The sequence below is a fragment of the Mediterraneibacter glycyrrhizinilyticus genome, assembly GCF_015560805.1.
Classification (GTDB): domain Bacteria; phylum Bacillota; class Clostridia; order Lachnospirales; family Lachnospiraceae; genus Schaedlerella; species Schaedlerella glycyrrhizinilytica_A.
Window position 1 is genome coordinate 115,343 of sequence record NZ_JADMSO010000007.1, and the last position, 53,282, is coordinate 168,624.

Annotated in this window: 78 protein-coding genes and 1 pseudogene (2 of these 79 running past the window's edge); 63 read left to right on the top strand and 16 right to left on the bottom strand. The window is 44.2% G+C overall.

The window, feature by feature from the left end; genetic code table 11:
* The 6 genes from ssnA to I2H87_RS08795 form a co-directional block, all read left to right on the top strand.
* Nucleotides 1-331, top strand: partial view of a putative aminohydrolase SsnA gene (ssnA, locus tag I2H87_RS08770; RefSeq protein ID WP_009268552.1) — the 3' portion only. It extends 1,001 nt beyond the left edge of the window; 331 of the gene's 1,332 nt are visible here — the last part of the coding sequence; its start codon lies beyond the left edge, outside the window; its stop codon occupies nucleotides 329-331.
* A gap of 29 nt (nucleotides 332-360) precedes the next feature.
* Nucleotides 361-3,348 carry a putative selenate reductase subunit YgfK gene (gene ygfK / locus I2H87_RS08775; protein WP_195609738.1) on the top strand — a complete coding sequence of 996 codons (2,988 nt, stop codon included), beginning with the start codon at nucleotides 361-363 and terminating at the stop codon, nucleotides 3,346-3,348.
* A gap of 72 nt (nucleotides 3,349-3,420) precedes the next feature.
* Nucleotides 3,421-4,236, top strand: a complete 816-nt coding sequence (gene yqeC / locus I2H87_RS08780; RefSeq protein WP_009268550.1) for a selenium cofactor biosynthesis protein YqeC — start codon at nucleotides 3,421-3,423, stop codon at nucleotides 4,234-4,236.
* Between the two features lie 28 nt (nucleotides 4,237-4,264).
* Nucleotides 4,265-5,620, top strand: a complete 1,356-nt coding sequence (gene yqeB, locus I2H87_RS08785; RefSeq protein ID WP_195609739.1) for a selenium-dependent molybdenum cofactor biosynthesis protein YqeB — start codon at nucleotides 4,265-4,267, stop codon at nucleotides 5,618-5,620.
* An 80-nt stretch (nucleotides 5,621-5,700) separates the two neighbouring features.
* A complete protein-coding gene (xdh, locus tag I2H87_RS08790; RefSeq protein WP_195609740.1) occupies nucleotides 5,701-8,271 on the top strand; it encodes a selenium-dependent xanthine dehydrogenase in 2,571 nt (856 codons plus the stop codon).
* Nucleotides 8,272-8,424: 153 nt separating this feature from the next.
* Nucleotides 8,425-9,150, top strand: coding sequence for a DUF975 family protein (locus I2H87_RS08795; protein WP_195609741.1), 726 nt, complete (start codon nucleotides 8,425-8,427; stop codon nucleotides 9,148-9,150).
* Nucleotides 9,151-9,533: 383 nt separating this feature from the next.
* Here I2H87_RS08795 and I2H87_RS08800 read toward each other — a convergent pair whose 3' ends face one another.
* The 5 genes and pseudogenes from I2H87_RS08800 to I2H87_RS08815 all read right to left on the bottom strand — a co-directional run bounded on the left by I2H87_RS08800 (nucleotide 9,534) and on the right by I2H87_RS08815 (nucleotide 13,500).
* Nucleotides 9,534-9,827: a hypothetical protein gene (locus I2H87_RS08800; RefSeq protein ID WP_022151705.1), complete on the bottom strand. Its 294-nt coding sequence runs from the start codon at nucleotides 9,825-9,827 to the stop codon at nucleotides 9,534-9,536.
* 369 nt (nucleotides 9,828-10,196) lie between these two features.
* Nucleotides 10,197-10,991, bottom strand: a pseudogene (locus tag I2H87_RS08805) (ABC transporter substrate-binding protein); the annotation flags it as partial.
* 36 nt (nucleotides 10,992-11,027) lie between these two features.
* Nucleotides 11,028-12,422, bottom strand: a complete 1,395-nt coding sequence (locus I2H87_RS08810; RefSeq protein WP_195609743.1) for a recombinase family protein — start codon at nucleotides 12,420-12,422, stop codon at nucleotides 11,028-11,030.
* Nucleotides 12,423-12,757: 335 nt separating this feature from the next.
* Nucleotides 12,758-12,841, bottom strand: coding sequence for a putative holin-like toxin (locus I2H87_RS14170; protein ID WP_390566134.1), 84 nt, complete (start codon nucleotides 12,839-12,841; stop codon nucleotides 12,758-12,760).
* Nucleotides 12,842-12,954: 113 nt separating this feature from the next.
* Nucleotides 12,955-13,500, bottom strand: a complete 546-nt coding sequence (locus I2H87_RS08815; protein ID WP_009268543.1) for a Uma2 family endonuclease — start codon at nucleotides 13,498-13,500, stop codon at nucleotides 12,955-12,957.
* A gap of 156 nt (nucleotides 13,501-13,656) precedes the next feature.
* Here I2H87_RS08815 and I2H87_RS08820 point away from each other — a divergent pair, with 156 nt between their 5' ends.
* On the top strand, nucleotides 13,657-14,070 hold the full coding sequence (locus tag I2H87_RS08820; protein ID WP_195609744.1) for a hypothetical protein: 414 nt from the start codon (nucleotides 13,657-13,659) through the stop codon (nucleotides 14,068-14,070).
* Here the strand turns inward: I2H87_RS08820 and I2H87_RS08825 are convergent.
* From I2H87_RS08825 to I2H87_RS08840, 4 genes are all read right to left on the bottom strand, one after another.
* Nucleotides 14,047-14,790: a hypothetical protein gene (locus tag I2H87_RS08825; protein WP_195609745.1), complete on the bottom strand. Its 744-nt coding sequence runs from the start codon at nucleotides 14,788-14,790 to the stop codon at nucleotides 14,047-14,049. The genes I2H87_RS08820 and I2H87_RS08825 overlap by 24 nt on opposite strands.
* Entirely contained in the window at nucleotides 14,753-14,926 is a 174-nt protein-coding gene (locus I2H87_RS08830; RefSeq protein ID WP_195609746.1) for a hypothetical protein, read from the bottom strand. The genes I2H87_RS08825 and I2H87_RS08830 overlap by 38 nt, the downstream gene beginning before the upstream one ends.
* 160 nt (nucleotides 14,927-15,086) lie before the next feature.
* Nucleotides 15,087-15,554, bottom strand: a complete 468-nt coding sequence (locus I2H87_RS08835) for an ImmA/IrrE family metallo-endopeptidase (protein ID WP_207746066.1) — start codon at nucleotides 15,552-15,554, stop codon at nucleotides 15,087-15,089.
* Between the two features lie 59 nt (nucleotides 15,555-15,613).
* On the bottom strand, nucleotides 15,614-15,940 hold the full coding sequence (locus I2H87_RS08840; protein ID WP_195609747.1) for an XRE family transcriptional regulator: 327 nt from the start codon (nucleotides 15,938-15,940) through the stop codon (nucleotides 15,614-15,616).
* 186 nt (nucleotides 15,941-16,126) lie between these two features.
* Here I2H87_RS08840 and I2H87_RS08845 point away from each other — a divergent pair, with 186 nt between their 5' ends.
* Nucleotides 16,127-16,345 carry a helix-turn-helix transcriptional regulator gene (locus tag I2H87_RS08845; protein WP_195609748.1) on the top strand — a complete coding sequence of 73 codons (219 nt, stop codon included), beginning with the start codon at nucleotides 16,127-16,129 and terminating at the stop codon, nucleotides 16,343-16,345.
* Between the two features lie 35 nt (nucleotides 16,346-16,380).
* On the opposite strand, the gene I2H87_RS08850 is transcribed toward I2H87_RS08845, so the two are convergent.
* Both I2H87_RS08850 and I2H87_RS08855 read right to left on the bottom strand, forming a co-directional pair.
* Nucleotides 16,381-16,908: a hypothetical protein gene (locus I2H87_RS08850; protein ID WP_195609749.1), complete on the bottom strand. Its 528-nt coding sequence runs from the start codon at nucleotides 16,906-16,908 to the stop codon at nucleotides 16,381-16,383.
* A gap of 224 nt (nucleotides 16,909-17,132) precedes the next feature.
* Nucleotides 17,133-17,363, bottom strand: a complete 231-nt coding sequence (locus I2H87_RS08855) for a hypothetical protein (protein ID WP_195609750.1) — start codon at nucleotides 17,361-17,363, stop codon at nucleotides 17,133-17,135.
* 141 nt (nucleotides 17,364-17,504) lie between these two features.
* On the opposite strand from I2H87_RS08855, the gene I2H87_RS08860 reads away from it, so the two are divergent.
* The 52 genes from I2H87_RS08860 (at nucleotide 17,505) to I2H87_RS09110 (ending at nucleotide 47,515) form a co-directional block, all read left to right on the top strand.
* Entirely contained in the window at nucleotides 17,505-18,020 is a 516-nt protein-coding gene (locus tag I2H87_RS08860; protein ID WP_195609751.1) for a helix-turn-helix domain-containing protein, read from the top strand.
* A 201-nt stretch (nucleotides 18,021-18,221) separates the two neighbouring features.
* Complete coding sequence (locus I2H87_RS08865) at nucleotides 18,222-18,395, top strand: hypothetical protein (protein ID WP_195609752.1); 174 nt, start codon at nucleotides 18,222-18,224, stop codon at nucleotides 18,393-18,395.
* A gap of 86 nt (nucleotides 18,396-18,481) precedes the next feature.
* Nucleotides 18,482-18,664 (top strand): hypothetical protein, encoded by a 183-nt coding sequence (locus I2H87_RS08870; RefSeq protein WP_195609753.1) that lies wholly within the window; start codon nucleotides 18,482-18,484, stop codon nucleotides 18,662-18,664.
* Nucleotide 18,665: 1 nt separating this feature from the next.
* A complete protein-coding gene (locus I2H87_RS08875; protein WP_195609754.1) occupies nucleotides 18,666-18,839 on the top strand; it encodes a hypothetical protein in 174 nt (57 codons plus the stop codon).
* The gene (locus I2H87_RS08880) at nucleotides 18,836-19,525 is read left to right on the top strand and encodes a hypothetical protein (protein WP_195609755.1); all 690 of its coding nucleotides are present in this window, start codon (nucleotides 18,836-18,838) and stop codon (nucleotides 19,523-19,525) included. The genes I2H87_RS08875 and I2H87_RS08880 overlap by 4 nt, the downstream gene beginning before the upstream one ends.
* A complete protein-coding gene (locus I2H87_RS08885) occupies nucleotides 19,525-20,100 on the top strand; it encodes a hypothetical protein (RefSeq protein ID WP_022151143.1) in 576 nt (191 codons plus the stop codon). Before I2H87_RS08880 ends, I2H87_RS08885 begins: the two co-directional genes overlap by 1 nt.
* Nucleotides 20,084-20,389, top strand: a complete 306-nt coding sequence (locus tag I2H87_RS08890) for a phosphoenolpyruvate carboxykinase (RefSeq protein ID WP_334299430.1) — start codon at nucleotides 20,084-20,086, stop codon at nucleotides 20,387-20,389. The genes I2H87_RS08885 and I2H87_RS08890 overlap by 17 nt, the downstream gene beginning before the upstream one ends.
* Before the next feature lie 125 nt (nucleotides 20,390-20,514).
* Nucleotides 20,515-20,880: a hypothetical protein gene (locus I2H87_RS08895; RefSeq protein WP_195609757.1), complete on the top strand. Its 366-nt coding sequence runs from the start codon at nucleotides 20,515-20,517 to the stop codon at nucleotides 20,878-20,880.
* Nucleotides 20,881-20,895: 15 nt separating this feature from the next.
* The gene (locus I2H87_RS13825; protein WP_195609758.1) at nucleotides 20,896-21,660 is read left to right on the top strand and encodes a replisome organizer; all 765 of its coding nucleotides are present in this window, start codon (nucleotides 20,896-20,898) and stop codon (nucleotides 21,658-21,660) included.
* Nucleotides 21,657-21,989 carry a replicative helicase loader/inhibitor gene (locus tag I2H87_RS08905; RefSeq protein WP_195609759.1) on the top strand — a complete coding sequence of 111 codons (333 nt, stop codon included), beginning with the start codon at nucleotides 21,657-21,659 and terminating at the stop codon, nucleotides 21,987-21,989. The genes I2H87_RS13825 and I2H87_RS08905 overlap by 4 nt, the downstream gene beginning before the upstream one ends.
* Nucleotides 21,973-22,137 (top strand): hypothetical protein, encoded by a 165-nt coding sequence (locus I2H87_RS08910; RefSeq protein WP_165853425.1) that lies wholly within the window; start codon nucleotides 21,973-21,975, stop codon nucleotides 22,135-22,137. Before I2H87_RS08905 ends, I2H87_RS08910 begins: the two co-directional genes overlap by 17 nt.
* Nucleotides 22,130-23,272, top strand: coding sequence for a DUF4317 domain-containing protein (locus tag I2H87_RS08915; protein ID WP_195609760.1), 1,143 nt, complete (start codon nucleotides 22,130-22,132; stop codon nucleotides 23,270-23,272). Before I2H87_RS08910 ends, I2H87_RS08915 begins: the two co-directional genes overlap by 8 nt.
* Nucleotides 23,273-23,282: 10 nt before the next feature.
* A complete protein-coding gene (locus I2H87_RS08920) occupies nucleotides 23,283-23,870 on the top strand; it encodes a GIY-YIG nuclease family protein (protein WP_195609761.1) in 588 nt (195 codons plus the stop codon).
* Nucleotides 23,871-23,875: 5 nt separating this feature from the next.
* Complete coding sequence (locus tag I2H87_RS08925) at nucleotides 23,876-24,991, top strand: hypothetical protein (RefSeq protein ID WP_195609762.1); 1,116 nt, start codon at nucleotides 23,876-23,878, stop codon at nucleotides 24,989-24,991.
* Nucleotides 24,988-25,314 carry a hypothetical protein gene (locus I2H87_RS08930; protein WP_195609763.1) on the top strand — a complete coding sequence of 109 codons (327 nt, stop codon included), beginning with the start codon at nucleotides 24,988-24,990 and terminating at the stop codon, nucleotides 25,312-25,314. Before I2H87_RS08925 ends, I2H87_RS08930 begins: the two co-directional genes overlap by 4 nt.
* Nucleotides 25,311-25,496 (top strand): hypothetical protein, encoded by a 186-nt coding sequence (locus tag I2H87_RS08935; protein ID WP_195609764.1) that lies wholly within the window; start codon nucleotides 25,311-25,313, stop codon nucleotides 25,494-25,496. The genes I2H87_RS08930 and I2H87_RS08935 overlap by 4 nt, the downstream gene beginning before the upstream one ends.
* Nucleotides 25,493-25,822: a hypothetical protein gene (locus I2H87_RS08940; RefSeq protein WP_009268521.1), complete on the top strand. Its 330-nt coding sequence runs from the start codon at nucleotides 25,493-25,495 to the stop codon at nucleotides 25,820-25,822. The genes I2H87_RS08935 and I2H87_RS08940 overlap by 4 nt, the downstream gene beginning before the upstream one ends.
* Nucleotides 25,823-25,912: 90 nt before the next feature.
* Entirely contained in the window at nucleotides 25,913-26,065 is a 153-nt protein-coding gene (locus tag I2H87_RS08945) for a hypothetical protein (RefSeq protein ID WP_009268520.1), read from the top strand.
* A gap of 14 nt (nucleotides 26,066-26,079) precedes the next feature.
* On the top strand, nucleotides 26,080-26,403 hold the full coding sequence (locus I2H87_RS08950; RefSeq protein ID WP_243273906.1) for a hypothetical protein: 324 nt from the start codon (nucleotides 26,080-26,082) through the stop codon (nucleotides 26,401-26,403).
* A gap of 4 nt (nucleotides 26,404-26,407) precedes the next feature.
* Nucleotides 26,408-26,650: a hypothetical protein gene (locus tag I2H87_RS08955; protein ID WP_195609766.1), complete on the top strand. Its 243-nt coding sequence runs from the start codon at nucleotides 26,408-26,410 to the stop codon at nucleotides 26,648-26,650.
* A complete protein-coding gene (locus tag I2H87_RS08960; RefSeq protein ID WP_009268518.1) occupies nucleotides 26,650-26,811 on the top strand; it encodes a hypothetical protein in 162 nt (53 codons plus the stop codon). Before I2H87_RS08955 ends, I2H87_RS08960 begins: the two co-directional genes overlap by 1 nt.
* On the top strand, nucleotides 26,811-27,206 hold the full coding sequence (locus I2H87_RS08965) for a DUF551 domain-containing protein (RefSeq protein WP_195609767.1): 396 nt from the start codon (nucleotides 26,811-26,813) through the stop codon (nucleotides 27,204-27,206). Before I2H87_RS08960 ends, I2H87_RS08965 begins: the two co-directional genes overlap by 1 nt.
* A complete protein-coding gene (locus I2H87_RS08970; RefSeq protein ID WP_195609768.1) occupies nucleotides 27,207-27,476 on the top strand; it encodes a hypothetical protein in 270 nt (89 codons plus the stop codon).
* Entirely contained in the window at nucleotides 27,451-27,888 is a 438-nt protein-coding gene (locus I2H87_RS08975) for a DUF1492 domain-containing protein (RefSeq protein WP_195609769.1), read from the top strand. Before I2H87_RS08970 ends, I2H87_RS08975 begins: the two co-directional genes overlap by 26 nt.
* Nucleotides 27,889-28,085: 197 nt before the next feature.
* Nucleotides 28,086-28,604, top strand: a complete 519-nt coding sequence (locus I2H87_RS08980; RefSeq protein WP_195609770.1) for a hypothetical protein — start codon at nucleotides 28,086-28,088, stop codon at nucleotides 28,602-28,604.
* A 2-nt stretch (nucleotides 28,605-28,606) separates the two neighbouring features.
* Entirely contained in the window at nucleotides 28,607-29,068 is a 462-nt protein-coding gene (locus I2H87_RS08985; protein WP_195609771.1) for a hypothetical protein, read from the top strand.
* 111 nt (nucleotides 29,069-29,179) lie between these two features.
* A complete protein-coding gene (terS, locus tag I2H87_RS08990) occupies nucleotides 29,180-29,848 on the top strand; it encodes a phage terminase small subunit (protein ID WP_009268510.1) in 669 nt (222 codons plus the stop codon).
* Nucleotides 29,823-31,151 carry a phage terminase large subunit gene (locus I2H87_RS08995; RefSeq protein ID WP_009268509.1) on the top strand — a complete coding sequence of 443 codons (1,329 nt, stop codon included), beginning with the start codon at nucleotides 29,823-29,825 and terminating at the stop codon, nucleotides 31,149-31,151. Before terS ends, I2H87_RS08995 begins: the two co-directional genes overlap by 26 nt.
* Entirely contained in the window at nucleotides 31,144-32,496 is a 1,353-nt protein-coding gene (locus I2H87_RS09000) for a phage capsid protein (protein WP_009268508.1), read from the top strand. The genes I2H87_RS08995 and I2H87_RS09000 overlap by 8 nt, the downstream gene beginning before the upstream one ends.
* Nucleotides 32,497-32,505: 9 nt before the next feature.
* Nucleotides 32,506-34,176: a phage minor capsid protein gene (locus I2H87_RS09005; protein WP_195609772.1), complete on the top strand. Its 1,671-nt coding sequence runs from the start codon at nucleotides 32,506-32,508 to the stop codon at nucleotides 34,174-34,176.
* Nucleotides 34,169-34,435 (top strand): hypothetical protein, encoded by a 267-nt coding sequence (locus I2H87_RS09010; RefSeq protein ID WP_009268506.1) that lies wholly within the window; start codon nucleotides 34,169-34,171, stop codon nucleotides 34,433-34,435. Before I2H87_RS09005 ends, I2H87_RS09010 begins: the two co-directional genes overlap by 8 nt.
* Before the next feature lie 241 nt (nucleotides 34,436-34,676).
* On the top strand, nucleotides 34,677-35,231 hold the full coding sequence (locus tag I2H87_RS09015; RefSeq protein ID WP_009268505.1) for a phage scaffolding protein: 555 nt from the start codon (nucleotides 34,677-34,679) through the stop codon (nucleotides 35,229-35,231).
* A gap of 26 nt (nucleotides 35,232-35,257) precedes the next feature.
* Complete coding sequence (locus I2H87_RS09020) at nucleotides 35,258-36,115, top strand: hypothetical protein (protein ID WP_009268504.1); 858 nt, start codon at nucleotides 35,258-35,260, stop codon at nucleotides 36,113-36,115.
* A 12-nt stretch (nucleotides 36,116-36,127) separates the two neighbouring features.
* Nucleotides 36,128-36,511, top strand: coding sequence for a head-tail connector protein (locus tag I2H87_RS09025; RefSeq protein WP_009268503.1), 384 nt, complete (start codon nucleotides 36,128-36,130; stop codon nucleotides 36,509-36,511).
* Nucleotides 36,508-36,843, top strand: coding sequence for a DUF6751 family protein (locus tag I2H87_RS09030; protein WP_009268502.1), 336 nt, complete (start codon nucleotides 36,508-36,510; stop codon nucleotides 36,841-36,843). Before I2H87_RS09025 ends, I2H87_RS09030 begins: the two co-directional genes overlap by 4 nt.
* On the top strand, nucleotides 36,843-37,232 hold the full coding sequence (locus tag I2H87_RS09035; RefSeq protein WP_009268501.1) for a hypothetical protein: 390 nt from the start codon (nucleotides 36,843-36,845) through the stop codon (nucleotides 37,230-37,232). Before I2H87_RS09030 ends, I2H87_RS09035 begins: the two co-directional genes overlap by 1 nt.
* Entirely contained in the window at nucleotides 37,216-37,635 is a 420-nt protein-coding gene (locus I2H87_RS09040; protein ID WP_009268500.1) for a hypothetical protein, read from the top strand. The genes I2H87_RS09035 and I2H87_RS09040 overlap by 17 nt, the downstream gene beginning before the upstream one ends.
* Nucleotide 37,636: 1 nt before the next feature.
* The gene (locus tag I2H87_RS09045; protein ID WP_009268499.1) at nucleotides 37,637-38,161 is read left to right on the top strand and encodes a hypothetical protein; all 525 of its coding nucleotides are present in this window, start codon (nucleotides 37,637-37,639) and stop codon (nucleotides 38,159-38,161) included.
* A 16-nt stretch (nucleotides 38,162-38,177) separates the two neighbouring features.
* Complete coding sequence (locus I2H87_RS09050; protein ID WP_009268498.1) at nucleotides 38,178-38,546, top strand: DUF6673 family protein; 369 nt, start codon at nucleotides 38,178-38,180, stop codon at nucleotides 38,544-38,546.
* Nucleotides 38,543-39,112: a Gp15 family bacteriophage protein gene (locus I2H87_RS09055; protein ID WP_009268497.1), complete on the top strand. Its 570-nt coding sequence runs from the start codon at nucleotides 38,543-38,545 to the stop codon at nucleotides 39,110-39,112. The genes I2H87_RS09050 and I2H87_RS09055 overlap by 4 nt, the downstream gene beginning before the upstream one ends.
* The gene (locus I2H87_RS14100) at nucleotides 39,109-39,276 is read left to right on the top strand and encodes an MJ0042-type zinc finger domain-containing protein (protein ID WP_117549164.1); all 168 of its coding nucleotides are present in this window, start codon (nucleotides 39,109-39,111) and stop codon (nucleotides 39,274-39,276) included. Before I2H87_RS09055 ends, I2H87_RS14100 begins: the two co-directional genes overlap by 4 nt.
* 49 nt (nucleotides 39,277-39,325) lie before the next feature.
* Nucleotides 39,326-41,362 carry a phage tail protein gene (locus I2H87_RS09065; protein ID WP_195609773.1) on the top strand — a complete coding sequence of 679 codons (2,037 nt, stop codon included), beginning with the start codon at nucleotides 39,326-39,328 and terminating at the stop codon, nucleotides 41,360-41,362.
* 164 nt (nucleotides 41,363-41,526) lie between these two features.
* Nucleotides 41,527-42,171 carry a hypothetical protein gene (locus I2H87_RS09070; protein ID WP_207746067.1) on the top strand — a complete coding sequence of 215 codons (645 nt, stop codon included), beginning with the start codon at nucleotides 41,527-41,529 and terminating at the stop codon, nucleotides 42,169-42,171.
* On the top strand, nucleotides 42,162-43,193 hold the full coding sequence (locus tag I2H87_RS09075) for a hypothetical protein (RefSeq protein ID WP_195609775.1): 1,032 nt from the start codon (nucleotides 42,162-42,164) through the stop codon (nucleotides 43,191-43,193). Before I2H87_RS09070 ends, I2H87_RS09075 begins: the two co-directional genes overlap by 10 nt.
* 1 nt (nucleotide 43,194) lies before the next feature.
* Nucleotides 43,195-44,433, top strand: coding sequence for a hypothetical protein (locus I2H87_RS09080; protein ID WP_195609776.1), 1,239 nt, complete (start codon nucleotides 43,195-43,197; stop codon nucleotides 44,431-44,433).
* Between the two features lie 16 nt (nucleotides 44,434-44,449).
* On the top strand, nucleotides 44,450-44,842 hold the full coding sequence (locus tag I2H87_RS09085; protein ID WP_195609777.1) for a hypothetical protein: 393 nt from the start codon (nucleotides 44,450-44,452) through the stop codon (nucleotides 44,840-44,842).
* Nucleotides 44,842-44,946, top strand: coding sequence for a CD1375 family protein (locus I2H87_RS13905; protein ID WP_279306361.1), 105 nt, complete (start codon nucleotides 44,842-44,844; stop codon nucleotides 44,944-44,946). The genes I2H87_RS09085 and I2H87_RS13905 overlap by 1 nt, the downstream gene beginning before the upstream one ends.
* 10 nt (nucleotides 44,947-44,956) lie before the next feature.
* The gene (locus I2H87_RS09090; RefSeq protein WP_195609778.1) at nucleotides 44,957-45,250 is read left to right on the top strand and encodes a hypothetical protein; all 294 of its coding nucleotides are present in this window, start codon (nucleotides 44,957-44,959) and stop codon (nucleotides 45,248-45,250) included.
* 13 nt (nucleotides 45,251-45,263) lie between these two features.
* Nucleotides 45,264-45,587, top strand: coding sequence for a ribonuclease (locus I2H87_RS09095; protein ID WP_195609779.1), 324 nt, complete (start codon nucleotides 45,264-45,266; stop codon nucleotides 45,585-45,587).
* An 81-nt stretch (nucleotides 45,588-45,668) separates the two neighbouring features.
* Entirely contained in the window at nucleotides 45,669-45,857 is a 189-nt protein-coding gene (locus tag I2H87_RS09100) for a type II toxin-antitoxin system HicA family toxin (RefSeq protein WP_195609780.1), read from the top strand.
* A gap of 33 nt (nucleotides 45,858-45,890) precedes the next feature.
* Nucleotides 45,891-46,289, top strand: coding sequence for a type II toxin-antitoxin system HicB family antitoxin (locus I2H87_RS09105; protein ID WP_195609781.1), 399 nt, complete (start codon nucleotides 45,891-45,893; stop codon nucleotides 46,287-46,289).
* 77 nt (nucleotides 46,290-46,366) lie between these two features.
* The gene (locus tag I2H87_RS09110) at nucleotides 46,367-47,515 is read left to right on the top strand and encodes an N-acetylmuramoyl-L-alanine amidase family protein (RefSeq protein ID WP_195609782.1); all 1,149 of its coding nucleotides are present in this window, start codon (nucleotides 46,367-46,369) and stop codon (nucleotides 47,513-47,515) included.
* A 61-nt stretch (nucleotides 47,516-47,576) separates the two neighbouring features.
* Here the strand turns inward: I2H87_RS09110 and I2H87_RS09115 are convergent, their stop codons facing one another.
* The 4 genes from I2H87_RS09115 to I2H87_RS09130 form a co-directional block, all read right to left on the bottom strand.
* Nucleotides 47,577-47,864 (bottom strand): hypothetical protein, encoded by a 288-nt coding sequence (locus I2H87_RS09115; RefSeq protein WP_195609783.1) that lies wholly within the window; start codon nucleotides 47,862-47,864, stop codon nucleotides 47,577-47,579.
* Between the two features lie 172 nt (nucleotides 47,865-48,036).
* On the bottom strand, nucleotides 48,037-49,428 hold the full coding sequence (locus I2H87_RS09120) for a hypothetical protein (protein ID WP_195609791.1): 1,392 nt from the start codon (nucleotides 49,426-49,428) through the stop codon (nucleotides 48,037-48,039).
* 305 nt (nucleotides 49,429-49,733) lie between these two features.
* Complete coding sequence (locus I2H87_RS09125) at nucleotides 49,734-49,943, bottom strand: hypothetical protein (RefSeq protein ID WP_009268481.1); 210 nt, start codon at nucleotides 49,941-49,943, stop codon at nucleotides 49,734-49,736.
* Nucleotides 49,944-50,009: 66 nt separating this feature from the next.
* Complete coding sequence (locus I2H87_RS09130) at nucleotides 50,010-50,846, bottom strand: formate/nitrite transporter family protein (protein ID WP_195609784.1); 837 nt, start codon at nucleotides 50,844-50,846, stop codon at nucleotides 50,010-50,012.
* A 182-nt stretch (nucleotides 50,847-51,028) separates the two neighbouring features.
* Between I2H87_RS09130 and I2H87_RS09135 the strand changes: the two genes are divergently transcribed.
* A complete protein-coding gene (locus tag I2H87_RS09135; RefSeq protein ID WP_009268479.1) occupies nucleotides 51,029-51,751 on the top strand; it encodes a phosphatase in 723 nt (240 codons plus the stop codon).
* Nucleotides 51,752-51,864: 113 nt separating this feature from the next.
* Nucleotides 51,865-52,161 (top strand): YerC/YecD family TrpR-related protein, encoded by a 297-nt coding sequence (locus tag I2H87_RS09140; RefSeq protein WP_009268478.1) that lies wholly within the window; start codon nucleotides 51,865-51,867, stop codon nucleotides 52,159-52,161.
* 18 nt (nucleotides 52,162-52,179) lie between these two features.
* On the opposite strand, the gene I2H87_RS09145 is transcribed toward I2H87_RS09140, so the two are convergent.
* The gene (locus tag I2H87_RS09145) at nucleotides 52,180-52,794 is read right to left on the bottom strand and encodes a DUF1836 domain-containing protein (protein ID WP_022150875.1); all 615 of its coding nucleotides are present in this window, start codon (nucleotides 52,792-52,794) and stop codon (nucleotides 52,180-52,182) included.
* Between the two features lie 124 nt (nucleotides 52,795-52,918).
* Here I2H87_RS09145 and I2H87_RS09150 point away from each other — a divergent pair, with 124 nt between their 5' ends.
* Nucleotides 52,919-53,282, top strand: partial view of an AraC family transcriptional regulator gene (locus I2H87_RS09150; RefSeq protein WP_022150876.1) — the start only. Its footprint extends 476 nt past the window's final position; 364 of the gene's 840 nt are visible here — the first part of the coding sequence; its start codon is at nucleotides 52,919-52,921; its stop codon lies beyond the right edge, outside the window.

Here is a 53,282-nt window from a genome sequence, read left to right on the forward strand (position 1 = left end):
TGCAAACGCAGCGTGGGGAGAGGTTCCGCAGATGTTGTTTGAGGGGAACGCAAAGATTGCAAACCGCTATTTCAAACAGGAACTGGGCGTATTGAAAGAGGGCGCGGCAGGCGATGTGATCATCGTGGATTACAATCCATTGACACCGCTTCATGCAGGAAATATCAACAGTCATATTGTATTTGGTATGACAGGAAGAGACGTTGTGACAACTGTCGCAAACGGAAAAGTGCTGATGAAAGACCGCGAGCTTCTCCATATCGATGCAGATAAGGTGATGGCAGACTGTCGTCAGGCTGCAAAAGAACTCGCAGACAGAATCAATGCATGATCGACGGATTCGTAAAGGAGGAAAAATCTATGAGTGATATGATGACACCGATTTCATTTGATAAATTAGTAAACTGGATTCTGGAAGAGCATAAAAAATATGGCACAGTGTTCGGTGAGAAACATGCGTATACGGCAGATGAAAAATATAACCGTACGATCTTCGGACGCCCGCTTGAGACTCCGATCGGACCGGCGGCAGGACCGAATACCCAGCTGACACAGAATATCGTAGCGGCTTACTATACCGGAAGCAGATTCTTTGAACTGAAGACGGTACAGAAGATGGACGGAGCGGAACTTGCCGCCTGTATCAACAAACCGTGTATCAAAGCGGATGATGAGTGTTATAACTGCGAGTGGTCTACGGAATTGTATGTACCGCAGGCAATGGAAGAATACATTAAGGCGTGGTTCCTCTTGAAAGTATTTTCCAAGGAGTTCGGACTCGGTGCGGCAGACGGCTTCCAGTTCAATATCAGCGTCGGATATGATCTGGCAGGCATTCAGTCCGAGAAGATCGATACATTCTTAAATACAATGAAGAATGCGGCGGACAGCGAAGTGTTCAGATCATGCAGACAGTATCTGTTGGACAATGTGGATAAATTTGAGAAAGTGACAAAAGAAGATATCGAGGCGATCGAACCGGAGATCTGTAATTCCGTGACGATCTCCACGCTTCACGGATGTCCTCCGCAGGAGATCGAAAAGATCGCGATGTATCTGATCACAGTGAAAGGGTTCCATACATTTATCAAATGTAATCCGACGCTGCTGGGATATGAATTTGCAAGAAAGAGAATGGACGAGATGGGCTACGATTATGTAGCGTTCGGCGATTTCCATTTTCTGGATGACCTGCAGTATGAGGATGCGGTTCCGATGCTGACAAGACTGATGAAAGTCTGCGAGGAGCGGAATCTGGAATTCGGCGTGAAGATCACAAATACATTCCCGGTGGATGTGATGCAGAACGAACTTCCAAGCGAAGAAATGTATATGTCCGGAAAATCGCTGTATCCGCTTTCTATCGCGCTTGCAGCGAAACTGGCAGAAGAATTCGACGGAAAACTCCATATTTCTTATTCCGGCGGTGCGGATGCACATAATATAGAGGGAATCGTGAATGCCGGGATCTGGCCGGTAACGTTTGCAACCACATTGCTGAAGCCGGGCGGATATCTGCGTACGATCCAGATGGCGGAAAAACTGGAAAAAGAGGGCGTCGTATTTGAGGGAATCGATGTGGAAGCGGCGAAGAAACTTGCGGAAGACGCGGTGACAGATCCGCACCATGTCAAAGCAGTGAAACCACTTCCGTCCCGCAAGATGGAACAGGAAGTTCCGCTGATCGACTGTTATGTGGCGCCGTGTAAAGAGGGATGCCCGATCCATCAGGATATCACGACATATTTGAAACTGGTGAGCGACGGCAAGTATGAGGAAGCGATGGAAGTGATCGTGGAGAAGAACCCGCTTCCGTTCATCACCGGTACGATCTGCGCACATAATTGTATGAATAAATGTACACGGAATTTCTATGAAGAACCGGTTCATATCCGCAATATGAAATTAGTGGCAGCAGAAAATGGTTACGAGGCATGGCTTTCTAAAGTGAGCGCACCGGCAGTGACAAGAGGAAAAGCAGCGGTTGTCGGCGGAGGTCCGGCAGGTATGGCAGCAGCGTATTTCTTAAGAAAAGGCGGCATGGACGTTACGATCTTTGAGAAACAGAAAGCATTGGGCGGCGTTGTGCGCAATATCATTCCGGGATTCCGTATCGCAGACGAAGCCATTGATCGGGATGCAAAGATCCTCGAGACAATGGGTGTCAAAATGGTATTCAACACGGAAGTGGCTGATGTGAACGAGCTGAAAGCACAGGGATTTGAGAATGTGGTTCTTGCAGTCGGAGCTTTTGAACCCGGAACATTGAAATTGGAAGCGGGAGAGACGATGAACGCACTGGAATTCCTGGCACAGTTCAAGGCGCTGGACGGAAATGTCGATATCGGAAAGAACGTCGTTGTGATCGGCGGAGGAAATACCGCGATGGATACGGCGAGAGCGGCAAAACGTACAAACGGAGTGGAGAAAGTTTCCCTTGTTTACCGCCGTACGAAGAGATACATGCCGGCAGATGCAGAAGAACTGGAGATGGCAGTTGAGGACGGCGTGGAATTCTGTGAGCTGCTCGCTCCGGTCAGATTGGAAGCAGGAAAACTTGTTTGTAAAGTGATGAAGCTTGGAGATCTGGATGCATCCGGAAGAAGAGGTGTTGTTGAGACCGGTGAATTTGCGGAAGTGGATGCGGATACCGTGATCGTGGCGGTAGGAGAAAAAGTCCCGACGGCATTCTACAAAGCAAACGGACTGCATGTATCCGAGCGCGGAAAGGCACTTGTCAATGAAAAAACACTGGAATCCAACGTGGCAGGGGTCTATGTTGTCGGTGACGGACTGGGAGGTCCGGCTACGGTTGTCGAGGGAATCCGCGACGGTAAGATGGCGGCGGAAGCGATCATCGGGGAATGTCTTGCAAAAGATTTTGATCAGACTGCGGACGAAGAGACGATCTACAACAGAAGAGGAATCCTCCGTCAGGAAGCAGACGGAAAAGACGAGAGTACAAGATGTCTCGGATGCTCCACGATCTGCGAGAATTGTACGGAGGTATGTCCGAACCGTGCGAACGTAGCGATCCGCGTTCCGGGCATGGAGAAACACCAGATCATCCATGTCGATTATATGTGTAACGAGTGCGGCAACTGTAAGAGCTTCTGCCCATATACAAGCGCGCCGTATCTGGACAAATTTACATTGTTTGCAAATGAAGCAGATTTCGCAGACAGTAAAAACCAGGGATTTACAGTTCTTGACCGGGATGTGCTTACATGTAAAGTACGGTACCTCGGAGAGGAATTCATCTGGAAGAAAGGGGAGGAAACCCGGCTTGCAGAGGGACTGCAGAAACTGATCGACGCGGTGGTAAGCGATTATGCTTATTTGGTGTAAAATATGATGACGACGGATAAGAGGGCGTAAGTCCTCTGACTGTCAAAGAGACGGGAGATCGGGGAGACCAATATGATCTTAAGCTATGAATCCGGAAGAATGACACAAAAAAAGAGCTATCGGGAAGCTCTCCGGTTGGAGGGCAGCGTCTCCCCGATTTTATCCATTACAGGTGCAGGGGGGAAGACAACGACCGCTCTGCATTTGGCATACGAATATAAGGACGTTGGGAATCCGGCTGTCGTGATGACCTCGACACATCTGGCGATCTGGGATCAGCCGTGGTTTCTGTTAGAAGAATCCATGGAAAAATTACAGCAGATCAGGAGGCGGTACGGACAGGTCTGGGTCGGGATCCCGATGACAAAACGGCAGAAAAAGGAAGATCTCGGAGGAAGCCTGCCGATGCAGAAAATGAAAGCCGTTTCCGAAGTATTTTTTAAAGAAATCTGTGAATTGGGAGTTCCTGTGATCGTGGAGGCAGACGGCGCAAGACGGATGCCGTGTAAAGTACCGGCAGCGCATGAGCCGGTGATCGTTCCCCGGACGACGACGGTATGTAGTGTATATGGTCTGGATGCCATCGGACAAAGGATCTGTGACTGCTGTTTTCGGTCGGAATTGGCAGCAGAGGTACTGGGAAAACGGGAGACAGACAGACTGGAGGCAGCAGATCTCGCCAAAATTGCAGCGGACGGAAACGGCGGATGCAAAGGAGTCAAAAGAGGTATGGATCACTGGGTGATCTTAAACAAAGCGGACACCGATCAAAGAAAAGAATCGGCAGAAGAAGTATGCCGGGAATTGGAACGATATGGAAACCGCCGGATTTTGATCACGTTCTCAGAGGAAACCGAGCGATCGGAAATGTTCGTGCAGAAACAGTAAAATTAAGGCAAAAGGGGATTGACGGAACATGAAAATATTGATCAAAGGCGCCGGGGATCTGGCGACAGGAATTGCAGTACGTCTGCATCACTGTGGATATCCGATCTTGATGACGGAGATTGAAGAGCCGCTGACTGTGAGGAGAATGGTCGCATTTTCCAGGGCGGTCTATGAGGGCGAAGCAGTCGTGGAGGGAATCACCGGCGTGCGGGTACAGACGCCGGAAGAAATCCGAAAAACACAGCAGGCAGGAAAGATACCGGTATTGGTAGATCCGCATGCTGCGATCCGTACCGCGTATCAGCCGGATGTTTTGATCGATGCGATCCTCGCTAAGAAAAATCTGGGAACAGAAGTGACGGACGCGCCGTTTGTGATCGGCGTCGGACCGGGATTTACGGCAGGAGAAGACTGTCACTGTGTCATAGAAACAAAACGCGGACATACATTGGGAAGCGTGATCTTTCGAGGTTCGGCAATTCCGAATACAGGGGTTCCGGGAGATGTGGGCGGTTATACGATCGAGCGGCTGCTGAAATCGACGTCGGCAGGTGTGATGGAACCGGTCGCGTCGATCGGTGATCTTGTTGAGACGGGGGAGATTGTTGCTTATACCGGAGGCGAACCCGTGTATGCGAAAATGACAGGGATTGTCCGCGGCATGCTTCAACAGGGAGTGAACGTAGAAAAGGATCTGAAGATCGGAGACATCGATGCAAGATGTGAAACGAGTCATTGTTTTACGATTTCAGACAAAGCGCGTGCGATCGGCGGGGGTGTGCTGGAAGCGGTCGTGCAGTTTGAACGGATCTATCGGAAGTATGCAGTGATCGTGCTTGCGGCGGGAAATGCGTCCCGATTCGGGAGTAATAAACTTCTGGCGGATGTACAGGGGAAACCATTATATCGCCATATGCTTGATAAACTGGCAGGACTTGGTGCATTTCCAAGGATCTTAGTGACCGGGTATGAGGAAATCGCAGAAGCGGCGGAAGCGATCGGTGTCTGCACCGTGGCGAATCATCAGCCGGAACTGGGGATCTCTCATTCCTTGAAATTAGGATTGGAGAAATGCAAGTCGATAGAACCGGAAGTAAAAGGTGTTTTGTTCTGTGTCTGCGATCAGCCGGGCTTAAGTCTGTCCACGATGATGGAGCTGATCCGGCTTGCGGTCAACAGACCGGGGATGATCCTTGCATCCGCTCATGGAAACAGGACCGGGAATCCGGTGCTCTGGGATCGGGAGTATTTTTCAGAGTTGGAGAAGTTAAGCGGTGATGTCGGCGGACGTGCAGTGATTGAAAAACATTGGGAAAAATGTCTGTGTGTGGAGACAAGAGAAGAAGAGTTGAGAGATATTGACCGGAGGTTGGATCTTTTTTGATCTGCATAAAAATAAAACAGGAAATAAAGAAACCGGAAAAAGGAATTCCGCAGGGAAATCCGAAAGAAGGGAAGGGGAATATGTATACGGTTCAGGTAAACGGAAAAATGTATGAAGCAGAAACAGACAAAAAGCTGATGCGCTTTTTGAGGGATGACCTGCACCTGACTTCCGTCAAAGACGGATGCAGTCAGGGCGCCTGCGGAACTTGTACAGTTTTGGTGGACGGAAAGACAACAAGGGCCTGCATCCCGATGATCTCCAAAATGGAGGGAAAATCGATCGTGACGGTGGAGGGACTTTCGGAACGGGAAAAAGAAGTATATGCATATGCATTTGGCGCAGTCGGAGCTGTTCAGTGTGGTTTTTGTATTCCGGGTATGGTCATGTGTGCGAAAGGACTTCTGGATGTGAATCCGGATCCGACCCGATTGGAAGTTGTAGCGGCGATCCGCAATAATATCTGCCGTTGTACCGGGTACAAAAAGATTATCGAGGGAATCTTGCTGAGCGGAAAAATCTTCCGTGAAAATCTTACGGTATCGGAAAACAGCGGTATTACAAAAGTTGGCGATAAAATCCAGCGCGTGGATGCGGCAGAAAAAGTATTGGGTACCGGAGAATATCCGGACGATATTTATCTGGACGGCATGATCTACGGAAGCGCGGTACGCGCAGAATATCCGCGTGCAAAAGTGCTGGCGATCCATGCCGAAGAAGCGAAAGCGCTGGACGGTGTGATCGGCGTATTTACCGCGGATGATGTTCCGGGAGACGTGAAAGTCGGACATTTGAAACATGATTGGGATACGATGATCCCGGTCGGAAACGTGACCCATTATGTCGGAGACGCGATCTGTCTGATCGCAGCCGAGACGCCGGAGGTCCTGGAGCAGGCTAAGAGCCTTGTCAAAGTGGATTACGAGGTGTATGAGCCGGTGCTGGATCCGTTTGAGGCGATGAAAGAAGATGCACCGCTTGTGCATCAGTCCGGCAATATCCTGGCACATGAGCATCTCGTACGCGGAAATGCGGATGAAGTGATCGCAAACTCCAAATATAAAGTGACGCAGCATTATGAAACGCCGTGGACGGAACATGCATTTTTGGAGCCGGAGTGCGCGGTGGCTATGCCGTTTGACGAGGATGGGGTATTCATCTATTCGACGGATCAGGGCATTTATGATACCCAGAAAGAATGCTGTATCATGCTGGGACTTCCGCCGGAGAAAGTGATCGTGGAAAATAAATTAGTCGGCGGCGGATTCGGTGGAAAGGAAGACGTCAGCGTACAGCATCACGCGGCGCTGATCGCATATCTGACGAAACGGATCGTAAAAGTGAAATTATCCAGACAGGAGAGTATCACGATCCACCCGAAGCGACATCCGATGTGGATGGACATTACGACGGCATGTGACGAGAACGGCTATCTGACAGCGATGAAAGCGGTTGTTGTGGCAGACACCGGAGCGTATGCGTCACTGGGCGGACCGGTTCTTCAGCGTGCCTGTACCCATGCGGCAGGGCCGTACAATTTTCAGGTCATCGATATTGACGGAACCGCGGTATACACGAACAATCCGCCGGCCGGCGCATTCCGGGGATTTGGTGTGACACAGACTTGCTTTGGTTCGGAGATGAATTTGAACCTGCTTGCAGAGAAAGTCGGCATCACTCCGTGGGAGATCCGATACCGCAATGCGATCCGTCCGGGGCAGGTGCTTCCGAATGGTCAGATTGCGGACCCGTCTACGGGAGTGGCGGAGACATTGGAAGCTGTCAAGGAAGTGTTTGATACCGAACCGTATGTCGGAATTGCATGTGCGATGAAAAATGCCGGCGTAGGAGTCGGGCTTCCGGACTGGGGACGTTGCCGTCTTGTTATCAAAGACGGAAAGGCAGAGATCCACGCCGGAGCATCCTGTATCGGTCAGGGGTTGGGAACAGTATTGACACAGGTTGTTTCCCAGACTGCTGAATTGGATTATGAACAGATCGTGTATTGCAGACCAAATACATCGAATTCTCCGGATTCCGGTACGACATCCGGATCCAGACAGACGTTACTGACCGGAGAGGCGGCAAAACGTGCAGCGTTAAAGCTGAAAGAGGCGTTGAGCGGAAAAACACTGGAAGAACTGAACGGAACCGAGTATTACGGAGAATATCTCGGAAAAACCGATAAGATGGGAAGCGACGTGCCGAATCCGGTATCTCATGTCGCTTACGGATATGCGACTCAGGTCTGTGTGCTCAATGAAGACGGTACGATCAAGAAGATGATCGGCGCACATGATGTCGGAAAAGCAGTGAATCCGATCAGTGTGGAAGGGCAGATCGAGGGCGGCATCGTCATGAGTATGGGCTATGCGCTGACCGAGCAGTATGAGATTAAAGAGGGAAGACCGGTATCACGGTATGGCACACTGGGACTTTTCAAAGCGGATAAAGTGCCGGAGATCGAGTCGATCATTGTAGAGAAATCGGGCGTGGAGCCGGGATACGGAGCGATCGGAATCGGGGAGATCACGTCCATTCCGACAGCACCGGCAATCGTGGGCGCATATTATAAACTACAGGGAGAACTTCAGACGAAACTTCCGATCCACAATACGCCGTATGAAAAAAAGAAAAAAGCTGCAAAATAGAAGATAATTTTACAAAAAAATAGTGTAAATAAAGATGTCTTCCTTAAAAAAATGTGATAAGATAATACTAGTGTCAATATACAAAGGGCATATTGTTCCCAGTACAACGACGCTATGTAAAATGTAGGAAACGGAAAAGGAGGACATCTTTTTATGTGGACAAGTGCAGAATTGAAAATGCGTGCAAAAGGTGCGTTTCAGAAGAATTACTGGTCGGCGGTCTTGGTTGGTTTTGTAATGGCGATTTTTGGTGGAAGCGCCGGAATGGCAGCGGGAAGAGCATCGGGATACAGCAATGCGTATGAGGAGTATCAATATTACTGGGGCGGCGGAGATTCTCTCGCCTTTGCGGCAGCAATGATGGTCGTAGCGGCTGTGGCAGGCATTATCGGACTGATTTTCTTTTTCCTGGATATTTTTGTTGGAAATGTATTGAAAATCGGGGGATGCCGCTTCTTTATCATGAACCAGACAGAGAATCCTTCAGCAGGAATGCTCGGATTTGGATTCAAATCGGGAAATTACGGGAAATTGGTTCTGACTATGTTTTTAAAACAATTGTATGAGGGACTCTGGACACTTTTATTGATCGTACCGGGAATCATCAAACACTATGAATATCTGATGATCCCGTATATATTAGCAGAAAATCCGGAGATGGAGCGTCAGGAAGCATTTTTGATCAGCAAAAGAATGATGATGGGACAGAAAATGAACGCATTCGTGTTGGATCTGACCTTTATCGGATGGAGAATTTTAGAAATGCTGAGCTTTGGAATTGTTGGTATATTTTATTCGGGACCATATTATGAGGCTACGATCGCCGAATTATACAGTGTGAACCGCACGATGGCATATCAGAATGGATATATCCGTTAAATAGCGTCGAAATTACGTGATTTGAGGCGTATTTCCCCTTGTGCACGGACGCTGGAACAAGATTATAATAATAAGGGACGCCGGCAGATGGAGAAATCCGTATCTGCCGGCGTCTTTATAAAGGAAGAAGAGAGAAAATCAAGTTCAATCTCCACTGTTTGTTATTATCGTGAATTTGCAATTTTTAGGCGAAGTCCAATGACCGTAAATACATGTCTGTATCCACAGCCATTGTCTTCTGTTTTGATATGATCAGTGGACAAGATGTGTATACATCTCTGTTCTCTGATGATGGTATTATCATAGCAATGAAATGTGAATCACCTGTGACAAGATACGGAAGAAATTATGAAAATTCTTAATTTCAACGAAAGAAATGAAACTTACAAAACATGCATACAGTTTTTTTTTGCATTCTGCCATCGATCTTTTTGAGATTCGTATATGGAAAAAAGCCAGGAAATTGCTTCATCCATACCAGCATCGGTCATCGGAAAGGATGAACATTGTTTTTCATCATCGGGGGTGCGGTCAAAACTCCATGGTTCCGGATAGACAAATACAGAGAATGTCTCTTTGCTTTCATCGCAACGAAAAAAATAACGCATGCCGTCGTGGCTTCCGGAAAAAGGTTCTTTTTTCAGCCCTCCGACAGGGATCAGTTTTTTATCGATCATAGGGGGATACCTTCTTTCTTCTGGATTTTATGCCGCTTGTAAGGGAAACGGCGTTGTTGAATATAGTACCACAAGACAAGAAAAAGGGGCAAGTAAAAAAGTGCAAAAAGGAAGAGCCACATTGCTGTGACTCTAAGGGGGAAAAAGTTTATGAAAAAGTGTTCTTATCTTTGAACAATCTTAGTATATCGTTTACTTGTGTAGAAACTGTGATATAAATTTGAATAGGATGTTAACAAACTTCCAAAAAAATGTGACGGATATTTTTTTAGGACTGATCCGTCAAAAAGCTGCATCCGATTTTACACAGATGCAGCTTCCACATGCCCAGACCGATTGAAAGGAACGGAATGGTAAGAAACAGAAATATTATTTAACAGCTTTTTCGGCAAATTCTGTCGTGACAATATCCTCATAGGGGGCGCGTTTTTCCAGTTCGCCGGCTTCTTCCAAAATATCCTGAAGAAGTTCAAAGCTTTCTTCCTGAAAGATCAGATCCGCTTTCCATGTGTTCTGTTCATAGTATCGTGTGACGATCGTTGTGATCGTATCCAAATCTGTTTCAGGAAACTGAGGTTCGATCACCTCGGCAATTTCTCCCGGTGTGTGTGTCTGAACAAAATCCATGCCTTTTTGAAGCGCATTTGTGAAACTCTGGATCACATCAGGATGTTCCTCGATAAAACTCTGTTTTGCACTGTAAGCAGTGTATGGGACATAACCGCTGTCTTTTCCGAGAGAAGCGACGACATATCCTTTTCCTTCGGATTCGAGGGAGGTGGCGCCTGGCTCAAATTCGACGGTATAATCAGCCTCTCCCTCCGAAAAGGCAGCTGCGGTGGAACCAAAGTCAATATTCTGGTTGATGGAAAGATCGGATACCGGATCCAGTCCGTGCTGTTTTAAAATATATTCAAAAACCATTTGCGGCATGCCACCTTTCCGACCGCCGAGAACGGTGGAACCTTTCAAATCTTCCCATTGAAAATCTTCGATCGGCTCGCGGGAGACAAGAAAGTTTCCGGCACGCTGTGTCAATTGGGCAAAGTTTACAACATAATCGGTTGCCCCCTCATTATAGGTATAGATTGAAGACTCAGAACCCATGAATCCGATGTCGGCTTCGCCGGAGAGGACGGCGGTCATGACTTTATCTGCTCCAAATGGGGCGGTATAGTTAGTACAAGACACTTTTATTGGTTAATAGAAATCGATGCCGGTGACCTCATGGCTCGTATTGATATGTATTTCTTTTATAATGGACCGCCAGAAAGCTCGTCTGTTTTCCGGGGAAAGATTGTCGTAAGTTTTTCTAAAATCATTATGCAATATTTTTTCGATATTGTCAAAGTTCGTTTTTGGTTTCTGATCGGATTCTTCCAGCGAAGACAGTTCCGTTGTTAATTTCTCGTATTCTTCATTGTAATAATCCCATTCGATCCGTTCTTTCTGAAAAAGAAGATTCAGGCGCTGCATCTCCTTTTTGACCTGTTCGGGAGTCCGCTTCTTTTTGGGGAGGTCAGCTTTTGAATGGATATTCTGGCTCTGAATTTTGTACCGGTTATATTCTTCTTCCAAATTGGAGATCAGATACTCTTCTATGAGGTTCTGGCTTACGTTATGCCGGTATGTGCACATGTGATCAATGCAGGCTTTATTGCAGCGGTAATAGCAGTAGGTTCTTGTTTCTCTCGTTTTCCGGTTTATGATAGAGCTGCCGCCTCTTCCGGCGAGCAGCTGTCCACATACGGGACACCGCATCATTCCGCTGAACAGATAGACTCTTCCGGAAGCCGGATGCTTCACATTCCGATTCGAGATTTCCTGTATTTCCGCCCATTCTTTTTCGGTCAGATAAGCAGGGCAGTAGTGAGGATTATCCCGGTATGCTCCATGATAGAAGTCACTCTCAAGCATATTGCGGAGCTGACTGTATGAAAAAGTGGGATCATAATTTTCCTGGATAAATTTCAGAGTCTTCATCTTACTTTGGTGTGTGCGGAAGTAGCGGTAAAACGCATTCACCAGATCTTCCTTTTCCGGATCTTTTACCATCCGCTTTACTCCGTCTACGGTACCGACTATGTAGCCGATCGGCATGTTGGAATCCCCGAAGATCACCTTTCCCTGCCGGATGGATGCTTCATTTACAAATTTGATACGTTCGGAGGTAGTGTCCACTTCATTTTGACCGATCGAAAGAACTACGTTAAGCTGCAGACGTCCGTCCCGTGTTTCCATGTTTATGCCCGGTTCCGACGCGGAGATCCAGCGGACATTATGCTGGTCCAGAATGTCCTGTACCTTATAGAAGTCCGATAGGTTGCGGAACCAGCGGTCAAGACGCCAGAAGAGGATGACGTCGATCTCGTCACGTTCCACAGCTTTGACCAGTTCCTGTATGGCTTTCCTGCGCTTCAGTTCTTTTCTTGCGGTTTTTCCCTCATCCGCATAGATTCCGACAATATTCATATCGTGTTCCTTGGCGTAATGGATCAGATAATCTTTCTGCGCTTCCAGCGATTTGCCGTGCATCATCTGTTCTGTTGTAGACACTCGGATATAGATCGCGCACCGGAGAGTTTTTGACTTCATTGTATCAGCTCCTTTGGTTCATATTATGTAAAAAAGGGTATAAAAATAACAGCCAGCAAGAACGAGTGTTCCGCTTGCGTAGGCTGCCCGAAGATGATACAATATTTTTGTTGATTAGGTAGTAGGCAATCTGTTTGCCTCATTGCATATCTTCGGATATGTGTAATTGTTTGCCGTTCCTGTTGGCGCAGGAGCGGTTCTTGACTTTTATGGTACATTTGCTATAATGTACTTAACAAGACAGCCGACGAGTAGGTGCACGCTACCCGTTCCGGCGAATCAATTTAATAAGCTACAAAGAATAGCCGTTCAATCTTTACCAGAGACAGGGACGGCTATTTCTTATTTTTCAAATTCAGGATGGCTACGATCAGTAGACCAATGGTGAGTAACACCATAAATTCCTCATATGTAGTCATAAGACATCATCCTTTCCGCAAGACTCGGAACGGATAACGAGCCGCCTGTCGGCTGCCTGGGTAAATACATTATTTAGTTGTTCCCCTGCCCTCTGCGGAGCAGGGGGATTGTATTACTTCAGCAATTCTCTGATGCAGATCACGAAGCCATCATAGATGCCGGAAGCAATCGAATCGTCGAAAGAAAACTGCGTGGAGTCTTCCGTATCTTCAAAGGAGTATACCTGTACCGTTTCCGTCATAGGATTTACAATCCAGTATTCACGGACACCGGCTGTCCGGTATTTAAACAGCTTTGTCAGATAGTCCATGCGCTGGCTGCTTGGAGACACGATCTCGATCACCCAGTCCGGAGCACCGGCATATCCCTTGTCTGTGAGCTTCTCAGGTGAGCAGATAACGCTGATGTCGGGTTCTACATAGTTTTTATCATCTTCATTTAAAAATACGGCAAATGGAGCAGGATAGACTTTGCAGCTTCCACCTTTTTCACGAATGTAATTCCGCAGTGTGGCAGAAAGTTCTAATACCAGTTCCTGATGAAGTGGAGACGGCGGCGCCATATCATAGATTTTTCCGTCGATCAGCTCTGCACGCTGACCATCTGGAAGTGCGTATATATCGTCGATGGTATATAAGTGTTCTTTTGGTAATGGCATGTGGTCACGTCCTTTCTTTTGATATTTTGTATTGAATATAATCCCGATCGGGGTTATACCAGTTGTAAAATAACCATAGAATTTACAAAATGTATGTTCGAATTATTGAAAAAATATAAAATACCTATATAATAAAAACACAAGGCGGTGTATGTTATGAAAAAACTAATAAGCAAAATAAAATATCATTCAGCTATAATTTTTCCAATACTTTCCTTTATATTATTGTCAGTGATAGATAACAAGTATGGGTTACTTTCGAAAGTATCAGAAAAGAAAATGGATACATTAATTGGTGTTATAGTATCTATAGTAGGAATATTCTTAACAGTACTTACGATTTATCTATCATTTCCTAAAACCGATATTGTAAAACAGAGAATGAAAAAAACAGGGCATGATCATATTTTGTTAAGCAATATCTGCGCAGGAATCATACTTTTAAGTGTTGCTTTGTTGATTTGGTTGTTTACAAATTGTTATTCTATTGTTATTTGCCTGTTTTGCGCAGGCTTAGTGAATATGCTTATTACCGGTTACTATATTTTAGTGCTTAGCAATTTTTCCTAAATGATAGCCTAAAAATTTTTCTAACTCTTTTTTAATACATTCTATATTCGTAACAGTATCATCGGTTAATTCCAGTGGTACTGTTTTTGTGTACACAGATTCAATAAAATTTAGAGTTTCATCAACTCCTAATTCGTTTTTTCCATATAATTTTAATAATGGAATATCTTCCTGCCTGGAATTATTTTTTATTGCTATAATTCTCTCTATCAGATTGGGATTATGTTTTTCTTCTAACTTGATTTTTATTTTAAATTTTTTTGCTTGAAAATCAGAACCAAGGGATTCTTTTAAAGTCGGAATGTCATCCATGCAGTTCGGCTTAGCAAATTCCATTTCGATCCAAGATGGATTTAGTATAGAACTAGCTTCTTGTCTGATATCTTCTATCATTTCTGGATAAATGTGTATTTCAGACATATTTCCGGATTTTTCCACAATGAATTGACATAAGGCCTCATGAATTTTTGAGATTTTCTTGTTTGCAATTACTGCCATTCTGTTATGCACAAAATCTATATAAAAAAAGGTATATGCTTCTAGTTGTTCCTCACTCCCGACAGTAGTATATGGAATGGCTTCTTTGGTTTGCTTATTTCTTTTTTGCATAAAGTTTGTGGCTTTTATTGTTTCGTCTGTAGAGCAAGTACCAAACATTTTTTTATCATCATATTCTTTTATATCAAAAAACAATTTCTTTTTTTTCAAATTCAATGTCATAAAAATTTATTTCCGGAAAAGCAGATTTAAAAATTGAGTAAGTTGCATTCGCAAAATTCTTATGTGTTGTTCCATTTGCAGTAAGGCAAGGGGCAGGTTCTAAAACATAAAATTTTATTATCTTATGTACAGCCATAAATAACATCTCCTACAAAAACACCAGTTCGATAACAAAGCGTTTTTTTTTAATTATGGAGTTATATTGATTATAAATGTGCAGAGCTTTCAATTTCCTGCATATCTTTTTCCTCCTCTTCTGTACCTTTTTATACCACGCTATATAAACACCGAAGCGCTTATAACTCTTCCATGACTGCAAGATTCGGAATGAAGAATACAGTGTAATTATTCACTTTTACAAATTCTCCATATTTTTCTGTATAACAGTCAATTGCTTCTTTCAAGTATTCTTCTGTTACGTCAAGAAATTCAGCCATTTCATGTATGTCCTGACATCCACGTTTATAGGCATTTACAATTCCAGTCAGCCCGATCAGCTTGTTATATCCCCAGAGCCTTGCCTGCCGTTCCTGTTTTCGGTTCTTGGGATCGGACATGTCTGTTATATCTCCGACAGTCGTATGATAATGCCCGAGTTCTTCTGCAAGTACACAAGTCTTTTCTGGATTGTTATCGACAGAAGTATTGATTGCGATATTTCCATTGATATATAAGCCCTTAAGATTTTCCTCTCCAAGATAGAAATCATGGATCTTAATGTCAGCTTCAAAGGCTTCCTGTTCTAAGTATTCAAGTTTATTCAAAATAAATCCCTCCACACATTTTTTACATTGTATCAAAACAGATGTGTCATAAGATGGACTTACTTAGCGTCGTCTTGCTTGATGAATTCTGCAAACTGCCGTATACGGTTCAGTTGTTCTTCCGTATATTCATCGCCGTCGAAGTGGGCAGCCATAGTAGTTTGGGAGTGAACGTTATCACAAATCGTCCCCTCTACTAATTTTTCAGCATCAAGACCTAATTCCCGAGTTATTTTTAGGACATTTGTTATGTTTGAATTGGCAACACCTCTTTTTAATATGCTATCAAGAGTAGTCCAAGGCATATCTATTGTATCTGAAAATTTTTTTAGACTTCCATATTTTTCTATAATGAGCGATTTTAGGCTTAACTCAAGTTCATTCATGAAAGCGTCTTCTCCTTTCTTATTTTCTATGGCTTGATAATAACACTTAAATCTCGAAAAATCAATACAAAATCCATGAAATAGAAAATAAATTCTCGAAAAAATGAGAAAAAACAATTGACAATCACGAAAAATCGTGTATCATAGAATTGTAATCACGAAAAATCGAGAAAAGAGGTGATGAAGTTGTTTCCAAATTTAGAAGCAGAAATGGCAAGGTCAAAAATTACACAGGCAAAATTGGCTGAGATTCTAGGTATTACTCCAACAACCTTGTCATTCAAATTAAATGGAAAGGGTACGTTGTCTTTGAAAGAATGCGTAGCAATTAAAAAGAGTGTTTTTCCAGACAAGACACTGGACTACCTATTCCAGACAGAATCAGAAGAGGGGAGGTGTGAGTGAGTTGTGCGATGTCTTTGTATATGAAAGAAAATACATCAATCAAGAAAACGGTCGAGTGATAGTGAGTTTTGAACTATCTTCCCACGATTGGTTGAAAGTTGAAAATTCAGATGCGTGGAAGGAAGTTGTTCGGATGTTACAGGAAATTCAAAGTAAACATAACCAGAAGTCCCACCCAATTCAGGTATAGAGATAGGAAAAGTCATAGATCTATATTCTCGGCGTGAGATTATTTGATTTCTGTTTCGTACAGTTTCTTCAAAAGTCACGATAGGAATTTTTTCGCAGGAATAAAGAACGTTTCCTATTTCGACATAAATTCCAGTGATTGAAATAGGAAGACGAGATTTGTTTTCGAACATTGTGTAAATAAGCAAGGAATGATTATCTTCAGAAAAACGATGACCTACAATATGCATCTTCAAGTTCTTTCTATTTTTAAGAAGTACAAAGAACCAAGAAGAAAGAGTTCCAAAACTTCCCAAAATAGCGAGCACAAGTGTTATATTTTCGCGTGTTATGAAATTGTGGATTGTTTCAATAATTTCTGATGGTATTTGCATAATGAGAACCTTTCGTATTTTTTTAGGATTTTATCACGATATGGAAGATATTTCAATTATGATGTTATGACGGTTTAGGTGTCCAATAAAAAGGACAGGGGAAAGGAGAGTGATTAAATTGGTTTTAAAAGAAATATTACATGAACTTCGGGAGATACGAAAAGAACTCCAAGCTATTCGGAGTAGCATGGAGTTCAATCCACAAATTGTACTTGATGAAAGAACTATTTCTCAAGTTGTTCAGCAATCCATTGATGATACTTCTCAAGAAGACGGCGACACATTCTGAAACTAGATCCTGCGATTAATGCACCTAGTTTATTAAATGCCTCGGGATCTCCAAGAGTAGTTTTAACGACGTAGTTATTTTCTTCATCATCATTGTTCCCGGTGATATAATCCAAATCTTCTTCGGTTAATGATGATAAAAATTCGTCGAAAGACTTTAATTTCATAGGTACTTCTCCTTTCATAATACTCGGCATGGCAGTGCCTGTATTTAAAGTATAGGAGAGACGGAAAAGAATAGCAAGTAGTATAACGGTTTAGGTGTCCGATAAAAAGGACAGGAATTCAGAGAAAGGAGAGTGATGGAGATGCGCTTTTATGAATCACAAAGTTTAGAACGAATAGGATTCGATTTTTATTGCGATATTGCAAGAAATATAGTGAAAGCAAGAGAAAGTAAAGGAATAACGCAAGAAGAGCTTGCTAAGAAATGCAAATTAAAATATTCCAGGATTTCTAGCACTGAGCTGGTAAAAACAAGAGTGAAATATGATGAACTAAATAATATTGCAAACATCTTAAATGTGTCAGTTGATTGGTTAATTGATGCAGAAATAGATTCTCAAATTGGAGATTGCTTATATCTTGTTTGGATAGAGGATCATTCCGAAATGAAGTTTTATCAAAAGGCAACAAGCAAAAGAATGGCATATCTCTTGTTCGAAAAGAGATTAAATGAACTTGGATTTTCTTTGACATCTTTTGTAAATCCGAGAGTTAGGGTGCTTGTTAAATTAGTTGGAGTGCCAGTCGGAAAAAACGAGTTTAAAAAATGTTTTCCGAAGTTAGATAAGAGAGTGGATGAATTACCGCCAGAAAAATAAAGGGATTCCATAGGACAACGCAACAAGTACAAACCGTGCTTCATAAGCTTTAGAGAGGTGATGAATATGAAGCCAGATATTAAGAAAATTATACAGGTGCTCATTTCGCTTATCGAGGAGCAGGAAGATGTTGAAATTGAGTATACGGTTGAAGAGAAAGAAAAAGAGACCGCCTGATGGCGGTAGAAAAGGAGGACAAGCATGGAAGAATTAAAACTAATCAGTACAGAGCGGACATCGCTTGTGAGGGCGGAACCGGTCCGGGAGCAGAAGCGCCGGAGAGAACCGCGGACAAGCCTGTTGGAGATCGTGACGTGGTGTCTGATCGGCGCCGGGATCGGGGCGTGGGTGATGCTGCTCTTGTGTCTGGCATAAGAAAAGCGCTTACATATGCCCGGCAAGGCGTAAGCGCATTCGAAATGAATCAAGTAAAGTATAACAAATTTCGGAGGGATTGAAAAGTGGGAGAAAACAAAATTGAACTCGAAAAGTACGAGTTTATAGATTTTATCAAAAAGGAAGCGCGGAGGGAAGCTGCTGCGGATTATCTGAAGCAGTTTGATCCGGATGATGATGTGAATGTAGGCGCAGTGATGGCGATTCTTGGTGTGAACAAGACAAAGCAGCCATTTCCGGGTGAATAGCATGGAACACATTCCGGGATATGATGAATGGAAGACGAGTGCGCCGGAGGAACAGGAGCCTGTTGCATATTGTAACCAGTGTGGTGATCCACTTTATGAGGGGGATGCTCTATACACTGTGGACGGCGGCATTTGTGAGAAGTGTTTAAGTGATGGATACAGGAGGGTGTTATGAAGAAATTCAGATTGTTGCGTGCAGACGAGATCGATTGCCGGGTTGCAATGGTTAAGAACAGCGGATTGTCACTTCTGCTGTATAAGGATGCAAGATGTGACATGAACATATTGGACGAAGAGGTCGGACAGGAAAATTGGCAAAGAAGCCATTCCAGAGACAATGCGAACTGTACTGTGAGTATCTGGGATGATTCGAAGAAGCAGTGGATCAGTAAAGAAGATACTGGAACAGAGAGCAACACGGAGAAAGAAAAGGGGCTTGCATCGGACAGCTTCAAGAGAGCTTGTTTCAACTGGGGGATCGGACGGGAACTGTATACAGCACCATTCATTTGGATTCCCTCAACGAAGTGCGATATCACATCAAAAGGGACAGGGTACACATGTTACGAAAAGTTCTATGTGAGTCATATCGGATATGACGAAAACAGAGTGATCAATGCACTTCAGATACGGAATGAAAAGACGAACAATGTTGTATACGAATACGGAACGATCATTAAGACGTTAGAGCCGGAGAAAGCAAGCAAGGCACAGATCGGAACAATCGAAAGTATATGTAAAGCGCATAAGATCGATCCGGATATGCTGTACAGTTCGAATGATTTATCGAAAGCAACATTAACAGCGGAACAGGCAGGATTGCTCTTGCATTCACTGAAAAAGAAGTTTGGTGATGAGTGATGAAACTCACTGGAAAATTGAAAGAGCCGGTCATCGATTATGCGACAGGGCGTCTGATCGTGCAATTTGAGCCGTATGAGGACTTCAGGCAGGCATATGAAGAATTGAAAGGCTGTGAGAAGTTAAGCTTTGAAATCAAGAGATTCCGGCGTAGGAGAAGCCTGGATGCAAATGCGTACTACTGGGTGCTTTGTACAAAGCTGGCAGGTGTTCTCCATACCTCCAATGAAGAGGTACATAATGAAATGCTCTGCAGTTATGGACAACCGGAAATTTTCGAGGGAAAGGCGGCATACATTACCATCCCAGATACGGAAAATGCGGAAAACAAAGTAAAGCATGCGATGGATTATCATCTGAAACCGACGTCACAGGTACGGGAGGGGCTGGATGGGGTCATGTATCGTACTTACCGCTTGATGCGCGGTTCTCATACCTATAACACAATGGAAATGGCAAGGCTGATCGATGGTCTGGTGCAGAGTTGCAGAGATGCCGGGATTCCGGATGCAGAGATCGCATCGCCGGAGGAAAAGCGGCTTTTGAAAGAAAGGTATGGTGTGGATCTTGGCTAAACGGCTATGGAGTGTATTTACAGAGGATATGGAGCACTGTTATTTTACCGGAACACCGAATTGCCACAGGCATCATATCTTTTACGGCAGCCGGAGACAGCTGTCAGAGCGGTATGGATTTGTGATCCCGGTCGCAGCACATTTACATGAGTTTGCACCGGGAAGCATCCATGACAATCCGAATAAGGGATTGGATTTGAAATTAAAGCAGATGGCACAGGCTTATTTCGAAGAGCATTACGGAACTCGGGAAGAGTTCCGCTGCATCTTCGGGAAGTCTTGGCTATAAGTAACCCGTTCATGTTGCACCTGCACGGGTATGTCACGGTACTATGCAGGGAGACCATTGCGGTGACTTTACCGATATGGTCGGGATTCATACTCCCCGGGGGATCCGGGGAGAGAAAGGAGAACATGGAAGGACAGATTGAATTACTGGATTATCTGAAGTCTTTGGAGAAAGACGGATTTGATATATTGGATTATATCCCGACAGGACATGCGAATGCAGTGACGAGAGCATATCTTTGCAGTGTTACAGGACTGGATGACCGCACTGTACGGTATGCCATATCACAGGCGCGTCGTGAAATGCCGATCTTGAACATGCAGGATGGAAGCGGATATTTTATACCGGACATGAATCTGGCAGAAGAGAGAAGCTTACTGAAGCGGTATGTACAACAGGAGACAAGCAGAGGGAAACAGATCTTCTGGTCTCTGATTGGAGCGCGGAAGACGTTGAGGAACTGCGGGATAGATTGGAGGGATGTTTCCTAAATGGCGGAACGCAGGATGTTTTCGAAGACAATTGTTGATTCCGATGCATTTCTGGACATGCCGTTGTCTACGCAGGCGCTGTACTTCCACCTGTCGATGCGGGCGGATGACGATGGTTTTTTAAACAATACAAAGAGGATACAGCGCTTGATCGGGGCGACAGACGATGATCTGAAATTGCTGGTCATGAAACGGTTTGTGATCCCGTTTGAAGACGGTGTTGTTGTGATCAAGCATTGGAGAATGAACAATTATATTCGGAAAGACAGATATACACAGACAGTTTACCGAGAAGAATTTGCCATGCTATCCGTCAAAGAAGATGGGTCTTATGCATTGGAAGAAACGTCTGGTATACCGGATGGCAACCAGTGTGTAACCGTTGGTATACCAGATGGCAACCAATTGGCAACCCAGGTAAGGGTAGGTAAGGATAGGATAGGTAAGGTAAGTATAGAGAGCAGTATAAATACTGCTTGTCCAGAGCCGGAAGAACCGGCACCGGACCGAGAGCAGGTGATATCGCTGACGCTGAATGATAGATCGGAGTTCTGGATCTATGGTGATCAGGTCGAGCAGTGGTCACAGTTATTTCCGGCAGTAGACGTATTGCAGGAATTGAGAAAAATGAAATCTTGGCTGGACAGCAACCCAAGTAGACGAAAGACCAAGCGAGGGATCCTTAGGTTCGTGAACAGTTGGCTGTCAAGAGAGCAGGATAAGGGAAAATTGAATTACAGGACGAAAGCGCCACAGATAAGCGAGGTGGACAGCTGGTGACACGAGAAGAGTTTAAGATGATCGTAAAAGCGATGATGGCAGCGTATCCGCAGAATTGTCCGGTCAAGACGCAGGATGTGTTTGAACTTTGGTACTCGATGCTGAAAGATCTGATGTATGGGACGGTGAGTGCAAGGCTGAAAACGCATATCAAGACTTGTAAGTATGCGCCGAGCATCTCGGAACTGCGCGGAATGGATGGGGAGAAAAGGAACAGTTTTAACAATTTCCATCGCAGACATTATGACATGGAGCAACTGGAGCGGAGCTTGCTGGAGTCTGGGAAGAACAAGATCGAAGTGAGGGATATGTATGGCAGACAAGAATAAAAGCCGCACGGAAGAGGAGATACGCAGAGTGAAGATTTTCCAAAGAAATCTGGATTATGAAATGTTTTGCGTGTATTGGAAATGGCTGTGCAGCCAGATCAATCCGAAGTCGGTGAACAGATTGGAGGAACGAAAGAACGATGAATAAAAAAGAGATATTGGAGATTAGAAAGCAGCTTACACCAGTGAATTGTGCGATCACTAGAATTTGCGGGTGTTATGTGGATCATGAAAAGACAAAACGCATGCAGATGAAAGAAGCATTTTTGTCGATGCCGGAGGAAGAGGGATTCAAATATTTTGACATGTTAAGAAAAACACTTTCCGGAAAAATCGGAAGAAATCTGCTGAATTTGGAAATCCCGATGGAAGAAGAGATGCCGGGAGGTGCACAGGAATTTCTTCTACGGCTACGAGACAGCAAGCTGAAAGATGATGAACTTCTGAATGCTTTTTATGAGAAAGTGATCGAGAATTATATTTGCTCAGGGAATTATTACATTGTTCTGGTCCATGCGATGTACGACATTCCGGGAAGAGCGTCTGATCAGACGGAATTATACGATGCATCGGAAGAAGTGTATGAGCATCTTCTTTGCAGCATCTGCCCGGTTGAACTTTCAAAAGCAGGGCTTTGCTATGACGAAGAAGAGAACACGATCACAGAGCGGTGCCGGGAATGGGAAGTGGGAGCACCGGTGAAAGGATTCTTGTTTCCGGCATTTAATGACCGGAATACCGACATCCATGCAGCATTGTATTACACGAAAAAAACAGAAGAATTGCAGGAACAGCTGACACAGGCACTTTTTGGCGTGAATATCCCGCTTTCTGCGGAAGCACAGAAGAGCATGTTCCAGAAGATTCTCGGAAATGTACTGGAAAACCGGGCAGGATATTCCATCGTCATGGATGTTTATGATCGGCTGTATGAACTTTTGGAAGAGGGGAAAGACGATCCGGATCCGGTTACAGTAGGAAAATATGAATTGCGGAGGATTCTGGAAAACAGCGGTGCCGCGGAAGAGATGGCAGAACGATTCGAAAAGGAATACGAGGAATTCATTGGCAGAGACACTTTGCTTCAGGTTTCCAATCTGGTAAGCCCAAAAGGAATCACGATCAAGACAGCAGATGCAACAATCCGTCTGGAACCGAGCCGGATGGATATGTTGGAACCGACGGATCTTCATGGCATGAAGTGCCTGGCGGTCAATGCAGACGGCTTGGTGGAAATGAATGGGATCTCGGTAGTGGTTGACCTAGATAAACCGGAAGTGTAGGGGGCACTGAATGAAGAGCAATATTCAAAAAGTAAAAGCCATAGAGTCTCAAAATAAGCGGAAGATCCTTTCTGTCAACCAGAACGTGGATGAAAGCAGTGGGATCTATTTTCTTACGAGGGCGGATGAGAACGGGATCCAGTACGCATATATCGGACAGGCAAAGCATTTATTGACTCGGTTGGCGCAGCACTTAAGCGGGTATCAGCATATTGATCTGTCCCTGAAAAAGCATGGAATGTTTTCGGAGGGGAATGTGTATGGCTGGAAAATAAACTTTCTGCATTATCCGGAGAATGAACTGGATGAACATGAACAATTCTGGATCAAACGATATGCAAAGAATGGGTATCAGCTACGGAATAAAACTGCCGGAGGGCAGGGCGAGGGAAAGAAGCAGATCAGTGAATACCGACCGGCGAAAGGATATTATGATGGAATTGCGCAGGGGAAAAGAACTCTGGCAAGAGAATTGTCACATATCATGGAGAAACACCTAACGGTGGGATTGAAACCGGAGAAATGCGGAAATAAAGTGTCGGAAAAGCAATTAGAGAAATTCAACAGGCTATTGGACGAGAAAAGTTATATGGAGTAGAGAAGATGGATGAGAAAGAAATGGAGTTGTGGAAAGAAGAGAAAAGGCGGAAGAAAGCGCAGTTTGCCGCGATGCAGAATCAGCCTTATGAGGTGAAAGTAAAACGGGCAGAGCTTCGGGCAATCGAGTTCGTTGAGAAGTTAGATGAAATGGACATGGAAGCTCATGTGAGTGTCGGTGGATTGGACAGTATAACGTTGCTTTTGTTCTTGAGGAAAATAGGAATTGACATTCCGGCAATTTCAGTTTCCTCGTTGGAAGATAAGAGTATTCAAGAGATTCATAAAGAATTAGGTGTTATGCCAATTAAGCCGATGAAATCCAAAGTTAATATTATACGAGAGTTTGGCTTTCCGGTAATTAGTAAAAAGATTGCAGGGAGAATCGATACCTTGCAAAATCCAACAGCAAAGAATCAGACTGTCAGACATGCAATTATAACAGGGGAATGCGGGGAACAGGGACATTTTGCTAAAAACAGTAGGATGAAACTGCCGCAAAAATGGCTGGAACTTTTTGCAGGATATGAAAATGAGAATGAGGGGACAGGTTATCGAATTGCTCCGTTTAAAGTTTCGAATAAATGTTGTCAGTTTCTGAAAGAAGATCCTTGTGACCAATATGCGAAAGAACATAGGAGTGCTCCGTTTCTTGGTCTTATGGCATCAGAGGGAGGACAGAGGGAGGAAGCACTTGTAGATCATGGCTGTAATTACTTTGGAAAAACAGTCATTCGAAGTGCACCATTTGCACCGTTTTTGCGTCAAGATTTGCTTCAGCTTGCATTGGATCTGAATGTTCCGGTTCCGAAAATATATGGAGAAATTAAAAGAAAACCGGATGGAATGCTGTATACAACAGAAGCACAAAGAACGGGGTGCAGCATGTGTGGGTTTGGAATCCACATGGAAAAGAGACCGCACCGTTTTGATAAGCTCAGGGAAAGAAATGAAAAAGAATGGAAATTTTGGATGTATTCGTGTTGTACAGATACAGAAACAGGAGAAAAGTACGGTTGGGGAAGAGTTCTGGACTACATAGGCGTAGAGTGGGAAGACCGATATGTTGATTGGGAAAAAGAACAAATGAGCATTTTTGACTTTCCGGAGGTATTACCATGATAAAACAAATGAATCTGTTTGATTTTATTGAGCCACCGGTTCAACCGGGCGAGTGGCTGCAGGAAAGTCAGCTTGGAGAAGAAATGACCTTTGATGAGATCGCACAGTCTGTAGGAAAGGTGATCGCGATTGATAAGAGCACCCAATCTCACGCATGGTATAAGGCAGTACTTGTCGAGAAGATACTGGAAAGAGATGAGTACGATGGCATATACAGGCGGCTCATTTATTATGATGGAGCGAAGCAAAGAGGGTATATCAGTGAGATGTATTTTCAAGTTGAAGGTTCAAGAAGTTACCAGAGAGCATGGAGGATAAGATGAGAAACGTGATCAGGAGCATTCGGAAAGGTTCTGCGCAGTGGAACGAAGAGGATCGGCTGAAGATAGCAACATTGTTATTAAAAGCCGGATACTCTGTCAAGATCGGGAGACAGCAGATAGAGAGTACCGGAGGTAAGAAACAGATGGAGTATACGGTGGAATACTGGGAGGAAGAGAAGTGAGCTGGGTAGATAAAGCGCACAGGCGCAACAAAGTAGCGAGGGATGTGGAAAAGGTCCTGAAAGATAAGCGGTTCATTGAAGCCAGTAACCGGAGAGAGGAACAGGCAGTGCTTCAGTCCATGTGCTGGATGGCGTTTATCGGATGCGAGTATCTGGAAATGCAGCACAGATACAAGAAGAACGGAATGGAGAAGTTCTTGAAATTCCTGAAAGGTCGTATGGAGGAGATCGGTGATGACGAACAGTATTTCAAGGACGTCATAGAGTATTACAAAAGTACCTATGATCTGGATGTTGCGACGATCATGGGTGTGAAGATCGGATAGGGGAGATCACATGGCAGCAGGAATTTTGATACTGGCAGCGTTCCTGATCGGAGTGATGGTCGGGTACTGCTGCGGAAAGGATGGATGACGATGGATGAAAAAAAGAGTGCGATGAAAATAATCGAAGAAGTATGTGAAGATATTTGTAATCGTTACTGTAAGTATGGTGACACAGTCGATGAAGACGGTGAGTGTGAAGTTGGAAGAGGCGGGGAAGAATGTCCGTTAATGAGATTGTATTAAAGGAGCGAGATACGTTGAGAAGATTAACCAAACAGGACGAACAAGGAAACTGGTGCTTGAAAGGTCTGCCGTGGAAAGATACTTATGTAGGACAGATCATTACAGAGAACACCAACGAAAAGATATACGGTGCGCTGTGCAAGCTGAAAGACTATGAGAACAGTGGTCTGGATCCGGAGGAAGCATGCCGGCTGAAAGAAAGGGATACGGCGACGAAGCCTATTGAACATGTAACAAAATTTGCGCCAATGTATGAATGTCCATCGTGCGGAAATATAGATGTGTACGGACAAATCAAGTGTGATGAGTGCGGACAGAGATTAGATTGGGGTGAGTGATTAAATGGACGAAAAGAAAGTTAGAGAAGCGATAGATTTTATTAAAACATTGATAACTGCCGGAAATGGCGATGAGCGTTTGTACACTGCAATCGAAGCACTGGAAAAGCAGTTGCCGAAGAAACCGAAAAAATTGGAAAATGGAGATTTAGCATGCTCGTGCGGATTGATTATCCAAAGAAAAAATAGAAGAACATGCTTGTATTACTGTCATAATTGTGGGCAGGCGATAGATTGGAGTGAGTGATGAAAAGAGGAAAGTTAGAACTCAAGGATTCCGATACTTTACAAGACATTTATAATAAGCTGACAATTGACGGGTATCTGAAAGAGCCGTTGACCGTGGACGAGCAAGTGCTCATTTACGGCATATCAAAATGGATTAGAGAGAATGTGGAGGTGGAGTGATGAACGTACTAGAGAAGATTTTGGAAGAGATTGAAGAAAAATTTAAAACAGCAGATGCAGAAAAGTTTGACTGTGAAGAATTGTGCGATGTAGAAGATTGGTATGATTCCGGTTATATTGATGGACAGTTAAGCGCATATGAGAAATGTATGGATATCATCCGTTCTCACATGGGGGATGGTAAAGACACAAATGTCCCTAGTAATGAAGGTTGGATTCCAGTGGAAGAGCGGTTGCCGGAAGACGAAAGAATGGTCTTAGTAACGTGCCAAACAAAAAAGGGGATTAGGAGTACAAACAGGGCATATTATGATGGAGCATTTTGGCATGGAAGTGGTTCGATGTCAAGTGTAACCGCATGGCAGCCACTTCCAGAACCGTACAAGGAGGACTAAATGTTGAGAAAGACCAAAACAAACGAAGCCCAGCGCCGGAAGCAGGCAGAGAGCATCCGGCGGCGCGGGCTTGAACAGATGGCAGAACACGATCCCTCCGCGGCGGCGAAGCGGCAGATGCGGCACAAGCCGTATCAGGCTGCGGCGCTGATCCGGGAGCAGGGAGAGCAGATGCGAAGAGAAGACGTGGCGGAATTTGTAGCAAGAAAGTACGGAATCGATGCAGTGAAAGGGGAGATTGCCGGTGGGACAGAGACTGGAAGAGAATAACGTGAAATTTGAGAACGACAGGAAGAAGAGTTATCTCCGGGGATACCGGATGCATGGGCGCCGGATCAAACGGATCGAACTGGAGATTGACGAGATACGGAACTTGAAGATGTATCCGTCTGTGAACAATGACGGGATGCCGCATGGAAGTGGACAGGGAGATCTGTCCAGTTATGCGGCAGAACTACACGAAAAAGAGGAAATGCTGTATCAGGAAGGCGTGGAACAGGTAAAGGCATACAAAGACATCTCCTGGCGGATTCAACAGCTTGAGAATGAGGATGAAAGGGATGTGCTGTTTTACCGGTACATAAAGGGGATGGGCTGGTGGGAGATTGCAGAGAGTATGCAATTTTCAGAGAGACAAGTTTTTAGGATACATGGAAAAGCATTAGCAAACTTGAAAATTTAAAAGATGTCAGTGAATGTCAGTATTACCTGTGCTATTATGATAGCATCGGAAGTCAGAGAAAAGGAACCGGCTTCCGAAACCCTCCCTGTGAAATGTATAAACGAAAAGCGTCTTCCGTTTGGAGGGCGTTTTTTGATTGAAAAGCAGGAATATATGTGATAATATAATGACATTCTATCAACTCAACGGAGGTTAGAATGAGACATATTTGTTTTGGGTTAATCATAATAGTTATTATCGAAAGTATCTTCATTATTTGGTTGTTGAGAAAGCATAAAAAAGGAAAAGAGATAGACGATACGATAGAGTTTTTTCGTTCCTTGTGGGGAAAATTTGTCTTTTATGTTTTAGCAACAAGTATTATTGGTTTGTTTTTAGGAAGTATATTTTTCGAGAAAGTAATCGGGTTAGATGAAATTAATACATGGGTTGGAATTGTACTTGGATTAATAGCATTGGTGATTGGGATAATTTCATTGTTTTTGAGTTTCTACAACGTTGATCAGGCTAATAAAACACAAGATAAGACAGTAATAATAATACAAGGCTTTCAATCAGAAATGATTGAACGTATGCATAGACTGCAAAAGGATGTAGAACGTAAAATTGATGAATCTACAGAGAAAACGAGGGATGAATTTTCAAAGTATAGAAGTACAAGTGATACATCTGTTAAGCAGGAAACCGGTGAAAATGTGGAGTGGGAGACTTTTTAGTGATGAAAGGTTTTAATGTTAATATTGCATTATGTGAATCATACGATAATACAACGATGAGTGTAACTAAGTTTTTTAATGAAGTAAGAGCTATTGATAATAAGGCAAAAATCTGTGTGTTTTCAATGCTAAATTACGTTGGATGCGAAGAGGTAGATTTGGGACTGGATTATTTTGTAAAGTGCATAAAACCAGAGGACGAGAGATATCAAGATACAAAAATCCCTCTTTTTTCTATAGAGGCGAAAAAGAAAGAAGAAAATCAAACAGAGGAGTATAATGTGTTTGAAAGTATCTTTGCGCAACCAAAAGAAATTAGTTTTCCAACAAAAGGGATATATGAAATTCAGGTGTATGAAATAGGTGAAAGCGTTAGGCTTATAGAGAAAGCGGTTGAACGATATAAGAAATATCAAGAAAGTAAAATAAATCCAATAAGTGCATATAGGTTTATGGTTGTATAGTAACAGGCACCCTCCGGGGTGCTTTTCTAATGCGTAAATATATGGCGTTACTTGGTAAACGTAATAATTAAGCCAGGTTATATATAATAAACCAGATTGGAAGGTGGTGAGATGCCAAAACGTAGAAGTGAGAATAGAGATAAAGCTTTTGAGATATTCAAAGAGCATGACGGTAAAATTACGAACAGGAAAATTGCTGAGATGCTGAATGAAAAAGAGAACACGATCAGCAATTGGAAATGTAAGGATAAATGGAATGTAGTACTACGAAAAAATGATTGTAGTACTACGATAAAACGAAAACACGGCGGTCAGCCCGGAAACAAAAACGCAGTCGGGCACGGTGCGCCGCCGAGAAATAAGAATGCAGAAAAGTTCGGTTTCTTCTCGAAGTATCTTCCGGAAGAGACCGTTTCTATTATTCAGGAGATGCCGACGGATCCGCTGGACATCCTCTGGGATCAGATCCAGATCGCCTATGCTGCCATTATCCGGGCACAGCAGATCATGTACGTCCGGGATGCAGAAGACAAGACAGTTGAAAAAGTCGAAAGAAAAGACGGCAACGTGATCGGGGAAAAGTGGGAGGTGCAGCAGGCGTGGGATAAGCAGGCGAACTTCCTAAAAGCTCAGTCGAGAGCACAAGGGGAATTGAGAAGTATGATAAAGCAATACAAAGAGATTGCGGAGCGAGTCGGTGGAAAGCAGGATGCAATTGAACGACTCGATTTGATTTTGGAGGGATTGAGAGATCATGCAGCTAAGTCAGAAACAAAATGAGTACATACTGAATGCCACTCATAGATGGAATATTAAGTCAGGTGCTGTACGATCTGGGAAGTCTTATGTAGATACTGCCTTTGTGATTCTGTCCCGTATCCGCGAACGGTCGGGACTTCCGGGATTAAATACGATTCTTGGGGTATCGAAAGAATCTATTGAACGAAACGTGTTGCAGCCAATGCGTGAGGTGTATACAGAAGAGCTGATCGGGACTATAAACAGCCGGAATGTTGCACAGATATGCGGTGAAGAAGTGTATTGTCTTGGTGCAGAGAAAATCAGTCAGGTTGCAAAGATTCAGGGATCCAGCATCAAGTATGCTTATGGGGATGAGGTGGCGAAGTGGAACAAAGAAGTCTTCCAGATGCTGAAATCCCGTCTTGATAAACCGTATTCCTGCTTTGATGGATCCTGTAACCCGGAGCATCCGACGCATTGGTTAAAAGAGTTTCTGGATAATGCGGAACTGGATATTTACCTGCAGAAGTATACGATCTTTGACAATCCGTTTCTTCCCGAAGCGTTTGTGGAGCAGCTTTGCAAAGAGTATGAGGGGACGATTTATTATGACCGTCTCATCCTTGGACTGTGGAAGCGTGCAGACGGAGCAATCTACAAACGGTTTGCAGACAATCCAGATGCGTTCCGGTGTGAAATTGTTGATGAGTTTTCATCGGATCCGGAGTATCAGCAGTTCCGGAAAGAAGATATTACATCCATCGAAATAGGTTTGGACTTTGGTGGGAATCAGTCGGGACATTCTTTTGTGGCAAGAGGATATACTGACGATTACAGAAACGTGATCGCTTTGAAATCCCGGAGGATCATGGCGAAAGATGAAAATGAGGACATTGACAGCAACATGCTGAACAAGATGTTCTGTGATTTTGTTGGGGAAGTAATTCAAAAATATGCAGTGATCAGAAAAAGGGGAGAATATGTTCAGTACTGTAACGTGGAAACTGTTTACTACGATAATGCGGAGACTGTTCTTGGAAATTCCATCCGGAATGCCGTGGAAAAGGAGTATCCGTGGATATCGGTCCGCAAGGCAAGGAAAGCGGCGATCAATGACAGAATCCGGTGTACTGTCAAGCTTATGGGAGCAGGGCGGTTTTTTATCACAGAGGATTGCGAATCTTTGCAGACTGCATTTTCAGACGCTGTGTGGAATAAAGACGTAATCGGAAAGGATGAACGACTGGATGATGGCAGTACAGATATTGACAGTTTGGATGCGTTCGAATATACGATTGAACGCGATATGAAATACCTGATCGAAGAGGTGGAAGATGTTTGATGGAATTAAAAGATTTTGGAAAGGATTCATGCGTATGTTTGGATATGCGACATTAAAGCAGATCGTCGGAAAGGATGTCACACTTTCCGACAGAATGATCGATGCAATAAATGAATGGAAGCAGATGCTGAATGGGCAGGCTGACTGGATCACGGACAGCATTGTTTCTCTAGGTATTGAAGATGGGATCTGCCGGGAATTTGCTGATTGCGTTCTGGTGGAAATGGAGACCAGTGTGAGCAACGAGCGACTGGACAAGATATACCAGAAGAATATTGTAAGGCTGAATGAGAACCTGCAGGAGGGGCTTGCGCTTGGTTCCTTTGCCTTGAAGCCGCTTGGAGGAGCAGCCGCTGAGTTTGTATCCGCGGACAAGATCATCCCGATCAGCTTCGGTGATGATGGAAAACCGAATGATATTGCATTTCTGACTGTGAAGAAAGTCGGGGATGTGGATTATTTCACGCGATTTGAACGACATTATTTTCTAAACGGAAATCTGACCATAGAAAATAAATGTTTCCATTCGCAGACAGAGAATGACATCGGTCTTCCGTGTAATCTGGAAGCAGTGGAAGAATGGGCGGGGATTGCGCCGGGTCCTGTTACATACCCGGGCATGAACCGGATGGACTTTGGATATTATCGGAATCCGATCAAGAACAAAGTGGATGGCTCTGCCTGCGGAGTATCCGCATACGATTCCGCGAAAGATCTGATCAGAAAAGCAGATATACAGGGGGCAAGGCTGGATTGGGAGTATGAATCCGGAGAACGTGCCATCCATGTGGATAATAAAGCGCTAAAACAGGATAAATCCACTGGCAGATTCGGAATGGCGAAGCTGAACAAACGGCTGTATCGGGGATTGAATCTGGAAGCAGGCAAAGATCAGGAGCTTTTGAAAGAATATTCTCCGGAAATGCGCGATGAAGCTTTTAGGCGTGGTCTGGAAGAGTACAAGCGAGAGATTGAGTTTTCCGTAGGACTTGCTTACGGAGATCTGTCAGATGTGCAGGAGGTAGCAAAGACAGCGACGGAGATAAAAGCATCGAAGAATCGGAAATACAACCGAGTCACGGCAATACAGAGCAATTTGCAAGAATGCCTGGAAGATTTCGCCGCGGGGCTTGCTTTTTACAATAGCATGCTAAATTCCGGATACGAGTTCTCCTGTAAATTCAACGATTCTATCTTAACGGATGAGGAAACGGAACGGCAGCAGGATCGACAGGATGTGAGCATGGGTGTGATGTCACACTTGGAATATCGCATGAAGTGGTACAACGAAGATGAAGCAACCGCCGAGAAGATGCTTCCGGAACAGAACCAAGTTATGAAGTAGGTGATCTGATTGCGGAAAGATTATAAAAAACAGCTATCCGGTCAGATTGAAAAACCCTTTTCTGATCTGGAAATTCGGATCATGGAAGACATTGTCCGCCGGATAAAGCAGACGGGGAAAATAACCAGTACGGCAGATTGGCAGATAAACCGACTCAGAATCCTTGGATATTCATCTGAGGATATCGAAAAAATGCTGAAAGAAACACTGGATAAATCTTATCCGGAAATGTTCGAACTGTACGATAAGGTTATTGATTGGGAATATGTCCGAAATAAAGACATATATGAGCAGATCAATGCAGAGTTCATTCCGTACGAAGAAAATGAAGAACTTCAACAGTTGGCAGAGGGATTTATTCAGCAAAGCAAAGCAGATTTGAAGAATATCACACAGTCACTGGGATTTTATTTGGATTATGGAAACGGGAATCCGGTTCTGACTCCGCTGGCAGAGGTATATCAGAAGTATTTGGATGCGGCTTGCATGGATATCGTTACCGGGGCATTTGATTATAACAGCGTACTTAGAAGAGTTGTGACACAGATTACCAACAGCGGGCTCAGGCAGATTGATTATGCATCGGGAAGAGCGAACAGAGTGGATGTGGCTGCCAGAAGAGCTGTGATGACAGGTGTTTCACAGCTTACAGGGAAAATCTCGGATATGAACGCCGAGAAACTTGGAACTGAATATTTTGAGGTTGCATGGCATGGCGGGGCGCGTCCGTCTCATGCAGTGTGGCAAGGTAAAGTTTGGAGTAAGAAAGAATTGGTTACGGTGTGCGGTCTAGGTACTGGTCCCGGACTGCTTGGATGGAACTGCTATCATGAATATTATCCGTTCTTTCCCGGAATTTCCGAACGAAACTGGACGGATGAGTGGCTTGCGGAACAAGATCGTAAAGAAAACACACCGAAGACCTTTAACGGAAAAGAATACACTTTGTATGAAGCAAAGCAACGCCAGAGGCAGATGGAAACCGCTATGAGGGCGCAGAGGGAAAAAGTGAAACTTCTGGAAGCTGGTGGCGCTGATCCGGATGAAGTGATGCTTGCAAGGGCAAAATATCAGGGACAGTTGAATGAATATAGCCGGTTTTGTAAGAAGATGGGGCTGACAGAAGAAAGAGAGCGCATCTATTATGATATGCGGGGAAGAGTAGCAACAAATACGAAGATGCAGAATCTGCGGTATAGTTCTGATATGATTCGGAATGCTGACAGGGATTCAAAACAGTACTATCGGTACAAAAATATACTTGGCGATGATGTTGGCAGTCTTGCTGATTTCCGGCGGATGAAGTATAATGAACCTAAGAAATTTAGTGCATTGAAAAAGAAAGTCGATACATATTCTGATATCGATAAAAAGGAATGGTCTTCTGAATTTAAGCAGAAGTCAAAAGATGCGTATGTAAGATTTGAAAAAGATGGAGTATATTTGTCAGTTCATGCATTGAGTCGGCTACCAAGATTAAATAAGCCAGGTTATCCGAACATTGAAGAAAGCGATGTTCTTACAATAGTGAAAGGGAATCCGAATTATTCAGAGGGAGAAAGCAAGTTGATTTTCTTTGACTCGGGCAAACAACTTGTTGTGGTGAAAAATAAAGATACAGATGATATAGTTTCTATTGTAAGGCGAAAAATGCCAAAGGAGGTGTGGGAATGTGTTTGAAAAGATAATGAATTATATTAAAGAATTTTTGGAAGATACACCAAAGGACATTTATGAGTTCTCAATTATTTTGGAAGATGCTTTGGTAGATGATTATGATGAAATGCACAACGAACAACCAAAGGCAACGGAGATTCTTGCGGATGAAACCCCAGATATTTGTGCTTCTGCGGAACCTGGTATGAAGCCGGATGAAATTGAGGATTTCAAACGGAAATTAAAGATTGAGTATGACAAGGCTATGAAAGCAGTTGTATAAATACCACCCATTCTTCAGAGTGAGTGGTATTTTTGTACCCATTTTTAAGAAAGGAGGATTGTCGTGAAACTTTTTGAATTGGATGTAGGAAAGGAATGGTGATCCGGTTATCTCCCGTTGAGACGCAGGGTGACGCGTCTTATTTTTATGGAGATATGGTCAGCTGATCAGACCTAAAATAGTCAATTCGTGGCGGATGGTTACACGCCTAAAATAACCTAATACGAAAGGAGAATGGAACATGAAAACAGATTTTTTAAAAGGACTCGGATTGGAACAGGATGTTATTGACAAGATTATGGCTGAGAATGGGAAAGATATTGCCGCTGAAAAGGCAAAGACTACCAAAGCAGAGAGAGAACGTGACAATTTTAAAGACCAGCTTGCGACAGCAACAGCGTCTTTAGAAAAGTTCAAGGACGTAGATCCGACAGCCATGCAGAGTGAGATTGACAAGCTCAATCAGCAGTTAAAAGACAAAGATGCGGAATATGCTGCGAAAGAAACAGATCGTATTTTCTCTGATACCATCAAGGAAGCCATTAAAACAGCCGGAGGACGTAACGAAAAAGCGGTCATGGCTATGCTGGATATGGACGCATTGAAAGCATCGAAAAACCAGTCTGAGGACATTAAGAAAGCATTGGAAACCGTAAAGGAATCGGATGCTTATTTATTTGGTTCAGACGAACCATTTATGAACGCAGTCGGAGCAACCGGAGGCGGTGCTGGTGTTGGCGGAGATAATCTGTCAGCTATCCGGGCGGCAATGGGGCTTCCGGCAGAAAAGAAATAATTGTAGAAAGAAAGAGGTAAAAAAGTATGGCAAATACAATTGCATTAAGAAAACAGTATTCCACTTTATTGGATGAAATTTACAAACTGGCGTCCTTAACCGCGGTTTTGGATGGACCGAATGAGCTGGTCAAGGAGGGGGCGAACGCAAACGAGATCCTGATCCCGAAAATGTCCATGCAGGGACTTGCAAACTACAACAAGCAGACAGGCTATGTTGCTGGCGATGTAACTCTTGAATATGAGACAAAGAAATGCGGATATGATCGTGGACGTATGTTTACAATCGATGCGATGGACAACATTGAGTCCGCAGGTGTGGCATTCGGACGACTGTCCGCAGAGTTCTTGAGAACACAGGTTGTTCCGGAGTTGGACGCTTACAGACTTGCCGGATATGCGTCTATTGATGGCGTGGCAACTGTGGAAGCAGCGCTTGACACCGGCAAGAATGCATTGGCGGCGCTCAGAACGGCGAGAAGTAAGATCGAGAATGCAGAAGCGAACCTTGCAACCTGTTATCTGTTTATCAATCCGACGGTGCTCGGAATGATCGAGGATCTGGATACCACAGCATCCAAGAAAGCGATCGAGGGCTTTGCAGGGATCGTAAAGGTGCCGCAGGGAAGATTCTACTCCAAGATCGATCTCACTGCAAACGGAGCTGGTGGATTTGCTAAGAATGAAAGTGGTAAAGCTATCAACTTTATGATCGTGGATAAACAGACGGCTATCCAGTATCAGAAGCATACCGTCTCCAAGATTATCACTCCAGATCAGAATCAGGATGCAGATGCTTGGAAGTTCGGTTATCGTACTGTTGGTATCGTGGAAGCTTACGATAACAAGAAAGATGGAATCTATGTGCATACTGCTGCGGAGTAGGAGTTGATTTGAATGAATGTGTATGCGGACTATAACTTCTATACGACTGAGTACCGAGGAGGAGCTGCAGAAGAAGAGTTCGAGCGTCAGATCATGAAAGCGAGTGCCCACGTCCGGAGGATCACCTTTGGGCGTGCGGACAGCTGTCCGGAAATGGAAGAAGTGAAATTTGCGGCATGCGCGGTTTGTGATATGTTGATCGCAGATGGGAAAATCCGTGAGAATAACAGTGGCAGACAGATTGTATCGGAGAGTACAGATGGGTATTCCGTAAGCTATGTACAAGAAAAGGAAGCTGATGAGACATCGGAAGCGTTGTTGAGCAGAAAAGCTTATAAGGCGGCAGAACTATATCTGGAACCAACAGGGCTTTTATATATGGGGGTGGACGAATGATCACCAATACCGATCTTACGATTTATCACAGAGAATATGATCCGAAAATGCGAGTTGATGTATGGACGCGATTCTATGTTTCAGAAGCCTGGTGGTTCACGGCAGAGAAAGCTACGCTCACTACGGATGGCTTGATGCAAGCAGATATCACCACAATACGCATTCCGGATATTTCAAAAGTTGTTGTGAAAGATGATTATATTGTAAAGGGCGCGTGTTCCGTTGAAATGCAGACAGTAAAGGATCTGAAAGAAACAGATTATGTAAAGGTTACTTCTGCAAATTATAATCGGTTTGGGAACAACCCGCACATAAAGGTGGTGGGAGTGTAATGAGAAAAGGAAAGAGGAAAATCCGGATTGAAACTCCAAGAGGGGTGATATATACGCAGGCTTCCAACGGCGGAAAAGTTTCCGCAAAACTGGAGTGGAATCCGGCATTTGCGTCCAGGATGGGAAAAGGATTCGAAAATGCGCAGGGATTTATTGATTCAGAATGTATCCGGCGCATGAATCCGGAGACACCAAGACGGACCGGTGTGCTGATTAAATCAGCTACACTCGGCACAGTAATCGGTTCAGGAGAAATCAATCAAATTGCTCCGTATGCAAGGAGGCAATATTACGAGCATAAAGAGAAATCTTACTGGTTTGAGAGAATGAAGAACCGGCATAAAGATTCTATCTTGAAAGGAGCAGCACAGTATGTCAAATCTCATTAACAGTATCCGGGATTATATTCTTACATGCCCATTTCTTTCAGAGTGGAGAGTCAACGTGGATTATCTTGGCGCAGGAATGGAGTATTCCATAGATCCTCTTCCGTGCGATCCTGTGATCCAGAGATATACGGATGGAGGAGCAAAGAAACAGTTCCAGTTTGCGTTTACCAGCAGGGAAGAATATGATCAGGACGCGAGGATCAATATTGAAAACAGCGGATTTTATCAAGCTTTTGAAGAATGGCTGGAAATACAGGACATGGCAGGAAAACTGCCGGATCTTGGAGAAAATAAAATCCCGATCAAAGTAGAAACATTAAATAGCGGTTATTTATACGATGTAGATGGAGAGAAAGCCCGATATCGTATAGAGTGCCGCTTGATTTACAGACAGGAGGTCTAATATGGCAGAGTCAAAAGAAGTATTGGTAAAACGCTCACAGCGCGTGGCATATATGGACACGGCTGCAGCAGAGGGACCGGCGAGTTTTGAACGAATGACAGGGTTTACCTCAATGACAAATTCTAAGAACCCGAAAGAGTATTCCAGACAGTATATTGATATGGATACGGAGACTTCGGATGTTGTTGGATACGCACCGGCAATTGAGTATTCGTTTGACCGATATTCAAGCAATCCGGTTCACGAGAAGATCGCGAAGATCCACGATGGAGAACTTCTCGGAAATGATACGCATGTGGATATTGTTGTGGTTGATTTATTTAAAAAATCGTCCGCGGGAGAAAAATATCATGCCACAAAGCGTACCTATGCAGTCATTCCGGATTCCGATGGAGATGGAACGGATGCGTTGATTTACAGTGGATCATTGAAAGCTGTATCAGCGATTGAGATTGGAAATGTGACATTTGCCGGATCAGATTTTAAGAAAGCGACCTTTGCGAGCGGAGCATATGACGCGGATTAAGTAGGAGGATGAGCCAATGAGCCTTTGGAAATGGAATAACGTGGAACTTGAAGTTGACATGGAAGACGCAGAATTCTTGGAGCGGTATGAAGCCGCTTTCAAGAAAATGGGAGAAACGGAAAAAACACTTCAGAAGACAGGCAGTCAGTCTGAAATTGTAAAAGAATTTTGTAAGATGTTTTATGATCTGTTCGATGATTTGTTTGGCGACGGAACCGGAGATCAGCTTTTTACCGGAAAAATGAATTCAAGAATTTGCGAGGAATGTTATGATTCATTCCTTGCAGAATGTCAGAAAGGAATTTTAGCAGCAGCAGAGCGTAGAAATAACCGGATGAATAAGTTCAGACCGAACCGGCAGCAGCGTAGAAAAACAGGGAAGTGATTTCTTTGAATTTGTTTTATGAGAAATATCCAAGTACGATCCGAGTACATGAAAAGTGGATTCCGATCATTACAGATTTCAGGGAGTACATCCGGCTTTTCGATATGCTCCGTTGTGACGAACTGAAAAGCAGGGAGAAAGTATTTATCATCCAAGAATATTTTTTGGAGGATATTACGATTGATGCGGATGCGATTATGGCGCTTTCTGATTTTATTCTCATGCTGGATCCAGCGGATGAACAATATAGTGAGGAAATAGAGACACCAAGGAAGAAGAATCTTTTTTCCTATACGATCGATTATCCATATATCTTATCAGGTTTTTTACGGGATTATGGGATCGATCTTGAAACAATCGAATATCTTCACTGGTGGAAGTTTCGCGCATTGTTTGATGGATTGTCTGATGATACGGAAATCAAACAGCGGATCATGTATCGTGGAATCGACCTGTCTACGGTCAAAGACAAAGAGGAGAAGAAAAGGATTGCCCGGATACAGAGAGCGATCCGGCTTCCGGCGGAGCAGTTATCAGATTATGACATAGGGAATGTGTTTGCATGAGGAGGAAGCTTGTGAAAACAGTAAAGAAACCTCCGGTAGAACGGAGATGGTTTGAATGTCCGAATTGTGGAACGCGACTTGCGATTTATGATAATACGGCTAAGTCCAGTCATGTTTATATCAAATGCAAGACGTGTAAAAGGGAAATAGAAATAAGAATATAAGCACTTTAAAATGAGCCGCAGAGCCTGTGCTATCCAAGAAAGAGAAAGGATGGATAGTATGGGGTATGACGGCTCTTTAAAATTTGATACGGAGATCAACGAAAAAGGCTTTAATAGTGGTTTGAGCAAGATGGGGAGTCTTGCCCAGACAGCGCTTGGGGTATTCAGCGGACAAATGATGACCCGTGCGGTGGATGGTATTGCAAATCTTGGAAAATCGGCGCTTGAAGCAGTTTCTAGTATGGAGCAGAATATCGGCGGTGTGGAAACGTTGTTTAAAGACAGTGCACAAGCCGTGATCGATAGTGCGAATATCGCTTATAAGACAGCGGGAATGAGCGCGAATGAATACATGTCCACAGTGACAAGCTTCTCTGCATCGTTGTTGCAAAGTTTGGGTGGAGACACAGAGAAAGCGGCTCAGATTGCGGATATGGCGATTATCGACATGTCAGATAATGCAAATAAGATGGGAACCAGTATGGAGCTCATCCAGAATGCATATCAGGGATTTGCCAAGCAGAATTATACGATGCTGGACAACCTGAAACTCGGATATGGTGGTACAAAGACGGAAATGGAGCGGCTGATCGCCGATGCCAACAAGGTCAAAGAAGCAAATGGTGAGATGGCAGATCTGTCGATCGATTCCTTTGCAGATGTGACGGAAGCGATCCATATCATCCAGGAAGAAATGGGGATTACCGGAACGACAGCAAAAGAAGCTGCGTCTACAATCGAAGGGTCTGTAAATTCGGCAAAAGCTGCATGGGATAATTTTTTGACCGGTTCGATTACCGCGGAAGAATTTGCAGAATCATTCAGTACAGCGGCATTTGTGATCTTAAAGAATCTTGCGGAAATCATCCCAAGGCTTGCTTCGACGATTCCGGCAATTGCAGTTTCACTCTGCCAGCAGCTTGCTACGGCAGTGCAGGAGGGTGGAAGTGAAATGTTGAGCTCCGCCGGAACTTTCATGCTCAATTCGCTTACAAATGGAATTGTAGTTGGTATCCCTCAGCTTTTAGCACAGGGAAGTGAAATGCTCCATCAGTATCAGAGTGTCATACAAACGAATTTCCCGGTAATTATGCAGAATGGTGTCAGTATAATTACGAATTTATTAACGGGAATCCTTAGCGCAGCCCCGCAGATCATCGCTCAGGTAGGTGAGATGATGACAACGTGGGTCGATACTGTGTTGGGGATGCTCCCAACGATTTTAGATTCCGGATCACAGATGATGCAGAATCTTTTGCAGGGGCTTGTAGAAAATGCGCCTAAGATATTGCAGCAAGCCTTTGATATGACGAGTAATTTCATCCAAACCATTTTGTCGCATCTGCCGTCCATTTTACAGGCGGGAGTGAATTTGATTTTGAATTTGCTTTCCGGACTTGTCCAGGCGGCGCCGCAGATCATCCAGCAGGCTGCGCAGATGCTGGCGGAATTTATCTCGACAATCGCTTCACATTTGCCGGAAATCTTGCAAAAGGGTATTGAGATTGTAGGGGAATTAATCGCGGGACTGATTAGCCGGATTCCGGATGTTATTTCATCCACGATCGATATAATCAGCAGTATCCAAGAATCGTTTGACAACATCGACTGGGTTAGTATAGGGCTTAATATTATCGATGGAATCGTCAGTGGTATTATCAGTGCAGCAGGAAGCTTAGTAGATGCGGCGGTAGGCGCGGCGGAAGATGCAGTGGAGGCGGTAAAAGATTGGCTGGGGATTGCATCACCGTCAAAGCTTATGCGTGATGAAGTTGGTAAATACATGGCTCTTGGTATGGGAATCGGATTCGAGAAGAATGTACCGACGGAAGAAATGACGGATCGAGTGAGTAGATCTGTTGAGCAGATGCGAGGGGCAGCAGAGCAAGTCACATCCAGAACGCCGATAACGGCAATTCAAGCATCGAAAACAGTGAGTGATAATTATACGGATGCAAAATTAGATCATAGAAAATTAAAAAAATTGATTTTAGAAGCAATAAACGAAGCGAACGAAAAACCGATTGTTCTTAATGGTAGGCAAATGAACAGATTTATGCGAGAGGAGGGATTTGTAAAGGCGTGAATATAGAATATGTAAATAGCTCAAATAAAAAGGTGGATTTGAATAGTGAACCTTACAAAATGCTCATATCAGACTTGCTAGATTACGACTGGGAAATGGTAGAGTCAGGAAATAAAATTGCCGGTTTTAAAAAAGGAATTTCAAAAAGAAGCATAGATATTGATGTGATTAGAACAAAGGGGAAATCTTCCCGAAAACTTGCAAATGATTTAACAGATATCTTTGAAGAAGATGTTCAATGTGGAATTCCCGGAAAATTATTTGTGGGAGAATATTATCTAACCTGTTATATTGTTTCTTGCGAAAAAACGAATTGGACAACCGATGTAATTTTGTCGTGTGAATACGGAGTGGTGACAGATCACCCTTACTGGGTCAGGGAGCACCGTTACAGCTTCAGAAAAAATGAAAGCGATCCGGAGGGAGCCAAGCGGTATGCGAACCGTTATCCGTACCGGTACGCCAATGGTCTGACGAACTCTCGGATCGTAAATGACCATTACGCAGACAGCAACTTCCTTTTGACAATCTACGGTCCGATCGTGGATCCGGTACTGTATATCGGCGGGCATGAGTATTCTGTGAAAATCGTGCTGGAAGAGGGAGAATATCTGGAGATTGACAGTGCTGCGGGGACAGTGGTCAAGGTGAAAGCTTCCGGCGAGCGGGTCAACGCGTTTCATAACCGAAGTTTTGAAATCTCGGTGTTTGAACCGATCCATCCCGGCGGACAGGACATCGGGTGGAGCGGTCGGTTTGCGTTCGACCTGGTGATCTATGAAGAAAGGAGTGAGCCGAGATGGCGATGAAAGACCTGAAAGCAGTTCCGGAAGAATTGACCTTTATCGTATCGGATCCGAAAGGCTGGGAGTTGGGATTCGTGAGAGATGTGGACAGCATCGATCTGGATCTGGGCGATACCAACGACTTTGAACTGCAGATCGACGCTTCCATCTGGTCGCCGGAGCGGTACAGTTGGAGGAACCGGATCTACATTCCGGGAACGGAATACGGCGGACTGTTGGAGGAACAGCAGACATCTACTAAGGACAACCGTATCACATGGAGAGGGTATACCTGGCGCGGGCTGCTCAGTCAAAAACTGATCTATCCGCCGGAGGGACAGACTCATCTCACCGTATCAGGAGATGCCAATATGATCATACAGGACATTTTGGGGAACCGGTTCGGTTCTCTTTTTTGTGCGGAGACAAAGGAAAGCGGGATCCAGATCAAGAACTTCCAGTTTGACCGGTACTGCAGCGTCCTTTCTGGGCTGGAAAAGATGCTGGCGGCGAAGAATGCCAGACTGCAGATCGTTTATCGGCAGGGGAATCCGGGCGAGTACGGCGGACAGGTCGTGGTCGGCGCCGTTCCGGTGACGGACTGGTCGGAGGAACTGGAGTGCAGCCAGGATGGCAAGATGCATTTCACGACGAGAGACAGCCGGATGGGCATTAACCATCTGGTCTGTGCCGGAGAGGGAGAGGGCATCGACCGGAAGATCCTGCACCTGTATGTCCAGAAAGACGGGAGCATCGGACAGACGCAGTATTATAAAGGACTGGATGAACGGGAAGCACTTTATTCCTACACTTCCGTAGAAGACGACGCAAAGCTTCTGGAAGAGGGGGAAAAGCGGCTCCGGGAATTGATGAACTACAAACAGATGGATGCGACCATTTCCGATGTGGATGTGGAGATCGGAGACATTGTGGGTGGACGTGACCGGATCACTGGTATGTCGCTGCAGAAGCCGATCGTCAATAAGATCCTGCGGATGAACAATGGGATCCCATCGGTGGAATATAAACTGAGAGGAGAAGAGTAGAATGGCATTTAAACCACTTACAGTGAATACGCCAACTGGAAAAAAAGCGCACATCCTTGCGGAAGACGATGCGGCGCTCTACGACGGGATCTTCGGGGAAGACTGTGTGCTGAAGCTTGGGGAGCAGTTTGCATCCAAGACCATCAGCAACAACGTGATTCGCGTGATGGACGGTGTAGTGGCAGTCGGCGGTCATGTGGGGCGGATTATCAAAGGTGACTACGAAGACATGATGATCGATAATGGAACAGCGGATCAGAAGCGAAATGATCTGATCGTTGCCCGGTTTCAAAGCGGCGGTACCGGCGGAGCAGATACTTACAGCCTGGTTGTCGTGAAAGGAACACCGGGAGCCACGGCAAAGGATCCGGCAATCGTACAGGAGGACTTGTACGCCGGAGGAAATCAGCGGGATTATCCGCTGTACAGGGTGCGGATTGAGAACCTAAGCGTTGTGGGTGTGGATAAGTTGTTCAAAGTGAACAGAAATTTTAAGGTGCTGGCGGAAGAACTGGATAAAACCGGAAAGAAGATTGATTCGGTGAATAAGACACTGGAAGAACGGACAAATGGGAAAGTTCGGGTTTACCAAAATGGCGAAGGTGGAAATATCGAGATCACCTCAAAAGATGGTATCAAGTGGGAAATTGACGCCAATGCAAATCATCTTCGGATCTATTCATTTGGAAGCAGTAACAAGTATGTAGATTATACATTTAGATACGACAGAGCGGGCGGCGTGGTTGCAACCGTTGAGGAAGTCAGCAAAAAGATGGATAAGCATACTGTCGTGGATAATGTAACAACGACAGTAGCCGGAACTGTGTTAGATGGGCGAGTTGGAAAGCGGCTGAATGATTCTGTCGTGAAAGCACAAAGCACAGCGAACACAGCAAACAGTACGGCAAATACGATAAAGACGAACTTGCAGAATACCCCTATTACGGTTGGAAGTGCGTATGGGGTTACAGCCACGGCGTACAGCAGTATATATATGGAATCTGTTTATTTCAACGGAACCAATGTCGGAGATAGTTTGGCAGCATATACACAGCGCAATTTCGGAACGCTTCCGGCAGGGCATCGTCCAAAAACGAAAGTCCAGATTCCAGTTTCTGCGGTAGATGGATTATATTTCACAATAGATACGAACGGAATTGTTTCGATGCGAAATGAAAAAAATACGACAATCAGTTTTGGAAAGTGTGCAATGTTTGGAGTAATTACATTTGTAAAATAAAAGGAGGAGAAACAGAATGGAAAGAATGATTTTAAAGGACAAAACAGAATTGGAGATCATGAACGGGGCTGCGTTGAATGCGATTACCGCGGTTGCCGATAACTGGACGGCACTTGGAGTAATTGCTGAAGCACTGAAAGAATCTGGGAATCTGGATGAAGTGCAGTTTAAAACGGATGAAACCGTGACCGGAGAGTACCAGAACATGAAGTTGGAGTCCCCGCTGTTCTCTGCGGTGGATTTTGCGGAGGATGGAAAGATCCATGCCACCTTTGGCATCCGGCAGAAGACAGAAATGGAGTTGGCGATCGAGCAGCTTCAGCGACAGCAGGCGGAGATCAGTGCAAGTCAGGAGATTCAGGATGGTGCAATCGTGGAACTGGCTGGAATGGTTGGAGGTGAGGCATAATGGTAAAATTTTATGTAATGAAAATCAAAGACGGCACGATCACGATTGAAGATGTGCCGGAGAGATGGAGAGCAAACGTCGAGGAAGCGATAAAAGAAGAGTAGGGGAGATAACATGCAAAAAATCATTGTAGACATCTGTGCGATCATCATGCCAACTCTGCTTGGGTATGTGGTCTGGCTCTTGAAAAACCAGAAGAAAGACCGGGACGCAAACAGCAAGGGAACCATGTTGCTTCTGCGTGTCCAGCTCATAGAATATCATGAGAAATGGACAGAGAGGGGCTACATCACAAAGCATGGCTTAGAGAATTTCATCGAGATGTATGATGCATACCATTCCCTTGGTGGAAACGGCATGGTGACAAAGTTGTTGGAAGAAGTTAAGGATTTACGGGTTCGGGATTAAAGGAGAGAAAAGTATGAATATGGAAGTTTTTATGCAGTATGTAACGTATTTACTGATGGTGATCGGTGTGCTGGCGTTTATGACCAGCGCGATCGTGCAGGTCATCAAAGAGTTGCCGTATCTGAAAAAGATACAGACGAATGTGGTTGCGCTTGTGGCAGCCATGATTATCACACCGCTTGCGGTTGTGATCCTGTGTATCTATTATAAGATTACAATCGAATGGTATTACATTTTCGCTTCGTTCCTGGCTGCGTTTATTGTTTATTTGGTTGCAACCGGCGGCTGGGAAAAAGTAACGGAAATGTGGAGCAGGACAAAATATAATAAGAAATAGTACGTGAAAACACGTGAAGTATTGACATACGTAAAAATACGTGATACAATAAAGGCACGATAAGGAAAGGAGATACAAAAGATGCCAATGACGCCGAGAGAGATGATAAAACATCTCAAGAAAAACGGGTTTGAGGAAATCAGTCAAAATGGTTCTCATGTAAAAATGAAGAATCAAGAGACTGGAAAGACAGTGATTGTTCCTTATCACTCCAAAGCTATGAAAAAAGGATTGGAGCAGGCAATATTGAAACAAGCGGGACTGAAATAGTCCCGCGCCTGAAAAGAAAGCGAGGTATTACGTATGAACAAATTATTTTATCCAGCTATTTTTCATACAGCGGAAGAAAGCGGATTTTGGGTGTCATTTCCAGACTTACCGGAATGTCTGACAGAGGGAGACGATATGCAGGACGCATATGAAATGGCGGTAGAGGCACTTGGGCTTTGTTTGACAGAAAGAAAAAAAGATGGTGAAGTTATTCCAGATCCAACAGAAATTAATAAAATAGATACAGAAGACGGAGTATTGGTGATCGTAGAATTCGATATGTTGGAGTATCAAAAGAAGCACAATTCGCGTGCGGTTAAAAAGACACTTAGTATTCCGGAATGGTTAAATGAGGAAGCTGTGAACAGAGGGGTAAACTTTTCACAGCTGCTGCAGGAAGCGTTAATGGCAAAATTAAATATTGGAAGATAAATCAAAAACATCTAAAGAGCTTGGAAACAGGCTCTTTTTATTTTGCACCGGTGCAAAACCGGGAGAAAGGAGTACTTATGTTAAAACGAGAAGTAGCAGTAGAGTTGATGAAACACTTGGTAAATCATGACTGGCACGGGTACAGCCAGTATAGCCGCTGGGGAGACGGCGAGGGTACTTGCGACATTGCGATTGCTGGAAAGGTATATCACTTGGAGCAGGGCGACCGGGACTGCAGTTCCGCGATCATCTCGGCGTTTGAAGCTGCCGGGATCAGCTGCGGTGGCGCAACGTACACCGGAAATATGCGGTCATGTATGGTGGGAACTGGAAATTTTGTCTGGCATCCGATGTCTTCCGGATATATTGCGAAGCCGGGGGATGTGTACCTGAACGAAGTACATCACACGGCGATGTGCACGTCTGCTGTGCCGGATCTGTTGGCAGAGTTCTGCATTTCAGAAACTGGTGGAATTGACGGGGCAGAGGGCGACCAGACTGGATATGAATCCTATGAGCACGCTTATTATGATCGTCCTTGGGATGGAATTCTGGAATGTGTAAACACAGAGCCGGCGAATGAAGTAGAATCTGATAGATGGGTAAAAGACGCAAAGGGCTGGTGGTACCGGCGCGCCGACGGCAGCTATCCAAAGGATCAGTGGTTAAAGCTGGATGCATGGTACTACTTCGATTCCTACGGCTACGCCCTGCGGAACCAGTGGAAGTATATCAAGGGATTGTGGTATTATTTCGGTGACGACTGCCGGATGGTAAAAGGTTGGATCAAGTTGGGCAGTCATTGGTACTATTTGAATCCGACTGCCGGAGCAAAACCGGAGGGTGCGATGCTGACCGGCTGGCAGAAGATCGGAAGTTACTGGTACTTCCTGCGTCCGGCGCGCGACGGAAATCATCCGGAGGGATCCGCGGCAACGGAATGGATTCGGGATGACCTGTATTGGTATTATCTGCTTCCGGAGAAAAAAGGCAGCAAGCCGGAGTGCTCGATGGCGCTTGGTTGGGAACAGATCGGCGGCAAGTGGTATTATTTTAATCCGGACAAAAACTGCCAACCAATCGGATCGATGATGTGCTGCCACTGGATCACGGAAAACGGTAAGCGTTATTATGTGAAAGAGGATGGCGTGATGGCAGCAAATGAGAGTATCGTGATCGACGGAAAAGAGTACCGGTTTGACGGATCGGGTGCGCTGAAAGCATAAAAAAGAATCCGGCAACTTGTGTCGGATCCAGTGTTTTCGAGGAAAAATCGTCTTGTACTAACTACATGACTCCAAACCCACATACAAGATCCAAATTAATCCCTTCTGATTCAAAATAACCGTTTTCAATCGCGGCATACATCGGTGCATAAAAAATAGAATGTGCGACTTCATTCAGTGTTACATCGACGAGTTCTTTATTTTGTGACTTCTCGGATGAGGGTGTTTCTTCCGTTTGGTTAGAGTCAGGATTTGCAGTTGTCTCCTTACTGTCATTTGCGGTACATGCAGTGAGTAATGAAAGGATCATCACTGCGGCGAGTGTAAATGTGAGTAAACGCTTTTTCATAAATCCTCCTGTATCAAGCAGCAGTTTTTCTTATTTACTATATGTGGGGCGGGAAAAAGCGTGAAAAAAGGAAGATTTAAAAATTAGATTTCAAAGTCTTCCTTTCAAAATAAGCCAGAATATACAGTTTGATTTGTGAACTGATCAAGAACCTTACAGAAAGGCGAGAAAATCAGTCTTCCTCGTCAAATTCGTCGTAATCATCTTCCTCGTCAAATTCATCGTAGTCGTCTTCGTCGTAATCATCCTCATCCTCGAAGTTCTCGTCCTCGAATTCATCATCTTCGTCCTCATCGTCATCGTCCTCATCTTCCTGATTGCGGGAAGTCGCGCAGAGAATTACTAAAACGACAGCGAGAACGGCGCTGACGATCGCACTGTACAGCAGAATAGAATCCCCGTCTCGTTTCAAAAATGCAAAGACAGCTCCCGCAATATAAAAGATGATCGGAGCGATGTAGGCTGCGACGGAACGTTTGTTCTGCAGGATCAAAAGCAGAAGTCCGGAGACGAGCATACAGACTGCAAGAACGATATAAGTTGTTCCGGAAGAAGCCTGTCCGCCGGAAGCGATATTATCCAGTCCGGCAAGGAAACCGCGGTATGCGAAATATCCGAAGCCAAGGATAGAGAGGATTCCGAGAATTACACGGACAACCCGATATTTTGCCGGTACATAATAAATGTAATCATCATCTTCCTCGAAATCGTCCTCTTCTTCATATTCCGGTTTGGTAACCGGGCGTTTCTTTTCCGGTTCCGGACGTTTTTTAGAGGTCTCAGAAACAGATTCCGGATTTTCTGCGCGTTTCTTTTGCGGAAGTTTTTCTGCGTCGCTTTTTTTCTTACGTGGTTTGTAATTCGGATCTGTGGCGAGCATTTCCTCGTAACTTTGCCGAACGGCACGTTCCCGTTTGGCGCGGACGTGCTCCGGAGGAATATTTCCGTAATATTGCTCTGTTTCTGTATTTACGGTGGTATTGGAAGTGGAAGAATTTGCCGGGGCAGATGGTCTGCTGTGCGGAGCAGATTTTTGGGCGGCGGATTCTTTTTTCCCGGTAGCAGCTTTGGCTGTCACATCTCTTTTTACGGTTACTTTGGCAGCTGTTTCTTTTTTTGTGTGAGTGCTTTTGGCAACCTGTACATTTTCTTTTTCAGAAGTCGGTTTTACTGCTTTTGCAGATGGGGTTTGGGGAACTGTTTTTTTCTCATGAGAACTGTCTTTTTTCGGAGCAGAAACTGCATTTTTTTTGTGAGCCGGATCCACTGGTCGTTCTGCCGGATTTCCGACAGGTTTTTCGGTTGGAGCTGCGTTTTGAACCGACCTTTTTTCGGAAATTGGTTTCTGCGCCGGAGCAACAGGTTTTTCCGGGGTTCCGGTTTTCTTCCGCGCGGATGCGTTTGCTTTTTCCGCGCGCTTTTTTGCACGCTGTTTATCTAAATCCCATTGCTTTTTACAGTCACGGCAGACTGCATATTCATGAAAGACCGGAGTGCCGTTTGCATCGGTTCCGACCTGTTTATTTTGTAATTCGACTTCTTTTCCACATATCGGACATTTCATTGTCTCTTATTCCTCGCTTTCCTGTTATTGGGATCCTGTAATAGGATGATCGGTAATATCCATTTCTTTACGGATGGCAGCATCAGTATGCAGGGAAAATAGGATGCCCTAAGCTAAGCATACCGATGCGAAAAATCTTGATCAGAAGCGCAAATAAATAGCGCCAATATGCGAGAAATGTTGAAAATTCTCGTATACTGACGCTATTATAACATTTTGTAGAAAACAGGACAATGGAAAAATAGAATTATTTTCAGGTCTCTTATTTTCAATTCATTATTTTTTAGAGGAGACCTTTCGGGGCACTACTTGTATGGAGCGGCTTTTTTCTCAGTGGATCCATTTTTGCTTGGGATCACGGGAGGGCGGTACTGATACACATCGTTGTAGGATTCCAGTTCGGCTTCCGAAGTTGGAAGAAATGGGATCAGTCCGGTACATTCCCGGGCAGAAGCAGCATTGGAAAGATAATCGAAATCATCGATGAGTTTTTCATTTTCCTTTGGAGTTTTCATAATCTTCACCTCAAAAATAGTATTTGCGTAAATTCATATTTTATTTAAGAGAGTGAAAAATGGGGCTTATTTCCAATCTTTTTTATAAATCAGAAAGAGAGGAACTGCGACGAAAAGCATTCCGCCGATGACATTGCCGATCGTGACCGGGATAAAATTATGTAAACTGCCGGAAAGATTCAGATTTTCAAGCTGATTCGCAGTGATTCCGTAGGTTTTCTGTGCGATCCGTATATAATCCGGATTGAAAGAAGCGAGGATCCCGGCAGGGATATAAAACATATTTGCCACGCAGTGCTCAAAGCCTCCGGCTACAAATGCGCAGATCGGAAAGAAGATCGCCCATATTTTCCCGGCGATGTCTTTTGCGGAAAGTGACATCAGCACGGCAAGACAGACAAGAATATTGCAGAGAATACCGGAAGTCAGTCCCTGAAGCGGCGAGACGGAAATTTTTCCAATGGCAACTTTGATCGTATATGCACCGAGCAGACCGCCGGAATAATTGAGATTTCCGGAAAAAACGATCAAAATATCGACCAAAAGAGCGCCGAGCAGATTGCTGAAATAAACGATAACGAGGTTGCGGAGCATTTTTAGGAGGGACGTGCGTCGGTCGAATACATTTAAAAGGATCAGACAGTTTCCGGTAAATAGTTCTCCTCCCAAAAAGACGATCAGCATCAGCCCGACAGGGAAGATCGCGGCGGCAAGCGCTCTGGAAACACCGACATTTTCGATGGAGTGCGCGGCGGTACTGCTTGTAGCTGCTCCGAATGCGATAAACATTCCGGCCATGATTCCGAGCAAGATCATTTTCCCGAGAGGGAGTGTTGTTTTGGTTTCGCTTGCTTTCATATTCAGTTCTATGATTTCTGACGGTGTGTTAAAGTGATTATCCATAGATAAAGTGAATCCTTTCCATAGTGTGTTAATTAATTGACAAAACATCGTTTATTATACTAAATATTTTAGGAAAAGCAAGATAAATCGTGTATGTTGACATAAAAAGAATACGGACGTACAATGAGCGTATTCGATAGTGCTTATCATTTAGCGGAGAAAGAGAGAAAAAGGAGAGAAAGATGAGAAAGATCATTGCAGATACACATGCACATACAATCGTGAGCGGTCATGCATACAGCACGATCCGTGAGATGGCATCAGCCGCCAAGAGACGGGGGATTCAGGTTCAGGCGCTTACAGAACATGCGCCGAAGATGCCGGGAACATGCGGGCTTTATTATTTTCAGAATCTGGATGTGATCCCGCGGGAAATGGACGGTGTCCGGATGCTGTTCGGCGCAGAATTAAATATTATGGATCCGGAGGGAAATGTGGATCTTCCGGAAAGAGTATGCGAGGAACTGGATCTGGCGATCGCAAGTATGCATATTCCGTGTTTTGGCGAGGGAAGAAGTGAGGATGAGGTAATGCGGGCTTATGAAGCCGTGATGAAGAAGCCGTATGTGAAGATCATCGGGCATCCGGATGACAGTCGATTCCCGACAGATTATGAGAGACTTGTGAAAATGGCAAAAGAGACCGGAACACTTTTGGAATTGAATAATTCCTCATTGCGTCCGGCAAGTTTCCGGGTCGGGACAAGAGAAAATCTGCTGACAATGCTGGATCTTTGCAGACAGTATGACGTTGCCGTCACAACAGGAAGTGATGCGCATGTGGATGTGGATGCAGGTAATTTTTGTTATGTGTCGGAATTGTTGGAGTACTGTAATTTTCCGGAAGATCTGGTCGTGACGACGGATCCGGAGCAGTTGAAGAGGTATTTACAGATCGATCTATGATAAAATTCCCGTATTTGAAAAGAAAATACGGGAATTTCTTTAAAAAGGTGGACTTTAAGAATTTAGTGTGCTAAAATTTAAAATAGTCTTTGAGTGGTAAAGGAGATTTTAGAATGAGTAAAAAAATCAGGACAGAGGCTGTTGACTATCTTTTTAGTGCAATCTTAAGTTTGAAAGACAAAGAGGAATGTTATACTTTTTTTGAAGATATCTGTACGATCAATGAATTACTTTCGCTTTCTCAGCGGTTTGAGGTGGCGAAGATGCTGAGAGAAAAGAGAACGTATCTGGAGATTGCGGAAAAGACAGGGGCATCGACTGCAACGATCAGCAGGGTGAACCGTTCCCTGAATTACGGGAATGACGGATATGATATGGTATTTGACCGGATTGAAAAAGAAGAGAAATAAAAGTGCTTTCGGGCACTTTTATTTCTCTTTCTTTTGGCTTTTCTGAAAATCCGGAAGTTCATCCAACAGTTTTTCAATCAATAATTTTTTAACATAAACATCGAAACTTAAACTGCAGATAAAGGAAAACATCTGTAAATAATGCCGGTCTTCTTCCGGAGCATCAGCGAAAGATTCTTCAGCCCTTGCAAAAGCGGCGGAAATCTCTTTGCTGAGATCCGGGATCTGGCTTTTTTCCATAGAACAGATCTCTTCGTATATCTCGGAAAGGGATGGCTGGTTTTCAGTCTGAAAATAGGTCTCTGTCAATGGATTTAGCAACGTTTCAATATCTTTGATCGCTAAAATATTTTTAAAATAGTAGATAAATGTCAGAATCAGAATGTGCTCCCGGGAATATTTTTTCTTATCCGGCGGGGGAAGCAGATTATTCTTGGCATAATTATTGATCATCGTCTTGGTCAGGATCTTGTCTTCTTCATATCGTTTGGAAGAAGAAAGTCCGGAATCCATCAATGTTGTGACCTGATCCATGTATAAGTCGATATTCGGGATGTCTTCGGCATGGATATAATCGATCCGGGAGAGACTTTCCAGAATACTTTCCAATAAATTTTCTGAATTAATGTTCATCTTATCACCTCGATATTGATATTATATAGTATTAAAAACTAGATGGCAAGATAAATTTTTCTGGAAGCCGTGCCGGTTCTATGGTATTATGACACGGAAGACTGATGAAAAGGTGGGACGGCATATGATTTATGAGCCGCTTTTTAAACTGGAAAAAACAGGAGTGCAGATGCGTTATTATACCGATAAAGGACAGTATAATCCGACTCATTGGCACAGTGCGATCGAACTGATCTATATTTTGAATGGAAACGGGACCGTTACGATCAACGGGGTCGGACATCCGGTAGTAGCGGGGGAATTTGTGCTGATCGACTCCAATCAGATGCATGAAGTGCGGTGTGTTCGGGCTTCCATGATCGTCGTGATCCATTTTTCCAGAAACAGTATGAAGAATTTTATTGAAAATCTGGATGAATATCATTTTCAGTGTACAAAAGATACGCTACAGAAAGAACAGCTTGAAGCGTATCTGCATGTATGCAGTA

Bases quoted from the DNA above. Each gene is read 5' to 3' on its own strand.
- I2H87_RS08925 (WP_195609762.1), top strand. From the start codon at position 23,876: ATGGATGAGAAAGAAATGGAGTTGTGGAAAGAAGAGAAAAGGCGGAAG.
- I2H87_RS08815 (WP_009268543.1), bottom strand. From the start codon at position 13,500: ATGCCATTACCAAAAGAACACTTATATACCATCGACGATATATACGCA.
- I2H87_RS09080 (WP_195609776.1), top strand. From the start codon at position 43,195: ATGGCATTTAAACCACTTACAGTGAATACGCCAACTGGAAAAAAAGCG.
- I2H87_RS09085 (WP_195609777.1), top strand. From the start codon at position 44,450: ATGGAAAGAATGATTTTAAAGGACAAAACAGAATTGGAGATCATGAAC.
- I2H87_RS08960 (WP_009268518.1), top strand. From the start codon at position 26,650: ATGAAAAGAGGAAAGTTAGAACTCAAGGATTCCGATACTTTACAAGAC.
- I2H87_RS08875 (WP_195609754.1), top strand. From the start codon at position 18,666: ATGGAACACATTCCGGGATATGATGAATGGAAGACGAGTGCGCCGGAG.
- I2H87_RS08860 (WP_195609751.1), top strand. From the start codon at position 17,505: ATGCGCTTTTATGAATCACAAAGTTTAGAACGAATAGGATTCGATTTT.
- I2H87_RS09125 (WP_009268481.1), bottom strand. From the start codon at position 49,943: ATGAAAACTCCAAAGGAAAATGAAAAACTCATCGATGATTTCGATTAT.
- ygfK (WP_195609738.1), top strand. From the start codon at position 361: ATGAGTGATATGATGACACCGATTTCATTTGATAAATTAGTAAACTGG.
- I2H87_RS09135 (WP_009268479.1), top strand. From the start codon at position 51,029: ATGAGAAAGATCATTGCAGATACACATGCACATACAATCGTGAGCGGT.
- I2H87_RS09140 (WP_009268478.1), top strand. From the start codon at position 51,865: ATGAGTAAAAAAATCAGGACAGAGGCTGTTGACTATCTTTTTAGTGCA.
- I2H87_RS09100 (WP_195609780.1), top strand. From the start codon at position 45,669: ATGCCAATGACGCCGAGAGAGATGATAAAACATCTCAAGAAAAACGGG.
- I2H87_RS08880 (WP_195609755.1), top strand. From the start codon at position 18,836: ATGAAGAAATTCAGATTGTTGCGTGCAGACGAGATCGATTGCCGGGTT.
- I2H87_RS08910 (WP_165853425.1), top strand. From the start codon at position 21,973: ATGGCAGACAAGAATAAAAGCCGCACGGAAGAGGAGATACGCAGAGTG.
- I2H87_RS08955 (WP_195609766.1), top strand. From the start codon at position 26,408: ATGGACGAAAAGAAAGTTAGAGAAGCGATAGATTTTATTAAAACATTG.
- I2H87_RS09030 (WP_009268502.1), top strand. From the start codon at position 36,508: ATGATCACCAATACCGATCTTACGATTTATCACAGAGAATATGATCCG.
- I2H87_RS08810 (WP_195609743.1), bottom strand. From the start codon at position 12,422: ATGAAGTCAAAAACTCTCCGGTGCGCGATCTATATCCGAGTGTCTACA.
- I2H87_RS08800 (WP_022151705.1), bottom strand. From the start codon at position 9,827: ATGATCGATAAAAAACTGATCCCTGTCGGAGGGCTGAAAAAAGAACCT.
- I2H87_RS08935 (WP_195609764.1), top strand. From the start codon at position 25,311: ATGAGAAACGTGATCAGGAGCATTCGGAAAGGTTCTGCGCAGTGGAAC.
- I2H87_RS08795 (WP_195609741.1), top strand. From the start codon at position 8,425: ATGTGGACAAGTGCAGAATTGAAAATGCGTGCAAAAGGTGCGTTTCAG.
- I2H87_RS09115 (WP_195609783.1), bottom strand. From the start codon at position 47,864: ATGAAAAAGCGTTTACTCACATTTACACTCGCCGCAGTGATGATCCTT.
- I2H87_RS09035 (WP_009268501.1), top strand. From the start codon at position 36,843: ATGAGAAAAGGAAAGAGGAAAATCCGGATTGAAACTCCAAGAGGGGTG.
- I2H87_RS09110 (WP_195609782.1), top strand. From the start codon at position 46,367: ATGTTAAAACGAGAAGTAGCAGTAGAGTTGATGAAACACTTGGTAAAT.
- I2H87_RS09045 (WP_009268499.1), top strand. From the start codon at position 37,637: ATGGCAGAGTCAAAAGAAGTATTGGTAAAACGCTCACAGCGCGTGGCA.
- I2H87_RS09120 (WP_195609791.1), bottom strand. From the start codon at position 49,428: ATGAAATGTCCGATATGTGGAAAAGAAGTCGAATTACAAAATAAACAG.
- I2H87_RS08970 (WP_195609768.1), top strand. From the start codon at position 27,207: ATGTTGAGAAAGACCAAAACAAACGAAGCCCAGCGCCGGAAGCAGGCA.
- I2H87_RS08885 (WP_022151143.1), top strand. From the start codon at position 19,525: ATGAAACTCACTGGAAAATTGAAAGAGCCGGTCATCGATTATGCGACA.
- I2H87_RS08840 (WP_195609747.1), bottom strand. From the start codon at position 15,940: ATGAATGAACTTGAGTTAAGCCTAAAATCGCTCATTATAGAAAAATAT.
- I2H87_RS09040 (WP_009268500.1), top strand. From the start codon at position 37,216: ATGTCAAATCTCATTAACAGTATCCGGGATTATATTCTTACATGCCCA.
- I2H87_RS09015 (WP_009268505.1), top strand. From the start codon at position 34,677: ATGAAAACAGATTTTTTAAAAGGACTCGGATTGGAACAGGATGTTATT.
- xdh (WP_195609740.1), top strand. From the start codon at position 5,701: ATGTATACGGTTCAGGTAAACGGAAAAATGTATGAAGCAGAAACAGAC.
- yqeC (WP_009268550.1), top strand. From the start codon at position 3,421: ATGATCTTAAGCTATGAATCCGGAAGAATGACACAAAAAAAGAGCTAT.
- I2H87_RS13905 (WP_279306361.1), top strand. From the start codon at position 44,842: ATGGTAAAATTTTATGTAATGAAAATCAAAGACGGCACGATCACGATT.
- I2H87_RS09145 (WP_022150875.1), bottom strand. From the start codon at position 52,794: ATGAACATTAATTCAGAAAATTTATTGGAAAGTATTCTGGAAAGTCTC.
- I2H87_RS08920 (WP_195609761.1), top strand. From the start codon at position 23,283: ATGAAGAGCAATATTCAAAAAGTAAAAGCCATAGAGTCTCAAAATAAG.
- I2H87_RS08980 (WP_195609770.1), top strand. From the start codon at position 28,086: ATGAGACATATTTGTTTTGGGTTAATCATAATAGTTATTATCGAAAGT.
- I2H87_RS09075 (WP_195609775.1), top strand. From the start codon at position 42,162: ATGGCGATGAAAGACCTGAAAGCAGTTCCGGAAGAATTGACCTTTATC.
- I2H87_RS09095 (WP_195609779.1), top strand. From the start codon at position 45,264: ATGAATATGGAAGTTTTTATGCAGTATGTAACGTATTTACTGATGGTG.
- I2H87_RS09050 (WP_009268498.1), top strand. From the start codon at position 38,178: ATGAGCCTTTGGAAATGGAATAACGTGGAACTTGAAGTTGACATGGAA.
- I2H87_RS08985 (WP_195609771.1), top strand. From the start codon at position 28,607: ATGAAAGGTTTTAATGTTAATATTGCATTATGTGAATCATACGATAAT.
- I2H87_RS08945 (WP_009268520.1), top strand. From the start codon at position 25,913: ATGGATGAAAAAAAGAGTGCGATGAAAATAATCGAAGAAGTATGTGAA.
- I2H87_RS08830 (WP_195609746.1), bottom strand. From the start codon at position 14,926: ATGGCTGTACATAAGATAATAAAATTTTATGTTTTAGAACCTGCCCCT.
- I2H87_RS14100 (WP_117549164.1), top strand. From the start codon at position 39,109: ATGAGGAGGAAGCTTGTGAAAACAGTAAAGAAACCTCCGGTAGAACGG.
- I2H87_RS08995 (WP_009268509.1), top strand. From the start codon at position 29,823: ATGCAGCTAAGTCAGAAACAAAATGAGTACATACTGAATGCCACTCAT.
- I2H87_RS09130 (WP_195609784.1), bottom strand. From the start codon at position 50,846: ATGGATAATCACTTTAACACACCGTCAGAAATCATAGAACTGAATATG.
- I2H87_RS08895 (WP_195609757.1), top strand. From the start codon at position 20,515: ATGGAAGGACAGATTGAATTACTGGATTATCTGAAGTCTTTGGAGAAA.
- I2H87_RS09065 (WP_195609773.1), top strand. From the start codon at position 39,326: ATGGATAGTATGGGGTATGACGGCTCTTTAAAATTTGATACGGAGATC.
- I2H87_RS08825 (WP_195609745.1), bottom strand. From the start codon at position 14,790: ATGACATTGAATTTGAAAAAAAAGAAATTGTTTTTTGATATAAAAGAA.
- terS (WP_009268510.1), top strand. From the start codon at position 29,180: ATGCCAAAACGTAGAAGTGAGAATAGAGATAAAGCTTTTGAGATATTC.
- I2H87_RS09020 (WP_009268504.1), top strand. From the start codon at position 35,258: ATGGCAAATACAATTGCATTAAGAAAACAGTATTCCACTTTATTGGAT.
- I2H87_RS08865 (WP_195609752.1), top strand. From the start codon at position 18,222: ATGGAAGAATTAAAACTAATCAGTACAGAGCGGACATCGCTTGTGAGG.
- I2H87_RS09025 (WP_009268503.1), top strand. From the start codon at position 36,128: ATGAATGTGTATGCGGACTATAACTTCTATACGACTGAGTACCGAGGA.
- I2H87_RS08820 (WP_195609744.1), top strand. From the start codon at position 13,657: ATGAAAAAACTAATAAGCAAAATAAAATATCATTCAGCTATAATTTTT.
- I2H87_RS14170 (WP_390566134.1), bottom strand. From the start codon at position 12,841: ATGACTACATATGAGGAATTTATGGTGTTACTCACCATTGGTCTACTG.
- I2H87_RS08915 (WP_195609760.1), top strand. From the start codon at position 22,130: ATGAATAAAAAAGAGATATTGGAGATTAGAAAGCAGCTTACACCAGTG.
- yqeB (WP_195609739.1), top strand. From the start codon at position 4,265: ATGAAAATATTGATCAAAGGCGCCGGGGATCTGGCGACAGGAATTGCA.
- I2H87_RS08855 (WP_195609750.1), bottom strand. From the start codon at position 17,363: ATGAAATTAAAGTCTTTCGACGAATTTTTATCATCATTAACCGAAGAA.
- I2H87_RS09105 (WP_195609781.1), top strand. From the start codon at position 45,891: ATGAACAAATTATTTTATCCAGCTATTTTTCATACAGCGGAAGAAAGC.
- I2H87_RS09000 (WP_009268508.1), top strand. From the start codon at position 31,144: ATGTTTGATGGAATTAAAAGATTTTGGAAAGGATTCATGCGTATGTTT.
- I2H87_RS09090 (WP_195609778.1), top strand. From the start codon at position 44,957: ATGCAAAAAATCATTGTAGACATCTGTGCGATCATCATGCCAACTCTG.
- I2H87_RS13825 (WP_195609758.1), top strand. From the start codon at position 20,896: ATGTTTTCGAAGACAATTGTTGATTCCGATGCATTTCTGGACATGCCG.
- I2H87_RS08965 (WP_195609767.1), top strand. From the start codon at position 26,811: ATGAACGTACTAGAGAAGATTTTGGAAGAGATTGAAGAAAAATTTAAA.
- I2H87_RS08850 (WP_195609749.1), bottom strand. From the start codon at position 16,908: ATGCAAATACCATCAGAAATTATTGAAACAATCCACAATTTCATAACA.
- I2H87_RS08930 (WP_195609763.1), top strand. From the start codon at position 24,988: ATGATAAAACAAATGAATCTGTTTGATTTTATTGAGCCACCGGTTCAA.